The sequence below is a fragment of the Microbacterium sp. 01T413_2 genome, assembly GCF_056398985.1.
The window spans coordinates 1-41,259 of record NZ_JBFTQL010000039.1 but is presented as its reverse complement, the minus strand read 5'-3'; the positions used below and the strand labels follow the sequence as shown (position 1 = coordinate 41,259).

Sequence of the window (41,259 nt, the reverse complement as noted above, 5' to 3'; positions counted from 1 at the left end):
GCCCCGGGAGGGTTCCCCCGTTACCGGGGGTTCCCGGGTTGCCGGTTCCCGGGAGACCCGGGATCGTGGGCAGTCCGGGGACGGTGGGCAGCCCCGGAAGGCTGCCCGTGATTCCGCTGAGGATTCCGCCGAGGTTGGGCAGGCCCGGGAGGGTTCCGCCGTTACCGGGGGTTCCCGGGTTGCCGGTTCCCGGGAGACCCGGGATCGTGGGCAGTCCGGGGACGGTGGGCAGCCCCGGAAGGCTGCCCGTGATTCCGCCGAGGACGCCGCCGAGGTTGGGCAGGCCCGGGAGAGTTCCCCCGTTACCGGGGGTTCCGGTTCCCGGGAGTCCCGGGACGGTGGGCAGGCCGCCGGTCAGGTTGCCGAGGTTCGGCAGGGTGACGGAGGCGTGCGGTGCGGTGGTGCCGGTGGTGGGCAGGGCTGCGTCGACGTAGACGTTGGTGCTGTCGGTGCCGATGCGGTCGGTGGTGCTCACTCCGTTGGGGCCTGCGGTGGGGTCCCAGACGTCCTTGATTCCGAGGACGTTGAGGTTCTTACCGACGTTCAGGCCGTTCGGGGTCGTGCCGGCGTGAACCGAACCGATCCCCGGGAGGGGAACCGTGACCACGCCAGGCGTGCCGCCGTTGCCCGGGAGACCCGGAACAGAGGGCAGACCCGGGAGGGATCCGGTCAGACCGCCCAGCGCACCGGTGATGGCACCGATAGGCAGGGATGGAAGGCCCGGAAGGCTGCCACCGGGGGTGCCCCCGGTGCCGGGGAGACCCGGAACGGAGGGCAGACCCGGGAGGCCGCCAGTGATCCCGCCGAGGYTCGGCAGGGTGACGCCAGCGTGTCCCGGCGTGGTGCCGGTGGTGGGGAGGGCTGCGTCGACGTAGACGTTGGTGGCGTCCGTGCCGATGCGGTCCGTGGTGGACACGCCGCTAGGGCCTGCGGTRAGGTCCCAGACGTCCTTGACTCCGAGGACGTTCAGGTTCTTACCGACGTTCAGCCCGCCGGGGGTGGTGCCGGCGTGGACGCTGCCGACGCCGGGGATGGGAACCGTGATCACGCCAGGCGTGCTGCCGGTGCCGGGGAGACCCGGAACCGAAGGCAGGCCCGGAACAGTGGGCAGGCCCGGGAGGGATCCGGTCAGACCGCCCAGCACACCGGTGAGGTCACCGATGGGCAGGGTGGGCAGGCCCGGGAGGGTTCCCCCGTTGCCGGGGGTACCGGTTCCCGGGAGGCCCGGGACGGTGGGCAGGCCGCCGGTGATCCCGCCGAGGTTCGGAAGGGTCACGCCGGCGTGCGGGGCCGTGGTCCCGTTCGTCGGGACGGCTGCGTCGACGTAGACGTTGGTGGCGTCTGTGCCGATGCGGTCCGTGGTGGATACTCCGTTGGGGCCGGCGGTGAGGTCCCAGACGTCCTTGACTCCGAGGACGTTCAGGTTCTTACCGACATTCAGGCCGTTCGGGGTGGTGCCAGCGTGAACCGAACCGACGCCGGGAACCGGAATCGTGACCACGCCAGGAGTGCCGCCGGTGCCGGGCAGGCCCGGAACCGAAGGGAGGCCGGGGACGGCCGGCAGCCCGGGGAGCGTGCCGGTGATTCCGCTGAGGACTCCGCCGAGGTTCGGCAGAGCCGGGATCGAGGGCAGCCCCGGAATGGTTCCTCCTCCATTACCTCCGGGGGTGCCGCCGGTGCCCGGAAGCCCGGGCAGGGAGCCGCCACCGGGAAGACCCGGGACGGTGGGGAGGCCGCCGGTGATCCCGCCGAGGTTCGGCAGACTCACGCCGGCGTGCGGGGCCGTGGTCCCGTTCGTCGGGACGGCTGCGTCGACGTAGACGTTGGTGCTGTCGGTGCCGATGCGGTCGGTGGTGGACACGCCGTTGGGGCCAGCGGTGAGGTCCCAGACGTCCTTGATTCCAAGGACGTTGAGGTTCTTACCGACGTTGAGCCCGTTCGGGGTGGTGCCGGCGTGGACGCTGCCAACGCCGGGGATGGGAACCGTGATCACGCCAGGCGTACCACCGGTGCCGGGCAGGCCCGGAACCGAAGGGAGGCCGGGGACAGCCGGCAGCCCGGGGAGGGCGCCGGTGATTCCGCCGAGGACTCCACCGAGGTTCGGCAGAGCGGGGATCGAGGGCAGCCCCGGAATGGTTCCTCCTCCATTACCTCCGGGGGTGCCGCCGGTGCCCGGAAGCCCAGGCAGGGATCCGCCACCGGGAAGACCCGGGACGGTGGGGAGCCCGCCGGTGATGCCGCCAAGGTTCGGCAGCGTGACCGATGCGTGCGGTGCGGTGGTTCCGGTGGTGGGGACGGCTGCGTCGACGTAGACGTTGGTGCTGTCGGTGCCGATGCGGTCGGTGGTGCTCACTCCGTTGGGGCCTGCGGTGAGGTCCCAGACGTCCTTGATTCCGAGGACGTTGAGGTTCTTACCGACGTTGAGCCCGTTCGGGGTGGTGCCGGCGTGAACCGTGCCGACGCCGGGGATGGGAACCGTGACAACGCCAGGCGTGCCACCGTTGCCGGGCAAGCCCGGAACCGAGGGCAGACCCGGGACGGACGGCAGAGCCGGCAGGCTGCCGGTCAGACCGCCCAGGACGCCACCGAGGTTCGGCAGGCCGGGGAGACCCGGGGTTCCGCCGTTGCCCGGGGTTCCCGGGTTGCCGGGCAGACCCGGAAGCCCACCGGTGATCCCGCCGAGGCTCGGCAGGGTCACGCCGGCGTGCGGGGCCGTGGTCCCGTTCGTCGGGACGGCTGCGTCGACGTAGACGTTGGTGGCGTCCGTGCCGATGCGGTCCGTGGTGGATACTCCGTTGGGGCCTGCGGTGAGGTGCCAAACGTCCTTGACTCCGAGGACGTTCAGGTTCTTACCGACATTCAGGCCGTTCGGGGTCGTGCCGGCGTGAACCGAACCGATCCCCGGGAGGGGAACCGTGATCACGCCAGGAGCTCCGCCGCTCCCGGGCAGTCCCGGAACGCCGGGCAACGAACCACCCGGAAGCCCCGGAAGGCCCGGGAGCCCCGGAAGGCCAGGAAGCCCCGGAAGCCCGGGGGCGCCGCCGTTGCCCGGGAGGCCCGGAACGGAGGGCAGACCCGGAACCGAGGGCAGGCCCGGGAGGTGTCCGGTGACTCCGCCGATGGTGCCGGTGACCCCGCCGAGGGTGTCGCCGACGTTCGGCAGACCCGGCAGAGACGGGACGCCCGGAAGCCCGGGGGTGCCGCCGTTGCCCGGGAGGCCCGGAACGGAAGGCAGGCCCGGGAGGTGTCCCGTGACCCCGCCGATGGTGCCGTTGACGCCGGATGCGACGGAGTCGGTGACCCCGTCGACGGTGTCGCCGACTCCGTCGCCCGCCGCCGTGACGACAGAGCTGACGGTGTCTGCGGCGCCGCTGGCAGCAGCGTGCGTGACGTCGTCGACCGTGTTCGTCACGCCGGTCGTGGCTGCATCGGTGACGCCGCTGACCGTGTCCGCGGCGCCGTCCGTGGCCGCCTCAGCGGTCTGGACGATGGCGTCCGTGACGGCGGGGACGGACGGCACCGAAGGCAGACCCGGATCCGTGCCGCCTCCCGACGGGACCGTGCCCGTGACCGTGCCGAGCGTGTCGCCGACGAGGTTCGAGACGTCCTGCGTGACCGCGGGAAGGCCGCCGGTTCCACCGGCTCCGCCGCCCTGCGACGGATCGCAGGCGCCGGCCACGAGGTTCGTGACTGCCGTGAGTGTGCTGTTGACGACGTTGCAGCCGCAGTCGGCGCCATTGGGTGGCGCCTCTGCGGCATTTGCCGCCGTCGCGCCGGCGAGAGTGATCCCGCCCGCGATGAGCGTGCCCCAGAGAGCACGCTTGACGATGCGATTCATGTTCTCTTTCCTTCTGATCTGGGGAAGCGCGAATGCGCGATGACACGTGCCGCCTCAAGGGCGGCCGTGCCCCGATCAGTCGGGAGAGGAGTCGTGGTCCGCGACCGGCGAGATCGGCAGGCGGTCGTCGCCTGCCGATCCGGTGCGGACGGCCAGCAGACGGTCGCCTGCCGACAACGAAGAGATGGTGCCGAAGAGGCGCACGTCGCTCGTGCTGCCACCGGATGCGGATCCGGTGCCCGGCACCCCGAACTCAGAGGTCGGGGAACCCGACGGGTGCTGCGCGGGCGTTGCGGGCGCGGTCGCTGCCGGAGACGCGGAGAGCGCCGCCGATACGAGCTCGTCGAGGCTGGGAAGCGCACTCTGCGCCCCGTCCCGCGCCGAAGCGAGGGTGACGGGGCGCGGTGAAGCGGGGGAGACCGGGTCTAGGGCGCCGTGAAGACCGGGAATGGCGGGAGATCCGGCCGGATCCGCGACCGGGGAGACCGGCGGCACGGTCGCGGTCGCGCCGCGCACCGTCTCGGTCACGGTTCCGACGGTGCCGTCGATCGAGACGGCGATCCGCGGGAGCGCATCGGTCACGGCGCTGAGCGTCGTGGGCACGCGGTGCAGAACGGCGTTGACCGGCGCGAGCACGGGGCTCAGCGCCGGGACGACCGAGTCCGTGGTCGTCGTGACGACGTCGATCGCGGCGCCGGCGGTCTGGTCGACGCCCTCCACGACCGGGAGGACGGCTTCGACGATCGGCGCGACCAGCGGTGCAACCGGCACTGCGGCCTCTGCGGGCGCGGGTGCCGCGTCCGTCACCGCGTCGACGACGGGTACCGGAAGTACCTCGGAAACGGTGGTCTGCACGGCCGAGAGCGTGCTCTGAACGGTGGCCGGCGCCTCGACGATCGTGTCCTGAACTGCGCCGACGGTGCTCTGCAGCGTGCCGAGGAGGCTCGGAGGTGGCGGCGGTGCGGTCTCTGCAGCCTGCGCGGATCCGGATCCGAAAGCGATCGACAGAGCCACCCAGCCGAGGGCGAAGAATCCGCCCGCGACCGCAGCGGGGACGAATCCCCGTAGCGACCGCGTACGACCCCGCATGAATACCCCCCGATATACCGCCGTTACGGCACAAGGTATTCCCTGCGCAGAGCATCTGTCTAGAGCCACTTGCGGTTGTTTCCCGCGGCGTCACCGGATCGAGACCAAGCACTGTCGGACGGATCCCAGGGGGTCGGCGCTGACGTAGCGTTGATACGTGAGTTCTCCTGCCCTCGATGTGGCCGCCGTCCGCGCCGACTTCCCCCTGCTCGCCGAGTCCGTGAACGGGGTGCCGCTGGCGTACCTCGACTCCGCTGCGACGAGCCAGAAGCCCCGCATCGTGCTGGATGCCGAGCGCGACTTCCTGGAGCGGTCCAACGCGGCCGTGCATCGCGGTGCGCACACGCTCGCCGCCGAGGCGACCGAGCTCTATGAGGACGCCCGCGCGGCCGTTGCCGGCTTCGTCGGCGCGCACCAGGACGACCTGGTCTGGACGCACGGCGCCACCGAGGGGTTGAACCTCGTGGCGTACGCGATCGGCAACGCGACCCTCGGCCGTGGCCTCCCCGAGAGCGCCCGCTTCGCGCTGCAGCCCGGCGACGAGCTCGTCGTGACCGAGGCGGAGCACCACGCGAACATCGTGCCGTGGCAGGAGCTGGCGGCCCGCACAGGCGCCGTCCTGCGCGTGATCCGGATCCGCGACGACGGATCCCTCGACCTCGATCACGCCGCCGAGGTCATCGGACCCCGCACCCGCGTCGTCGCCTTCACCCACGTCTCGAACGTGCTCGGCATCGTGAACCCCGTGGCGGAGATCGTCGCCCTCGCGCAGGCCGTCGGCGCGCTCACCGTGCTCGACGCGTGCCAGTCGGCACCGCATCTGCCGCTCGACCTGCCCGCGCTGGGCGTCGATCTGGCCGTGTTCTCCGGCCACAAGATGCAGGGTCCGTACGGGATCGGTGGTCTGTACGGACGTCGTGAGGTGCTCGCCGCGCTGCCCCCGTTCCTCACCGGCGGCTCGATGATCACGCGCGTCGCATTCGAGCGCACCGAGTTCCTGCCGCCCCCGCAGCGGTTCGAAGCCGGCACGCAGCCGGTGTCGCAGGCGATCGCCCTCGCCGCCGCCGTGCGGTACCTCGATGACCTCGGCATGGATGCGGTGCACGCGCACGAGAAGGACCTCGAGCAGCGCCTGCGCACCGGTCTCGGCGCGATCGACGGCGTGCGGCTTCTCGGTGCGGCCGACGGGGCCGAGCGCGTGGCGCTGCAGGCCTTCGTCGTCGACGGCGTGCACGCGCACGATGTCGGCCAGTTCCTCGACTCCCGCGGTGTCGCCGTGCGCGTCGGCCACCATTGCGCGGAGCCCGTGCACGCCCGCCTCGGCGTGACGGCGTCGGTGCGCGCCTCTGCGGCGCTCTACAACACGGCCGACGAGGTCGACCGGATGCTCGACGCCGTGTCCGGTGTGCGCGCGTTCTTCGGCGTCTCCGGATCCTCCGACCAGCAGGAGGTGCACGCATGAGCGGCCTCGAGGACCTCTACCAGGAGCTGATCCTGGACCACTCCAAGCGCCCGCACGGCAAGGGCCTGCTCGGCGCGGAGGACGATCCGCACACCGCCGAGTCGCACCAGCGCAACCCGATCTGCGGCGACGAGATCACGTTGCGCGCCCGCGTCTCCGACGACGGCGAGCGCATCACCGAGGTGAGCTGGGAGGGATCCGGCTGTTCGATCTCGCAGGCCTCCGCGTCGATGCTCACCGAACTCGTGGTCGGTCACTCGCGGGAAGAGGCGGCGGGACTCATCGACGGCTTCCGCGAGGCGCTGCGCTCTCGGGGCGCGATGGAGCTCGACGAGGACGTCTACGGCGACGCGGCCGCCCTGACCGGCGTCTCCCGCTACGTCGCGCGCGTCAAGTGCGCGATGCTCGGCTGGGTCGCCCTGGAGGATGCGCTGCGCCGGGCCTGAGGCGGGGTTCTGCCGTTTCGAAGCGCGCAAATGACCCCTTTCCGGGCCTGGATGGAGCCATTTGCGCTCTTTGAATCCAGGAGGGGAGTCGGCGAACTGTTACTCGGGCTGTTGCGGCCGAGTCTTCGGATCCGGATCCGGTGCTGTACCTTGACACTGTGGCCCTGACCTGTCGTTGTTGTCTCTGAGCGCGATCCGCGCTTCTCCGACGACCACAGACAGCCCTGYGCTCTTCCGGCGCGACCACCGTTCAGGACAACTTCCGTGCGCTACGCCAGCCATGTCGCCGACCTCGTCGGCGCGACGCCCCTCGTCCGTCTCTCGTCCGTCACCGGTGCGACCGCCGACCGCGGCGCGATCCGCGCGACCGTGCTCGCCAAGGTCGAGTACTTCAACCCCGGCGGATCCGCGAAGGATCGCATCGCACGGTCGATCGTCGATGCCGCAGAGCGCGAGGGCCTGCTCCAACCGGGCGGCACGATCGTCGAGGCCACGAGCGGCAACACCGGGGTGGGCCTCGCGCTGGTCGCGCTGCAGCGCGGCTATCGGATGGTGTTCGTGGTGCCGGACAAGTTCGACGGGCCCAAGGTCGCCACGCTCCGCGCCTATGGCGCCGAGGTCGTCGTCACACCCACGTCGGTGCCGCCTGAGCATCCAGAGTCGTACCACTCGGTCGCCGCGCGGCTGGCCCGCGAGATCCCCGGTGCGTTCAACCCGAACCAGTTCGCGAACCAGAACGGCCCTCGCGGGCACTACGAATCCACCGGCCCGGAGATCTGGTCTGACACGGACGGCCGGGTCACGCACTTCGTCGCGGGCATCGGCACCGGCGGCACGATCAGCGGCACCGGCCGCTACCTCAAGGAGGTGAGCGCCGGACGCGTGCAGGTGATCGGCGCGGATCCCGAGGGCTCCATCTACTCCGGCGATGAGATCCACTCCTATCTCGTCGAGGGCGTCGGGGAGGACTTCCTGCCCGCCACGTTCGATCCCGCCGTGGTCGACGGCTACGAGCGGATCTCCGATGCGGAGTCGTTCGCGATGACCCGTCGGCTCGCGCGCGAGGAGGGCCTGCTCGTCGGCGGCTCCAGCGGCATGGCCGTGGTCGCCGCGCTGCGCGTCGCCGAGGGCCTCGGGGAGGACGACGTGGTCGTCGTGCTGCTGCCCGACCACGGCCGCGGCTATCTCGACAAGCTCTACGACGACGACTGGATGACCGGGCACGGGTTCGCCGTGCCGTCCGCCCCGGCGAGTGCACACGCACTCGCCGAGCCCACATCCTCTTCGCGCCAACAGGATGTGCACTCGCCGGGAGCACATTCTGTCGACGCGCACGCGCCGCACGCCGACCGCCTCCCCGCGCCGACCGAGACCGCACGGCCGTAGCGCACGACTGAACCCGAGAGGATCCCACCATGACCATCGAGACCGACAAGACCGCCACCGCCGCCATCCACGCGGGCCAGGCCGCCGACCCCTACACCGGCGCGGTGATCCCGCCGCTGCACCTCTCGACGACGTTCGTGCAGGACGGGATCGGCGGCCTCCGCCAGGGCTACGAGTACGGCCGCAGCGGCAACCCGACGCGGGACGCGCTGCAGGCGCAGCTCGCCGCGCTCGAGGGCGGCACGCACGCCTACTCGTTCGCCTCGGGCCTCGCCGCGGAGGACACCCTGCTGCGTGCGATCCTGCAGCCGGGCGACCATGTGCTGCTCGGCAACGACGTCTACGGCGGCACGTTCCGGCTCATCTCCCGGGTGCTCGGCGGCTGGGGGATCACGGTGCAGGTCGTCGACATGAGCGACACCGAGGCGGTGCGCGCGGCCGTCGCCGCGAAGGCCCCGCGCGTGCTGTGGGTCGAGACCCCGTCGAACCCGCTGCTGCGCATCTCGGACATCGCCGCGCTCGCGGAGATCGGACACGAGGCCGGATCGGTCGTCGTGGTCGACAACACCTTCGCCACCCCCGCGCTGCAGCGCCCGCTCGCACTCGGAGCCGACGTGGTCGTGCACTCGACGACGAAGTACCTCGGCGGGCACTCCGACGTGGTCGGCGGCGCGGTCGTGCTGCGCGACGCCGAGCTCGCCGAGAAGGTCGGCTTCCTGCAGTTCGCGGTGGGAGCGGTGTCCGGGCCGTTCGACGCCTGGCTCACCACGCGCGGCATCAAGACCCTGCCGGTGCGGATGCGCCAGCACAACGAGAACGCGCAGGCCGTGGCCGAGTTCCTCGCCGCGCATCCCCGCGTCACCGGCGTCTACTACCCCGGCCTGCCCGAGCACCCCGGCCACGAGCTCGCCGCGCGGCAGATGTCGGGCTTCGGCGGCATCGTCTCGGTCGCGCTGGAGTCGGGCGAGGCCGCCCGTCGCTTCGCCGAGTCGACGCGCGTGTTCCAGCTGGCGGAGTCGCTCGGCGGCGTGGAGTCGCTCGTCAACTACCCCGACGCGATGACGCACGCCTCGGTGCGCGGGACCGAGGCGGCCGTGCCCGTGGAGGTCGTGCGCCTCTCGGTCGGCCTGGAGGACGTCGCCGACCTGCTCGCCGACCTGGAGCAGGCCCTGGCCGGCTGAGCGGCCCGCGCCACGGACCAGGGGTCCGGATCACCCCAGGACGGCGGCCGCCAGCGCCGCCAGCCGGGTGGCCGGATCGCCTGCGAGCTCCAGGATCCGCGCCGCGCCGGTGAGCTCCTCGTCGTCGGTCGGCGCGCGCAGCGCCTCATCCATGGCCTCGCGCAGCTCAGGGTCTTCCTCCTCGGGCACGGTGATGCCGTCGTCGAGCCCGAGGAGCACGAGCAGGTCGACCTCCGCCATCGCTTCCGCAGCGAGCGGGGCCTCGCGCCGGAACAGCTCCGCGGCTCGCGAGGACCGGCCCAGGTCGTCGAGCGCGGCGAGATAGGCGAGGAAGTCGAGCGGCCCGCGCTCGGCGATCACGGATCCGGCGAGCTCCGGGTCGAAGAGCCGCTCCGCACTGATCCGCAGCTGCGCGACGAGAGATCCGGATCCGCTTCCCTCGTCCACGAACTCGAACGGATCCGGGAGGACGACGAACTCGGGATGTGCGAGGGAGAAGTCGGAGATCAAGGTGCTCTTGCCGGTGGCGTGCGTGCCGGAGACGACGATGCGCATGTCCGGAGTCTACGGATCCGCAGGTGCTGCAAGGGCCGCTGCGGGCTGCCGCAGGGGCCGCTGCAGTCACCGCGGGGGTTGCAGCGGCCGCGGGGCGCGGGGCTGCAGGTGGGATGCCGCCGGGGCCGTAGCCTGAGGAGATGACGGACATCGCCTGGTCGGACGGACGCTGGACCCACGAGCCCGCAGCGCTCGCCGAGGATCAGGGCGACCTCGTCGTCACCGCCGTCGAAGGCAGCGATGCGTGGCGGATCACGTCGTACGGGTTCGTGCACGACAGCGAGCACGCGCTCGTGGTGCCGTTCGCCGTGGACACGGCCGTGGAGGTGGAGTTCACGGCGGCGTTCTCCGCCCAGTTCGACCAGGCGGGAGCGTTCGTGCGCGTCTCGGACGAGCGCTGGGTCAAGGCGGGCGTCGAATTCGCCGACGGGCGGCCGCAAGTGGGCGCCGTGGTCACCGACGGGATGTCGGATTGGTCACTCGCCCCGGTACCGGAGTGGGCCGATCGTCGCATCCTCGTGCGGGTGAGCCGTGGTACGGACGCGCTCACGGTGCGCGCCGGAATCGTCGGCGAGCCGCTCCAGCTCGTGCGCGTGCTGCCGTTCGCGTCGTCGCTCGTCGCGGAGGCGGGCCCGTTCGTGTGCGCGCCGACGCGGGCCGGTCTTGCCGTGCGACTGCACGCCTGGCGTGTGGTCGAGGCCGACGGCTCGCTGCACTGATCCGTTGCCGGCGCGAGACGCGTCGGTGCGGCCTTCCGATCGGCGGGAACGTGATTCCTCGTGGGGCGCGGAATACCCCTGGGGGGTATATGGTTGTGACCGTCGGATACCCGAACGGGGTATCGAACGGAGGAGATGACATGACCACCACCGAGTACCAGGTGACCGGGATGACCTGCGGGCATTGCGAGATGTCCGTGCGCCGGGAGGTCGGCAAGATCGCCGGCGTCGAAGGCATCGAGGTGAGCGCGTCGACCGGCCGCCTCGTGGTGACGTCCACGACGGGTCTCGATGACGCGAGTGTCTTCGCCGCGGTCGACGAGGCCGGCTACCGGGCGGTTCACGCCTGATGAACGCCGTGGGACGACTGGGCCTCTACGGCGCCGGGCTCGCGGCGGCGTTCGCCGTGGCGTTCGGCGCCGCGGCACTCGTCGCCCCGCGCGACGCCGCACCGCAGAACACCATGCACGAGGAGGAGACCGAGATGGGCCAGCACGACGCGCACGGATCCGGCGCACAGGGATCCATGGACCACAGCGCGCACGCGGCGGCGGGGGAGAGCCTCGCGGGCGTGTCCCTCTCCGCCGGCGGGTACACGCTCCCTCCGGTCTCCGCGCCTGGCGCTGTGGGGGAGCTGGGGGCGCTGAGCTTCCGGATCCTCGACGCCGCAGGCGCCCCGGTCACGGCCTACACGCCGCAGCACGAGAAGGATCTGCACCTGATAGTCGTGCGCAGCGACGGCACCGGGTTCCGGCACGTGCACCCCGTGCTCGACACCGCCACCGGCACCTGGAGCATTCCCTGGGCGTGGGACGCCGCCGGGACGTACCGGGTCTTCGCGGACTTCGCGGCCGCGGGTGCGGATCCGGTCACCCTCACCCGCACGATCGATGTCGCCGGCCTGTTCGCACCCGTCGTCCCCGCGACGAGCACCCGAGCGAACGCCGACGGCTTCGACGTCAGCATCGACGGCTCTCTCGAGCCCGGATCCGCCTCCGTGCTGACCGTGACGGTCCGTCGCGACGGCGCTCCCGTCACCACGTTGCAGCCCTACCTCGGCGCCTACGGGCACCTCGTCGCGCTGCGCGAGGGCGACCTCGCCTACCTGCACGTGCATCCGGAAGGCGCGGCTCCGACGCCCGGCGCGACGTCGGGACCCGACGTCCGTTTCTCCGCCCACGTGGGCACTGAGGGCCGCTACCTGCTCTACTTCGACTTCCAGGTGGAGGGAGCCGTGCACACGGCCGCCTTCGTCCTCGACACGACGACGCGCGCCCACTGACCCGGCGCGACCGACCTGCAACGAAAGGAGACGCACCCATGAACGCGAACAGCGTGGAGCTCGAGATCGGCGGGATGACCTGCGCCTCCTGCGCGAACCGCATCGAGAAGACCCTGAACAAGCTCGACGGGGTCACCGCTGTGGTGAACTACGCGACCGAGAAGGCGAAGGTGTCGCTGCCGGACGGGTTCGACCCGTCCACGCTCATCGCCCAGGTCGAGGACATCGGCTATTCCGCCGTGCTCCCGAAGCCCGCGCTCCCCGAGACGGCCGAGGGGCCGGATCCGGAGACCGATGACCCGGAGCTGCGCTCTCTGCGCACCCGGCTGCTGGTCAGCACGATCCTCACGGTGCCCGTCATCGCGATGGCGATGATCCCCGCGCTGCAGTTCACGTACTGGCAGTGGGCGTCGCTGGCGCTCGCCGCACCCGTGATCGTGTGGGGCGCGTGGCCGTTCCACCGTGCCGCGTGGCTGAATCTGCGTCACGGGGCCGCGACCATGGACACGCTCATCTCGATGGGCACGCTCGCCGCGTTCGGGTGGTCGCTGTACGCCCTGTTCCTCGGCGCCGCGGGCATGCCGGGCATGCGGCACGAGTTCTCATTCACCCTGCAAGCCGGTGACGGCAGCAGCAACATCTACCTCGAGGTGGGTGCGGGGGTGACCGTCTTCATCCTGGCCGGACGGTACTTCGAGAAGCGCTCCAAGCGGCGGGCGGGCGCCGCGCTGCGCGCACTGCTCGAGCTCGGCGCGAAGGATGTGGCGGTGCTGCGGCCTTCGGCGGGCTCCGGGACCGGGGCGGGCTCCGGGACAGAAGAGGTCCGGATCCCGATCGCGCAGCTCGCAGCCGGTGACGAGTTCGTCGTGCGCCCGGGGGAGAAGATCGCCACGGACGGCGTCGTCGTCTCCGGATCGTCCGCGGTGGACGCCTCGATGCTCACCGGCGAATCCGTGCCGGTCGAGGTCGGTGCGGGCGACGCGGTCGCCGGAGCGACCGTCAACGCCGGCGGACGCGTGGTCGTCCGCGCGACGCGGATCGGATCCGACACGCAGCTCGCCCAGATGGCGCGTCTCGTCGAAGACGCCCAGACCGGCAAGGCGGAGGTGCAGCGTCTCGCGGATCGGATCAGCGGCGTGTTCGTGCCGATCGTGATCGTCATCGCCGTGGCGACGCTCGGAGCCTGGCTCGGCGCCGGCTTCCCCGCCACGGCGGCGTTCACCGCTGCGGTCGCCGTGCTCGTGATCGCCTGCCCGTGCGCCCTGGGCCTCGCCACGCCGACCGCGCTGCTGGTGGGCACAGGGCGGGGTGCCCAGATGGGGATCCTGATCAAGGGACCGGAAGTGCTGGAATCCACCCGCCGCGTGGACACGATCGTGCTCGACAAGACCGGCACCGTGACGAGCGGGCGCATGGAGGTCACGGGCGTCATCGCGGAGGAGGGAACGGATCCGGCCGAGCTGCTGCGTCTCGCTGGTGCGCTGGAGAACGCGTCGGAGCACCCCATCGCGCAGGCCGTCGCCCGTGCTGCGACGGCGGCTTCGGCCACTCGGGCACTCGACGGGACGACCGCGGATCCGCTTCCCGAGGTCGACTCCTTCCAGAATCTCGAGGGCCGCGGTGTGCAGGGCATCGTCGACGGGCACGCCGTGCTCGTCGGCCGGGAGGCGCTGCTCGCGGACTGGGCGCAGCACCTGAGCCCCCGGGTCGCGGCCGCGAAGGCCGAGGCCGAAGCGGGAGGCAAGACCGTCATCGCGGTCGGGTGGGACGGATTCGCCCGCGGCATCGTCGTGATCGCCGACACCGTGAAGCCCACGAGCGCCGACGCGGTCGCCCAGCTCAAGCGCCTCGGCCTCACGCCGATCCTGCTCACCGGCGACAACGAGGCGGTCGCTCGGCGGATCGCCGCGGAGGTCGGCATCGACGAGGTGATCGCCGAGGTGCTGCCCGAGGGCAAGGTCGACGTGGTGACCCGGCTGCGGGCCGAGGGGCGCGTGGTGGCGATGGTCGGGGACGGGGTGAACGATGCTCCTGCGCTCGCCACGGCCGACCTCGGCATGGCGATGGGCACGGGAACCGACGTCGCGATCGAGGCGAGCGACATCACGCTGGTGCGGGGCGACCTGCGGGCCGCGGCCGACGCGATCCGGCTCTCCCGGCGCACGCTCCTATAGACCGTGCTCAGGGGGACGACTCGTAAATGGGGGGCGCCGGGCGACCGGTCAGGCGCCGTGCCAGAAGATCGCGATCCCGGCGTTCAGCACGGCGAGGGCGCCGATCGTCCAGAAGGCCGTGGCGGTCGGCCGGCCGGCGCGCTCCCGCGTGATGACGACGCCGAAGGCGCCGCCGATGGCGAGGGCGACCACCAGCTTCACCCCGAGCTTGAGGTAGTCGAGGTGCACGCCGGCGGGGAAGGGGATCGCGAGCAGCAGTCCGGACGCGATCATCACCCCCAGCCCCGTGCGGAACAGCGTCGTGGTGACGTAGCGTCGTCGCACCGCCTGTGCGGCCCAGCCGCCGAGCAGCAGAGCGAAGCCGACGAGGTGCACGAGCACGAGGAACTCGCGCAGCAGGGTCAACAGGTCCAAGAGGTCTCCGTTCGGATCGGTCAGAGCGCGGCGGTCTTGCCGCCGTCGACGGGCAGGACCACGCCGGTCACGAAGGATGCGGCGGGTGAGGCCAGCCAGGCGATCGCCTCGGCGACCTCCTCGGGGCGCCCCATCCGCTGCATCGGGATGAACCGGCCGATGCGTTCGCGCACCTCCGCGGGCTGGTCGAGCACCGAGCCCGACGCGATCGGCCCCGGCGCGACGGCGTTCACGCGCACGCCCCGGGCGGCCTCGTCGAGCGCCGTGGTGCGGGTGAGGCCGACGACGCCGTGCTTGGCGGCGGCATAGGCCGACATGCCGGGGGCACCGCCGATGCCTGCGGTGGAAGCGACGTTCACGACGGCCCCACCGTCGCGGATCGCAGCGAGCTCCGCGCGCAGGCACCGGGACAGGCCCAGCAGGTCGACCGCGAGCACCTGGGCGAACTCCACGTCGTCGATCTCGGTGAGCGGACGAGGCAGGTGCGCGATGCCGAGGTTGTTCACTGCGACGTCGATCCCCTCCGGGGCGTGCACGGCCAGGAACTCCGCTAGCGCGCCCGCCTCGGCGGCGTCGAACGCGACCGCTTCCGCGTCGTGACCGTCGCCGCGCAGCGCGTCCGCGAGTGCGGCCAGTGGATGCGGTCGGCGCGATACCAGGAGGATCCGATGCCCTTCCGCAGCGAGCCGGCGTGCGACGGCCTCGCCGATGGCGCCGTTCGCGCCGACGATGAGTGCGGTGCTCATGATGCGTGCTCCGCACCCACGGCACGCGGACTCCGCCGCGGCCGGTCCCGGGGCAGCAGGAACGTTGCTGCGATCAGCCAGGCTCCGCCCCCGAAGCGCACGATCGGCAGCAGCGCCTGCAGCGGGTCGATCACGAGCGAGAGGAACGACAGCTCGCCCACGGCCGCGAGCACGAGCCCGGCCAGCGCGAGCCAGCGCGGGATCAGCCGCAGGATGAACGCCGGCACGGCGATGCCGGCGATCAGCAGTCCCATGCCCACGGCGTAGCCGACACCGCCGAGCCCGAAGGCGAGTCGCCCGAGGGTCGCGGCGCTGCCGGGATCGGCGGCATCGGGACCGGAGGCGAGYGCCCAGGTCACGAGGGCCGAGACGAGCAGCAGCAGTGAGGCGCCGATCCCGCCGTACAGGCCGATGACCGGGCCGGGCACGCGCACGCCGAGGCGCAGCTGGCGGGCATAGATCGAGGCGGCGAGGATCCCCAGCGGCACGGCGGCGCCGAGTTGCAGAGTCGCCGCGATGCGGATCGGCAGGGCGTGGGCGGTGTACCAGCTCGCGACGTCGGCGGCGGAGGCGAACGGCGCAGGAACCGACCCGGTGCCCACGAGCAGCACCACGACGCCGGCGATGGTCAGGGCGAAGGTGACGATCGCGAGCGGGCCCAGCGGGGGCCCGCCGGGGCGACGGGAAGCAGGCGAAGAATCGGTCATGACTGAAATGATGCATGGCATGAATCATTCTGTCAAGAGGACTATGCTGGACCCATGGATGCCGCTCGCCGACCCGCACGCACGGGGTTCCTGCTGTCCCAGCTCGGCGCATTCGCCTCCGCGCGATTCGCCGAACTCGTGAAGCCGGCCGGCCTCACGCCGGCGACGGCCGGGGTGCTACGGATCCTGATGCAGAACCCCGGGCTCAGTCAGCGGGCGCTGGCGGACCGGCTCGGCGCCGTGCCCAGTCGGGTGGTCGTGCTCGTCGACACTCTCGAGGCGGCCGGCCTGGTGTCGCGGACACGCGATCCCGACGATCGCCGCCACCACCGCCTCGATCTCACCGAGGATGGCCGTGCCACTCTGCGGACCCTCCGCGCGGCGGCGGAGCAGCAGAACGCCGACGTCCTGAGCCCTCTGGATCCGGCCGAGCGCGAGGCGTTCGCCGCCCTCGTGACCCGCCTCGCCGCCGCGCACGGACTCGATCCCGAGGTGCATCGCGGATACGGCGGCGGAGGTCGCACCGACTGACCCGACCCGGCAGAAAGTTCCCGCACCCCCTACCGATTCACCGAATCGATTCGATACCATGGGAAACGGCCTGCCGTGACCGATCACGGCGGGCCTTGCTTCGTCCCCCGCCGATCCCCGCCCGAAGAGTTCCGCATGTCCACGTCCCTCACCACCGGCCGCCCCTGGCGCGTCATCCTGGCCTTCGCCGTCCCCCTGCTGATCGGTAATGTCGTGCAGCAGCTCTACCAGTTCGCCGACGCGATCGTCGTCGGCCGCCATCTCGGCGTCGACTCGCTCGCCGCCGTGGGCGCGACCGGCAGCCTGATCTTCCTGCTGATCGGCTTCGCATGGGGACTCAGCAGCGGCTTCGCGATCCCGACCGCGCAGGCATACGGCGCGGGCGATCACGCCGCGGTGCGACGGTCGGTCGCCACGGGCACGCTGCTGACCGCCGCGACGAGCATCATCATCTCGGTCGGCGCCCCGCTCGTGACCGCGCCGCTGCTCGCCCTGCTGCAGACGCCCGAGGTGCTGATGCCCGAGGCGACCGTGTTCACKCAGGTCACCTTCATCGGCGGCAGCACGATSATGTTCTTCAACTACCTCTCCGCGGTGATCCGMGCGATCGGCGACTCSCGCACCCCRCTCGTGTTCCTCACCGTCTCSTGCGCGCTGAACATCGTGCTCGTGATCCTCATGGTCGGCACGTTCGAATGGGGCGTCGCGGGCGCCGCCTGGGCCACCGTCGTCGCGCAGGGCGTCTCGGTCGTGCTGTGCCTCGTGTACGTGTGGCGCAAGCTCCCGGTGCTGCATGCGCACCGCGCCGACTGGCGGGTCACCCGCGACGACATCGTCCAGCACCTGCGCCTCGGCCTCCCGATGGGCTTCCAGGCCTCGATCATCGCGATCGGCACGATCACCGTGCAGGTCGCGCTGAACATGCTCGGCCCCGTCGCCGTCGCCGCATACACGACCGCCTCCCGCGTGGACAGCATCGCAGTCGCGTTCCTCGCCTCGATCGGACTCGCCGCCTCGATGTACGCGGCGCAGAACCTCGGCGGACGTCGGCCCGACCGCATTCGCCGCGGCGTGACGCAGGCGATCTGGATGGCCGTCATCACGGCCGTCGTGCTCGGAGCGCTGCTGGTGCTGTTCGGATCCTCGATGGTGCGCGTGTTCATCGGCGACGGATCCGACGAGGTCGTGCGCCTCGCCGCCCTCATGCTGCTGATCAACGGTGTCAGCTACACCGCGCTCGGAGTGCTGTTCGTGCTGCGCGGCGTCCTGCAGGGCCTCGGGCACACGCTCATCCCGACCGTCACCGGCGTGATCGAGCTCGTGATGCGCGTCGGGGCCGCCGTCGTGCTCGGTGCCCTCATCGGCTACCCCGGCGTCGCGCTGAGCAACCCGCTCGCCTGGCTGGGCGCGGCGGCGCTGCTCATCCCCGCGTACGTGAAGGCGCATCGCGAACTGGCGCGGATGCCCGTGGATCCGATCGAGGTCACCCCGACCACGGCGATCCCGGTCATCGGCCCGACCGACGGTTCCATGGTCGTCGACGCCGTCATCACGGCCTCCGTTCCGGTGGTGAGGGCGAAGCCTCGGCTCAAAGTCGGACGGCGCTGAGGGCGGACCGGGGCTGACCGCGAACCCCGCACCATGCTCCGATCTCCGCCGGGCGCTTGCGGTGAGAGCGTGCGGTCGAGCACTCTGGAGTTCTTGGGGGGACCGTCGGCGTGCGAGGAGCTCCCCCATATGACCCAGCGGATCACCCCCAACATCTGGTGCGACCATGCTGCCGAGGAGGCCGGGGCCTTCTACGCGTCGGTGTTCGACCGCACCACTTCGCGGGTCGTCGCGCGCTACCCCGTCGACGGACTGCCGGAGTTCCAGCGCTCGTTCGCCGGGAAGCCGCTCACCGTGGACGTGGAGATCGACGGCTACCGGATCACCTTGATCAACGCCGGATCCGAATTCGCGCCGAACCCGGCGATCTCGTTTCTGTTGAGTGTGGATCCGCGCCGCTTCGACGATGAGAATGCCGCGCGGGCCTGGATCAACCGCACCTGGACCAGACTCGGCGAAGACGGCCTCGTGCTGATGGACATCGGGGAGTACTTCTTCAGCGGTCTGTACGGCTGGGTCGAGGATCGTTACGGGGTCAGCTGGCAGCTGAAGCTGATGGACCGCGATGCCGAGCCCGCGCCGCTGATCACCCCGATGCTCGTGTTCGGCGGGCCCGTGCGGAACARGTCGCAGGAGGCGATCGGGCTGTACGGCGAGCTGCTGCCGCCGTCGGGGATCACCCGTCAGGTCGAGTATCCGGTGACCGAGCCTCCGCACGTCGACGAGCCGATCATCTACTCCGAGTTCCTGCTCGCCGGGCAGCGCTTCGCGGCTTTCGATTCTCCCGTCGACAGGGACTTCACGTTCACTCCCGGGTTCTCATTGCAGATCGACTGCGACGGACAGGAGGAGATCGACCGGATCTGGGAGGCGCTCAGCGCCGTGCCGCAGGCCGAGCAGTGCGGCTGGCTCGTGGACCGGTTCGGCGTGAGCTGGCAGGTCGTGCCCGCGAATCTCGGCGAGCTGATGCAACGGCCGAACGCGTACGAGCACTTGATGCGTATGGGACGGATCGTCATCGCCGACCTCTGAGCCGCCCGGACCCCGGCCGCTCTGCCGGCGCCGGATCCCCTCGTTCGGGTCGCGATGACTTCGTTCAGGTCGCAATATCTGCTGTTTCCGGCGGCTGGGAACAGCAGATATTGCGATCTGAACTCGAGGATCGCGACCTGAGCCGGATCCGGGAGCGCGGCGAGCGGGTTCAGCGGATGGCGAGGAAGCCCAGCACCGCGCTCGCCACGGCCAGCACGGCGAGGACGATCGCCGGGGTCGCCGTCTCCTTGCGGCGCAGGTGCACGACGACGGCGCCGAGCATGATGACTGCGAGACCGGTGCCGGCGAGCGGGGTGAGGATCGGGGCGATCCCGGTCGCGAGCGGCAGGATGAGCCCGATCGCGCCCACGACCTCGAGGGCGGCGATCGCCTTGATCGAGCCTGCGGAGAAGTCCTCGGTCCAGGCCATCCCGCGCTCGGCGAGCACCGGCTTCGGGGTGATCAGCTTCATGCCGCCGCCGCCCAGCATGGCGAGGGTGAGCAGCGCGTTGACGATCCACAGGGCGATCAGCATGAGGTTCCTTCTTGTTATCGATCGTCACCTTGTTACGATCAGTAAGTAAAGAATGGGGCATCGTGGGGACGCGTACAAAAGGCACATCGGTGTCACCGGCGCACAGGGGCAGAACCGTGAGCGAGCCGGCGCCCGCCGCGCCTGCGGATCTCTCCGAGTACGAGCGCTCGTGCGAGGGGCAGCCAGGCGGTCCCGAGGTGGGGCGCATGATCCGCGACGTTCTCGACCGGGTAGGGGACAAGTGGTCGCTGCTGGTCGTCGCCACCCTCGGCGACGACGTGATGCGGTTCAGCGACCTGCTGCGGCACATCCCCGGGATCTCCCAGCGCATGCTCACCCTGACGCTGCGCCAGCTCGAGCGCGACGGGCTCGTGATCCGCACCGCCTACGCAGAAGTCCCGCCACGGGTGGAGTATCGGCTCACGGCTCTCGGCAGCACCTTCGTCGAGATCGCGCACACGATCGCACAGTGGGCGATCGCCAACCACGCCACGATCGAGCAGTCCCGCGCCGACTACGACGCGCGCTGACGTCCGCTCGCAGCCCCTCAGGGTTTCGAAGCGCGCAAATGGCTGGATCCGGGCCGGATCCACAGCAAAGTGCGCGCTCTGAAACGACAGGGGAGCGGCCCGGTCAGCGGTGGTCGCGGTCGTGGTGCTGACCGGACTCGTCGCCGCTCGCGATGCGCTCGGCCTCGCGAGCGCGCAGATCCACACGGCGGATCTTGCCGGAGATCGTCTTCGGCAGCTCCGGCACGAACTCGATGATCCGCACCCAGAGGTGCGGGGAGAGCTGGCCTCGGGCGTAGGCGAAGATCGAGCCGGCGGTCGCGGTGAGGTCGTCGTGCGCCGACGCGGTCAGCAGCACATACGCCTTCGGCACCGCGAGGCGGGTCGGATCCGGGCTCGGCACGACCGCCGCCTCCATGACGTCCGGGTGCTCGAGCAGCACCGACTCGAGCTCGAAGGGCGAGATCTTGTAGTCGGACGCCTTGAACACGTCGTCCGCGCGCCCGACGTACGTCAGGTACCCCTCGGCGTCGCGGGTCGCGATGTCGCCCGTGTGGTGGAAGCCGCCCTCGCGTGAGCGCGCGGTGGCATCGGGATCCGCGTAGTACCCGGCCATGAGCCCGAGCGGGCGCTCCGCGAGGTCGAGGCAGATCTCGCCCTCGGCCACGCCATCCGCGTCGCCGTCCACGCGCGCCCCGGTGACCGGATCCACCAGCACCACCGGGTATCCGGGCAGCGGGCGACCCATGGATCCGTCCTTCACGACCTGACCCGGCGAGTTGCCCACGCAGGCCGTCATCTCGGTCTGCCCGAAGCCGTCGCGGATCGTGCCGCCCCAGGCCTGACGCACGCGACCGATGACCTCGGGGTTCAGCGGTTCGCCGGCGCCGACGAGTTCACGCGGCGGGTGCGGGAGTCGTCCGAGATCGGCCTGGATCAGCATGCGCCACACCGTCGGCGGGGCGCAGAACGTCGTGACGCGGTGCTGCTCCATGACCTCCATGAGCGTGTTCGCGTCGAAGCGGTCGTAGTTGTAGACGAACACGGTGGCCTCGGCGAGGAACGGCGAGTAGAAGCTCGACCAGGCGTGCTTGGCCCAGCCGGGCGAGGAGATGTTCAGGTGCACATCGTCCTCGCGCACGCCCAGCCACCACATGGTCGACAGGTGCCCGACCGGATACGACACGTGCGTGTGCTGCACGAGCTTCGGCCGGCTGGTCGTGCCCGAGGTGAAGTACAGCAGGCTCGTGTCACCGGCCGGGGTGGGACCGTCGGGTTCGTAGTCGTTCTCGGCGTCGTTCGAGCCGGCGAAGTCGTGCCAGCCGGCGGGCGCCGCCGCGCCAGACGTGTCGGGCACGGCGATGCGCTCGATGTCTTCGGGCAGCTCGGAGACGCGGTCGGCGAGGGATCCGAGCGTCACGATCGCGCGTGCCTCGCCCTTCTCCGCGCGGTAGGCCAGATCCGCGGGGGAGAGCAGCGTCGAAGTGGGGATCGCGACCGCCCCGACCTTGGTGAGGCCGAGCATCGTCTCCCACAGATCGATCGTGTTGCCGAGCATCACGATCACGTGGTCACCGCGGCGGATCCCGAGGCCCTGCAGCCAGTTAGCGACCTGGTTCGAGCGGCGCGCGAGCTCGCCGTAGGTCCAGCTTCTGCTCGTCAGATCGGCCGAGACGATCTGCACCGCAGGCCGGTTCGGCGCCTCGCCGGCCACCACGTCGAACCACTCCAGGGCGAAGTTGAACTCGGGCAGCGCGGGCCAGTGGAAGACCGCGCGGGCGCCCGCGTAATCGGAGGCGTGCGCGAGCAGCAGGTCGCGGGCGGAGCGGATCGCGGCGGTCGCGGCGGTGGCGGGGCGGGGCTGGCTCATGGAGCCATCTTCGTCCGGATCCCGCGGATCCGCGCGCCTTGATCGCCGTTTCGAAGCGCGCGAATGACCCTTCCCGGCCTCGGGTCACGGCAATTCGCGCGCTTCGAAACGGGGCGGCCCGCCGCGGCGACGCTCGATACGCTGGCAGGGACCCTCTGCATCCGCTGAACGGAGACCCATGAGTGCCCCCTCGAGCCCGCTGTTCGTCCCCATCGGCAATGAGCCGCGCGACTACGCCTGGGGCCGGGTGGACGGCGTCGCGGACGTGCTCGGGACCGCGGGCACCGGCGGCCCGGAGGCGGAGCTGTGGCTCGGCGCGCACCCCGGATCCCCGGCGCGCACCGTCGCCGGCGAACCCTGGGCGACGCTGCTGGACTGGGAGAACGAGAGCGGCTCCCGCCTGCCGTTCCTGCTCAAGATCCTCGTGTCGGGCGCGCCCCTGTCGCTCCAGGCGCATCCCACCCCGGCCCAGGCCGAGGCCGGATTCGCCGATGAGAACGCCCGTGGCATCCCTCTCACCGCCGCGCACCGCAACTACAAGGATCCCTATGCCAAGCCCGAGCTGATCGTCGCCCTCGAGGACGGCTTCGAGGCGCTGTGCGGCTTCCGTCCCGTTGCCGAGATCCTCGCCGATGTGGACGCCCTCGCGGCGCGTTCCGGATCCGACTCGCTGGCGCCCTGGCGCGAGGAGCTGGCCGGCCCCGACGGGCTGCGCGCCGGGTTCTCCTGGCTGCTGGCCGGCGGTGCGGCCGTGGACCTCGCCGTCGCCGCGCTCGTGGCCGCGGCGTCGGGTGACCGCCGCTTCGAGCTGATCACGCGCCTCGCCGAGGCCTACCCCGGCGACCCCGGCATCGCGGTCGCCCTGATGCTGCACCACATCACGCTCGCCGCGGGGAAGTCGCTCTGGCTGCCCGCCGGCAACATCCATGCCTATCTGCGCGGAGCCGGCGTCGAGCTCATGGGCCCGAGTGACAACGTGCTGCGCGGCGGGCTCACCCCCAAGCACGTCGACACCGCCGAGCTCGAGCGCGTGCTGACCTTCACCGCGTCGGACGACGACCACCTCGTCCCCGTCGAGATCGCCGAGAACGTGCGCAGTTACCGGCCACGCATCCATGCCTCCGGCGCTGGCGTGCCGTTCGAGCTGATCGCGGTCACCGGCGCCGCCGCGATCGCGCTGGCCGGCCCCTCGATCGCGATCGCCACGGACGGATCGTTCACCCTGTCCGCCGGCGACGAGACAGCGGACGTGCCCCGCGCCGCCTCCGTGTTCGTGAGCCGGGCGGCGCACGTGCAGGTGACCGGATCCGGCCGGCTCTGGATCGCCACCGCGGAGTTCACCGCCGGCTGAGCGCACGCGCTCGCGCATGCGGCACCGCCCGACCCCGTAACGTATTACCGTGAACCACCCCGTCTCCCGTCGCCTCCTGGGACTGTCCGTGCAGGAGTGGGCCCTCGTCGGGATCACGATCATCTGGGGCGGCACGTTCCTCGTCGTCCACACGGCGATGCAGCATTCCGGGCCGTGGTTCTTCGTGGGGTTCCGGTTCCTCGCGGCGGGGGTTTTCGCCGCGGCCGTCTTCTGGCGCTCGCTGCGCGGGATGACGTGGCGCGAGCTCGGGGCCGGCGCGGCCATCGGCGCCGCCATCTACGGCGGCTACGGTCTGCAGACCGCGGGCTTGCAGACGATCGACTCCAGCACCAGCGCGTTCATGACCGCGTTCTACGTGCCGCTCGTTCCGCTGCTGCAGTGGCTGGTGCTGCGCAAGCCGCCGAGGGCGCTGACCCTGGTGGGGGCGGGTCTGGCGTTCGTCGGCCTGCTGCTGGTGGCCGGCATCGGATCCCGCGGCATCCAGCTGGGCGAGGGCGAGATCCTCACCCTCATCAGCACGCTGCCGATCGCGGGGGAGATCATCCTGATCAGCCTCTTCGGCGGGCTCTTCGACGTGGGSCGGCTGACSGTSGTGCAGCTGCTCACCGCGKCGCTSCTSGGCTTCGCSACSATGCCCGCCGTCGGCGAGRSSATCCCCGCCTTCGACCCGGTCTGGCTGTTCGCCGGTCTCGGCATGGGCGTCGCGAGCGGCCTGATCCAGCTCACGATGAACTGGGCGCAGCGCTCGGTCTCCGCGACCCGCGCCACCATCATCTACACCGGCGAACCGGTGTGGGCGGGCGTGGTCGGACGCATCGCGGGGGAGCGGATCCCGCCGCTCGCCATCCTCGGAGCGGCCCTCATCATCGCGGGCACCCTGCTCAGCGAGCTGCAACCGCGCCGCAAGGACGGACGCACCGCCGAGGATCCGGATCCGGATGCGGAAGCGGGCGATCGGGATCCGGATGCGCCGGAGCCCGCCTCCCGAGCGGGCGCCTAGGATCCCGCGCGTAGACTGGCAGGGTCCGCCCGTCCATCGGGGCGGCCGTAGAACCCGTCGAAGCGGTTGCTGAGGCYTGGTCCCYGAGRCCGCKCGAMGGGCTCGAAGCACAGGGACCCGAGGATCCGTCATGCCCGCCACCCGCACGTTCCAGCTGCGCACGATGTCCATGGGCACCGTGCAGCTCGCGCGCGCCGTTTTCGCCGCCGTCGCGGCGCTCATGATCACGTTCACCGCGGACCACTCGGCGGTCGTCGGGCTCTCGGTGTTCAGCGGTTTCGCTCTCGTCACGGCGCTGATCCACATGCTCGCCGCATGGCTGGTGGCGCCCGCGGGCTGGCGCTGGCCGCACGTGCTGCTCGCCGTGATCTCCGTCATCACCGGCATGGCCGGGGGAGTGCCCGCGTGGCGCTCCACGCCCCTGTTCTTCGTCGTCGTGATCGCGTGGGGTGCGCTGAGCGGGCTCGTCGAGCTCCTCGCCGGACTCCGTGCCCGCCGTCAGGCCCGCGCCGGGACCGCGCCGGCGGTCGTCGCCGACGGCGCCCGCGACGCGATCCTGATCGGGTCCCTGAGCCTGGCGCTCGCGGTCGGTCTGCTGTGCGTGCCGACGACCTATGCGCTCAACTACTCCATCGCCGAGGCCGGCTCGTTCACGCTGACCGGGATCACCCTGGCCGTGGGCATCTTCGGCGCGTACGCGGCCGTCGTCGCGGTGTTCCTCGGCATCGCAGGGCTCAGCCCCCGCTCCCGCTCCACTGGTTCGGGCATCGACACCGCCGGCACGGCGCCGGCCGAGAACGAAGGATCCGCATGACCGAGAAGACCAGGCGCAGGGATCTGTTCCGGCCGGTGCAGCTGATCGGGCTGTCGCTGCTGTGCGGCGTCTTCGCCGGCGTCGTCACGCTGATCGCCACGGGCGCCTTCACCGACAAGGTGATGCGCGCCGTCGACAAGGGCACCTACGCGGCCATCCCGCCGTGGAACCTCGCCTTCATCGTGACCGGCGGGATCTTCATCGCGGCCCTGCTGATCCTCTCGATCCTGATCCTTGCGGTGGATCCGGCGGACTTCACCAAGACCCACGACCGCCCGGTGCTCTATGACAAGGTCGACGACACCGCAGCCGCACCGGGAACGACGGGCACGGTCGATGCCGACTCGGACGACGCATCCGGGTCCGCGGAGGGCGACGCGCCGAAGGCGTAGTCGACCGGGAATAGCCCGGATCCGGAACGCCTTGACCCCAGGGTGAGCATGACGATCGATCGCGCCTCTGTCGGACTCCGATCCGATCGCGGCCCGGTGCTGCTCTCGCTCATGCTCGCGATGGGTCTCATCGCGATGGATGCGACGATCCTGGCCACGGCCGTGCCGAGCGTGGTGCGCGATCTCGGCAGCTACCAGCAGTTCCCCTGGCTGTTCTCGATCTACCTGCTCGCGCAGGCCGTGAGCGTGCCGATCTACTCCAAGCTCGCCGACACGGTCGGCCGCAAGCCGATCGTGCTCTTCGGGATCGCCCTGTTCCTGGTCGGATCCATCCTGTGCGGACTCGCGTGGAGCATGACCTCGCTCATCCTGTTCCGATTGGTGCAGGGACTCGGCGCAGGGGCCGTCGGGCCGATGGTCGCGACCATCGTCGGCGACATCTACACGCTGTCCGAGCGCGCCGTCGTGCAGGGATACATCGCCAGCGTCTGGGCGCTGTCCTCGGTGATCGGCCCGGCGCTGGGCGGGTTGTTCGCCCAGTTCGACGCCTGGAGGCTGATTTTCTTCATCAACATCCCGCTCTGCCTGATCGCGGSATGGATGCTGSTGMGGCAYTTCCAYGAGCAGATCGASAAGCRYCGGCATCGGATCGACTACCTCGGCGCGGGGCTGCTGACGATCGGTCTGACCGGCATCATCCTCGGCATCCTCGAGGGCGGCAACGCCTGGGCCTGGCTGTCGGTCYCGAGCCTGGTCTGCTTCGTCGGCGGTGCGCTGGCGCTCGTCGCCTTCGCGCTCGTGGAGCGCCGCGCGGCCGAGCCGATCATCGACCTGCGGCTCATCTCGCGCCGCCTCATCCTCACCACGACGCTCGCCTCGCTCGCGATCGGCGCCCTGCTCACGGGCATCACGAGCTTCGCGCCGGCGTATCTGCAGGGTGCGATCGCGGTGCCGCCGCTGCTGGCAGGGCTCGCGGTGGCCGCGCTCACCCTGGGCTGGCCGCTCTCGGCCGCCAACGCCGGGCGGCTGTATCTGCGGCACGGGTTCCGCTTCACCGCGCTGATCGGGGCGTCGATCGCCGTGCTCGCCGCGATCGGGCTGGCGCTGATCGGGCCGTATCCGAACGCCTACACGCTCGCCGCGGTCGCCTTCGTGATCGGCTTCGGCCTGGGCTGGACGGCCGCGCCCACGCTCATCGTCGCGCAGGCATCCGTCGGCTGGGGCGAGCGCGGCGCGGTCACCGGGATGAACACGTTCGCCCGTTCGGCCGGCAGCGCCGTGGGCGTGGCGGTGTTCGGTGCGATCTCGAACGCGATCATCGCCTCCGGTGGCGGATCCGAGGACCCGGCGACCGTCGTGCACGCCTCGACCTGGGTGTTCATCGCGGCGGCCGTGACCGCAGCGCTCATGCTGGTGGCGATCCTCGCGATGCCGAAGGACCGCGCCGGCGAGCACTCCGGCGCGCCCGCAGCCGCACCCGCCGAGGCCTGAGCCCGGTTACTTCGCGAGCGTCTCCGCGAGCCCCACGTACGTCGCCGGGGTCAGCGCGAGCAGGCGCTGCTTCGCGGCGTCGCCGATCTCCAGGCCCTGCACGAACTCGGCGAGGTCGGCCGCACCCACACGGTGACCGCGGGTGAGCTCCTTGAGCAGCGCGTACGGATCCTGGATCGTGGAGCGCCCGGCGACGACCTCCGCGCGGATCACGGTCTGGATGGCCTCGGCGAGCACCTCCCAGTTGTGGTCGAGGTCTTCGAGCAGCACGTCGCGGGAGAGGGAGATCTCGTTGAGGCCGCGGCGCAGATTGTCCAGGGCGAGCAGCGAGTGCCCGAAGGCGACGCCGATGTTGCGCTGCGTGGTCGAGTCGGTGAGATCGCGCTGCATCCGGCTCGTGACGAGGGTCTGCGACAGGGAGTTCAGCAGCGCACCGGACAGCTCCAGGTTCGCCTCGGCGTTCTCGAAGCGGATCGGGTTGATCTTGTGCGGCATGGTCGAGGATCCGGTCGCGCCGGCGACCGGGATCTGCGCGAAGTAGCCGAGCGAGATGTAGGTCCAGATGTCGGTCGCGAGGTTGTGCAGGATCCCGCCCGCGTGGCGCACGTGGTCGTACAGCTCGACCTGCCAGTCGTGCGACTCGATCTGGGTGGTGAGGATGTTGAAGTCGATCCCGAGGCCCTCGATGTACTCGCGGGCGATCATCGGCCAGTCGGCGTCGGGCTCGGCGGCGAGGTGCGCCGACCAGGTGCCGGTCGCGCCGGAGAACTTGGCGAGGTACTCGGAGGATCCGATCCGCGCGGCGACGCGCTCCAGGCGCCACGCGAACACCGCGAGCTCCTTGCCCATGGTCGACGGGGTCGCGGGCTGGCCGTGCGTGCGGGACAGCATGGCGGCGTCGGCCTGCTCGACCGCGAGCTCGCGCAGCTTCGCGATGACGTCCTGCAGGGCGGGCAGCCACACCCGCTCGACGGCGCGCTTGACGGTGAGTGCGTAGGAGGCGGAGTTGATGTCCTCGCTCGTGCAGGCGAAGTGCGTGAGCTCGGCGATGGCGTCCAGGCCCAGCGCAGACAGGCGGTCGCGGACGAGGTACTCCACGGCCTTGACGTCGTGGCGGGTGACCGCCTCCTTCTCGGCGAGCCAGTCGATCTCGGCCTGGCCGAAGTCGCGGTACAGGCCGCGCAGGCGGTCCTTGTCGGCCTCGGCGAGCGGCGCGGTGCCGAAGAGGGAGCGGTCCGTGAGCGCGATCAGCCACTCGACCTCGACCTCGACGCGGGCGCGGTTCAGGCCGGCCTCGGAGAGGTAGTCGGCGAGCGGGGCGACCGCGGCGCGGTAGCGGCCGTCGAGCGGGCTGAGAGGCTGGACGGGAAGCGAGGCGGTCACGGGGTGTCCTCCGGAAGAGTCGTGGATCATGCCGTCGGTCCGATACTCCGCGGTGCCGTCACGGGCGAGGAGACGTCACGGACGCGGCGGTCGGATGGCGGGTTCGAGCTGGCCGAACAGGCCGTGGCTCGCTCTCTCGATCATACCGAGCACCTCGTCGAACACCCGGGCGTCGGCGTAGTAGGGGTCCGGCACATCCAGCACGGTCGGATTGTGCTCGAACGAGAGCAGCAGGGTCACTTTGCCCTCCTCCGACTCGTCGCGCGCCCACTGCTTCAGGATCCGCTCGTGAGTGCGGTCCAGGGCGACGACGAGGTCGTTCTCGGCGAAGGAGTCGTAGGTGAACTGGCGCGCGCGATGCTTGGTTCCGTCGTAGCCGCGGCGGGCCAGGGAGTCGATCGTGCGACTGTCGGCCTGCTCGCCCACGTGCCAGTCGCCCGTCCCGGCGCTGGTCGACACGATCCGGTCGCCGAGGCCCTGCTTGGCGGCGATGTCGCGGAAGACGACCTCCGCCATGGGGGACCGGCAGATATTGCCCGTGCACACGAAGATCACGCGGAACGGGTCCGACTCGGTCATGGCTCCATTGTGCCGTAACGAGTCCGTGCCGTAACGAGTCGGGCGGCCGAGCGCGGCGCGGCGGAGCGGGGCGGCGGAACGCAGGCGGCGAAGCGCGGGTGGCGAAGTGCGCGCCGTTCGTCCTCCACATGGCCGGGGATCCGCGGGCTCTGCACGGGTCACGGGAACCTCGTCCTGCGCGGACTCGGCCTCCGGCAGAGTCGCTGTCATGTTCGCCATCGCTCCCGTCACTGCCGAAGGATCCTGGATGCTCGCGGAGGCCATGCTGCGCTGCGACCGCGCGCGAGAGCGGCTGGATCGCGCGCTCGCCGATCTGCGCGCGCTCGCGGCCGACTGCGCGTGGAAAGCCCGCGCGATCGAGCTGATGCTCGAGCGATGCGCCGCGCAGCAGCGTGAGCTCGTCGGCGTGCTCGACCAGCTGGAGTCGATCCAGTCCGGGTTGCGGGCGGGGTGACGTCATGGGAAGCGACGTGGAGATCACGCATGGCGGCATCGTCGCCGTGGATCCCGACGACCTGCGCGCGATGGCGGGCCGCATACGCGCCGACTCCGCCGCCGTTCAGGTCGCCCGGGAGGAGCTGCTGGAGATCCCGACGATCCTGCAGTCGTCGGCCCTGCCGCCAGGGTCACGGTATGGCGCGACCATGCCGATGTGGCCGGCGGCGAACCGCCTGGACGCAGTCGGCGCCGAGCTGGACGAGCTCGCGAGTGACACCGTGACCATGGCCGACATCTTCGAGATCGCCGAGCTCCGCGCTCAGCGCGAGATGTCGGGCGTGACGGATCCGGAACTCGTGAAGCGCTCGCAGCATCGGATCGAGGAGATCCTCGCGCAGAACCCGCGCCTGGTTCAGGCCCGGCGCGAGCTGTTGAAGACCTGGGCCCAGGGGGCATTCGAAGGCTTCACGGCGACGCCGGGAAGCCCGCTCAGCGAGACCAGCGGGACGGCCTGGGACATCCTCTCGACCTTGAGCCCGGCCCTGCGCCTCGCGCTGCTGAACGCAGGGGCGGCCGAGGCTGAACTCTCCCAGTGGGCGCTGCTTCTGCTGATGTCGGTGGCGCCGAGGATGGGACAGACACCGCGCGTGCCGCTGATGCCGACACCGGGGGTGGTGCTGGTCGACGGCGCCGCCGGTCCCGGTGCCCCCGGGAGGGGCGCAGCGGGACCGCGCCCCGGAGACCTGCTGCTCAGTCGCACGCGCACACCCGGATTCGTCGCGAGCAGTTCAGGGGGTGCGGGCGCGAGCCCCGGTGCGCTCCCCGTTCCGAAGGCGCCGACGACCCTGGGCGACGCCGTCGCCCGCATTCCGTATGGCCAGGCGCCTCAGGTGCGCGTCGAGAAGTACGCGCTGGCCGACGGATCCTCGCGGTTCGTCGCCTACGTCGACGGCACCCGCCCAGGACAGCCCCAGTCGGAGCCCTGGGACATGAACTCGAACGTCCAGGCGTACGTCGAGCGGAAGGAGTCCGATTCGTACAAGGCGACGGTCGCGGCACTGCATGCGGCGGGTGCTGACGAGACGACGCCGGTCGACCTCGTCGGATATTCGCAGGGCGGCATGAACGTCGATCTCGTCGCGCAGTCCGGCCAGTTCGATGTGCAGGGCGTGTACACGGTCGGGTCGCCGACGGAGCCCGCGCTGCCCGAGAACGTGGACCACGTCGCGGTCCGGCACACGGACGATCCGGTCGCCGGGCTCGCCGGAGGGGGACGGCCCGACGGGTTGGGATCGTCGCAGGGGCTGGTCATCACGCGCACGACCCTGCCGGGTCATGGGATCGACCTGACCATGCCGGCGCATCAGCTCTCGGCGTACCAGGAGACGGTGCGCCTGGCCGAGCAGTCCGGGGATCCGCGGATGGACGCGATCCGTGAGCACTTCTCCGTCTACGAGGGCGCCGCGCTGACCGACTCGACCGATTTCACGGCGACGCGTGTGCCCGGAGCGAAGTGACCGACGGGCGACTGCCGACGCGAGGGCGGGGCGGCCCCGGGACCGCCTCAGCGGTCGCGGTCGCGCTGGCGCTGAGGGCGCAGGATCGCGTTGAAGACCGCGTTGATGATGGCGATGAGCAGGGCGGCGACGATGGTCCAGCCGAACCCGCCGACGTGCAGCCCCCAGCCCCAGAAGCCGGTGATCCACGCAGCCAGCCAGAGCAGGAATCCGTTGATCACGAGCGAGATCAGCCCGAGGGTCAGGATGTAGAGCGGGATCGCCACGATCTTCACCACGGTGCCGACGATGGTGTTCACGATCGCGAAGACCGCTCCGATCGCGAGCAGCGTGACCAGCAGGGGCACCATCCCGCCGGGCGGGTAAGGGGTGACCGTGACCTCCAGGATGGTGATCAGGCTGACGACCCAGATGGCGAAGGCGTTCACGATGACGCGGATGAGAAACCTCATGATGCCGATTCTCGCATCCGAACCCGGGATCCGCCGGGGAGATTCGGACCGGCCGCCCGCCGACGGATCCGCCGGCGGAATCGGCTCGACGCCGGCGTCTGCGGCAGCGGGGACCCCGGTGTCCCGCCCGTCAGGAGATCTAGACTCGACSCGTGAGCGAAGAGATCCTGCCCCGCATCCGCGAAGAGATCGCGGCCCTCCCGCCGTACCGCCAGGGCAAGCAGGCCGGTGCCGACGCCTTCAAGCTCTCCAGCAACGAGAACCCGTTCGAGCCGCTGCCCTCGGTGCTCGCCGCGCTCGCCGACGCGACGCCGATGAACCGCTATCCCGACGCGACCGCCGGTGCCCTGCGCGCCCGGCTGGGCGAGCGCTACGGCGTCGCGCCCGATGCGGTGCACGTGGCCTCGGGCAGCGTCGCGATCCTGTACCAGCTCGTGCTGGCCGCGGCGACGGTCGGCGACGAGGTCGTCTATGCGTGGCGCTCGTTCGAGGCCTACCCCGGGCTGCCGCTGGTGGCCGGGGCGACCGGGGTGCAGGTGCCGCTCACCCCCGGCGCCCGCCACGATCTCGACGCCATGGCCGCCGCCATCACCGAGCGCACCCGCGTGGTGATCGTGTGCACGCCGAACAACCCGACCGGTCCCATCGTGACCAGCGCCGAGTTCGCGGCGTTCGTGGCGAAGGTGCCGCGGGACGTGCTGATCGTGCTCGACGAGGCCTACGCCGAGTTCGTCACCGCGCCCGATGCCGTCGACGGCCTGGCCGAGCGCATCTTCGAGGCACACCCCAACGTGGTCGTGCTGCGCACCTTCTCCAAGGCGTACGGGCTCGCGGGCCTGCGCGTCGGCTACGCGATCGGGCACCCGCGCGTGCTGGACGCGGCCCGCACCACGGCCATCCCGTTGTCGGTCACCGCCGCCGCCGAGCGCGCCGCGATCGCCAGCCTCGACGCCGAGGACGAGCTGCGCGCCCGCGTCGCAGTGATCGTCGAACGTCGCACCGAGCTCGTCGAGGGCCTGCGTGCACAGGGCTGGGACGTGCCGGACGCCCAGGGCAACTTCGTCTGGCTGCCCACCGGCGAGGCGACCGCCGACGTCGCTGCGGCCTTCGAGGAGGCCGGCCTCATCGTGCGGGCGTTCCCCGGAGACGGGATCCGCATCTCGGTCGGCGAGGCGGAGTCGCTGCCCCGTGTGCTCGCCGTGGCCGCTGCCCAGCGCTGATCGTGAGGGCGGCGCATCCGCGGACCGGATGCGCGGGATCCGAGGATCCGAACGATGCAAGGCCGTCCATGTAAAAAGCTAGGGGGACCTGGCATTAATACGTGGGACACCTGGATATCCGCGCGCCCGCATGCGTCCGTGGGGATCGTCACACACGCCTCGGGATCGTTTGTGCGCACCCTCCACCGCAGACGGGGAAAGCTCGGTTACCGTAGACAAGGTGACTGACGCCGATATCCCCACCGTCCGCGTCCTCGATGCCGACGGCCGCTTCGCTCCGAACCCCGCCGCGGAGGAGTACCTCCCCCTCATCGAGGCCCTGCCCGATGGCGAGCTCGAGCAGCTCTACCGGGACATGGTCGCGATCCGCGCGATCGACACCCAGGCCACGAACCTGCAGCGCCAGGGCCAGCTCGCACTGTGGCCGCCGAGCCGGGGGCAGGAGGCCGCCCAGGTCGGATCCGCCCGCGCCGCCCGCCCGCAGGACACGATCTTCCCCTCCTACCGCGAGCACGCCGTCACCCGCATCCGCGGCGTGGATCCGGTCGACATCATCAAGCTCATGCGCGGCACCTCGAACGGGGGATGGGACCCGACGGATCCGCGCAACGGCAACACCCGCATCTACACGCTCGTGCTCGGCTCGCAGACCCTGCACGCGACGGGCCTCGCGATGGGGCTCGTCTTCGACGGCAAGTGCGGATCCGGTGACGTCGATCGCGACCAGGCCGTGATGGTCTACTACGGCGACGGCGCGTCCAGCCAGGGCGACGTGCACGAGGCGATGGTCTTCGCGGCGAGCTACCAGACCCCCGAGGTGTTCTTCCTGCAGAACAACCACTGGGCGATCTCCGTGCCGGTGTCGACCCAGTCCCGGGTGCCGCTCGTCCAGCGCGGCGCCGGATACGGCATCGAGTCGATCCGCGTCGAYGGCAACGACGTGCTCGCGAGCTACGCGGTCACCCGCCGCGCGCTGGACGAGGCGCGCACCGGCCAGGGCCCGCGCGCGATCGAGGCCGTCACSTACCGSATGGGCGCGCACACCACGAGCGACGACCCCACGAAGTACCGCGGCAGCGACGAGGAGCAGGAGTGGGCGCTGCGCGACCCGATCGCCCGCATGCGCGCCTACCTGGAGCACCGGGGAGCCGCCGGATCCTTCTTCGCCGACGTCGAGTCCGAGGCCGCGGACGCCGCCGAAGACCTGCGCGTGCGCACCCTCGCTCTCGGCTCTCCGACGGCCGAGGCGATCTTCGACAACGTGTACAGCGACCCGCATCCGCTGATGGCCGAGCAGAAGGCATGGCAGGCGCAGTACGAGGCTTCCTTCCAGGAGGGTGACCGATGACCACGGTGGACACGACCCGGACCGGCATCGAGACGATGCCGTTCAGCAAGGCTCTGAACGCGGGTCTTCGCAAGGCCATGGAGGACGACCCCCGGGTGCTCCTCATGGGCGAGGACATCGGCGCACTCGGCGGTGTCTTCCGCGTCACCGAGCACCTGCAGCGCGACTTCGGCCCGCAGCGCGTGCTGGACACCCCGCTCGCCGAGTCCGGCATCGTCGGCACCGCGATCGGCCTGGCGATGGGCGGGTTCCGCCCCGTCATCGAGATCCAGTTCGACGGCTTCGTCTTCCCCGCCTTCGACCAGATCACCACGCAGCTCGCGAAGATCACGGCCCGGCACGAGGGCAGGGTCTCGATGCCGATCGTGATCCGAATCCCCTACGGCGGGCACATCGGCGCCGTCGAGCACCACCAGGAGAGCCCCGAGACCTACTTCGCGCACACCCCGGGCCTGCGCGTGGTCTCGCCGTCCACCCCGAACGACGCGTACTGGATGATCCAGGAGGCGATCGCGTCGAACGATCCCGTGATCTTCCTCGAGCCGAAGAGCCGGTACTGGCCCAAGGGCGAGGTCGACCTGTCCGCCCCGGCGCTGCCGCTGCACGCCTCGCGCGTCGTGCGCCGCGGATCCGACGTGACCCTGGTCGGGCACGGCGCCATGGTGTCGACCCTGCTGCAGGCCGCGGCGCTCGCCGAGGCCGAGGGCACGAGCTGCGAGGTCGTCGACCTGCGTTCCCTGTCGCCGGTGGACTACTGCCCCATCCTCGATTCGGTGCGCTCCACAGGCCGCATGGTCTACGCGCAGGAGGCGCCGGGATTCGTGAGCCTCGGCAGCGAGATCGCGGCGACCGTCATGGAGCGGGCGTTCTACGCCCTCGAAGCGCCGGTGCTGCGGGTCTCGGCCTACGACACCCCGTTCCCGCCGGCGAAGCTCGAGAGCACCTACCTGCCGGATCCGGACCGGATCCTCGAGGCCGTCGACCGGTCTCTGGCGTATTGATGACCTCCTCCGGGGGTTCCGAACTCAGTCGATCTGGTCGGCTTCCGCCCGTTGCGGTCGAATCCGCACGATACTGACTGAGTTCGGCACACTCCGACCGAGAGATTCCCTCCGAAAGGAACTCTGATGAGCACCCAGACCTTCACCCTGCCGGACGTCGGCGAGGGCCTCACCGAGGCCGAGATCGTCACCTGGAAGGTCGCGCCCGGCGACGCGGTGGCCGTGAACGACGTGATCTGCGAGATCGAGACGGCCAAGTCGCTCGTGGAGCTGCCTTCGCCGCACGCCGGCACAGTCGGCGAGCTGCTCGTGCCAGAGGGGAAGACGATCGACGTCGGCACCCCGATCATCACGTTCCTGACCTCGGCTGCCGAGCCGGCCGCCCCCGCCGCGGCTCCCGCTGCTGCCCCGGCGGAGGAAGGTTCCGGATCCGTGCTGGTCGGTTACGGCTCCGGCGCGGAGGCGACCTCGCGCCGCCGCCGTCCCGCCGAGCGCCCGGTGCGCTCCTCGGTCGGGGTGATCGCGAAGCCGCCGATCCGCAAGCTCGCGCGCGATCTCGGCGTCGACCTCACCCAGGTCGCCCCCTCGGGGGCGGACGGCGAGGTCACCCGCGACGACGTGATGAAGCACGCCGAGCAGGCCAGCGTGTTCCGCAACATCCAGACCCCGGAGTGGGGCGACGTGCGCGAGGAGACCGTGCCCGCGCCGCAGCCCGCGCCGGTGGGCCTCGCCCGCGGGATCGCGCCCTCGACTGCTCGCGCCGGCGCCGACGAGAGCCGCACCGAGTCCATCCCGGTCAAGGGCGTGCGCAAGGCGACCTCCTCGGCCATGGTGCAGAGCGCCTACTCCGCCCCGCACGTGACCGTGTGGAAGGAGGTCGACGCGACCCGCACCATGGAGCTCGTCAAGCGGCTCAAGGCCTCACCCGACTTCGCCGACATCAAGGTCTCGCCGCTGCTGATCGTCGCCCGCGCCGTGATCTGGGCCGTGCGCCGCACCCCGATGGTCAATGCCGCCTGGATCGACACCGCCGACGGCGCCGAGATCGCGGTGCGCCACTACGTGAACCTCGGGATCGCCGCGGCCACCCCGCGGGGCCTCCTCGTGCCGAACATCAAGGATGCACAGGACTTGGGCTTGAAGGACCTCGCGCGCGCTCTGAACCGGCTCACCCTGACCGCACGCGAGGGAAAGAGCACCCCGGCGGACCAGCAGGGCGGCACCATCACGATCACCAACATCGGCGTGTTCGGGATGGACGCGGGCACCCCGATCATCAACCCGGGCGAGGCGGGCATCGTGGCCATGGGCACGATCAGCCAGAAGCCGTGGGTCGTCGACGGCGAGGTGCGCCCGCGCTGGGTGACCACGGTCGCCGGATCCTTCGACCACCGCGTCGTGGACGGCGACGGCATGAGCCGCTTCATCGCCGACGTCGCCGCCGTGCTCGAGGAGCCCGCGCTGCTGGTGGACTGACGCGGGCGGAGCCGGATCCGGTCTCATCGGGGTCGTTGAGCGAGCACCGAGCGCAGCGAGGAGAGAGACGAAACGCGGCACTGTTGCGGACCGACTCTGTGAGATCGCCGCGTTTCGTCTCGGTCGCCTTCGGCGTCCTCGCTCAACGACCTTTGAAGCGCTGCGCCACGAGCCGGGGCAGGCCGACGGCGCGTGCCGACGAGAGGGCCGTGGAGACCGCGCCGGCGAGTACGATGTCGGCGCCGAGGCGTGAGCGCAGGATCGCCGGCGCCGGCAGGTCCAGCAGCGGGCGCAGCACGTCGCGCGCGGCGTCGAGCACGGGTTCGATGTCCTCGGCGATCGCCCCGCAGATGATCACGCGCTCGGGGTCGTAGGTGCTGCCGAGCACGGCGACCACCCGGGCCAGATAGGCGCCGGTCTCGCGCACCACCCTCGCCGCATCCGGATCCCCGGTCGCAGCGAGGGCGAGGATGCGATCCGCCCGGAGCCCTTCCGTGGCGAGCGCGGCGAGAGCGCCGTCGGCCTCGGCGTCGCCGGAGTCCAGCAGCTCGTCCGCGATACGCGTGATCGTGGGGCCGAGGCCGTGCGCGGAGTCCACCCCGCGCACGTGGTCGAAGAGCACCATCTCGCCCACGCCGCCGTGTGCGCCGTGCAGGATGTGCCCGTCCACCACGGCGCCCGCGCCGAAGCGCTCGCCGGCGATGAGCGCGATGTAGTCGCGGCACCCGACGGCCTCGCCCAGATCGCCCTCCGCGGCGGCCGCGAGCACGGCGTCGTTCTTGATCTCGACCACGGGCGCCCATCCGGCGAGAAGCTCGGCGAGGCCGGGGTTGGTGCGCTCCCAGAAGCCGTCGGGGTGGGGCGGGGAAGAACCGTTGCGTGCCACGGGAGCCGCGACGCCGGCACACAGGGCGAGGATGCCGTCGCGGGGGACGCCGCTCGCGGACAGCGCCGCGTCGAGGTGCTTCAGGATGGCGGTCCGGCGCTGACCCACCGTGTGCTGGCGATCCAGGTCGGTGCGCACGTGCGCGAGCGGGGTGCGCGCGAGGTCGGTCACGGTCACGCCGAGGTGCGTGTCGCCGGCGTCCAGGGCGATCACGGCGCCGAGGTCGGCGGGCAGCTCGAATCTGCGGGCGGGGCGTCCGCCCGAGTACTCGCCGGCGTCGCGGGCGTTCGGGAGCTCGCGCACCACGTCCGCCGCGACGAGGGTGTCGATCGCGTCGATCGTGGTCGAACGGGTGAGCGAAGCACCGGCCATCGCCTCCGTGGCGGTGAACGGCCCGCGACCCCACGCGAAGTCGAGCACCTGGCCGAGGCTCGGCCTGCTGACGGCGGACGCGGTGGGGGCGTCGCGGCCCGAAACGAGCGCGCCTTCGGGACCGGCGTCGGCGGCGACGTCGGGTGCCGTGTCGGGCGCGGCGGATCTCGGCATTCGTGCTTGACCTCTCGGGTGGACCTCTGTCAAAGTATCCCTTGCCCAAGTTGATTCGGGAACAAAATCTAATCTCCGGAACAAGGATCTCGCCGCCGGCCCTCAGGCTGAGGAGCGGTGGATCCGCCGGAAGGGACGAGGACGATGGTGTCTGGGAAGAGAACGCGGACGGCGAGAGTGCTCGCCGTCATCACGGCATTGACGATCGCGGGCACCGCCCTTGCCGGCTGCGCCCCCGCCGATAGTCGCGAGACGGTCCGCTTCACCTTCAGCAAGCGCGAGGCGATCGATTTCATGACCAAGGTCGTGAACGACTACAACGCCTCGCAGAGCAAGGTGCGGGTGGAGATCGACACCTCGGGCGTGGACGTGGTCTCGGCCAGCTTCGTCCGCGGCAACCCGCCGGACCTGATGCTGGCGAACTACAACTTCGAGGTCGCCCGATTCGTGCAGCGCTGCGCGCTGACCGACTTGTCCGACACAGCCGAGGCGGGACGGATCCGCAAGGATCTGCAGCCGCTGCTGGATCAGTACGGCATCTGCCCCGGCAAGACGACGGTGCTGCCGTATTCGGTGATGGCCGCCTCGGTGATCTACAACAAGGAGATCTTCGCGAAGTACGGCATCGAGGTGCCGAAGACCTGGGACGAGCTGATCGCCGCGAGCGACACCCTGAAGGCGGCTGGGGTCACCCCGTTCTACGGCACGTTCAAGGACAACTGGACGATCGGTCAGGGCTGGTACGACTATGCCGTCGGCGGCGAGGTGCCGGTCGTGGACTTCTTCAAGAAGATGAACGAGGAGGGCACGAACGTCGGCCCGAACTCGCGGACATCCTTCTCCAAGGACTTCGCGAAGCCGGTCGACCAGATGACGCAGCTCATCAAGAACTACACCCAGCCCAACGCAGGGAGCCAGGCTTACGTCGACGGCAACCTCGCGTTCGCGAAGGGGCAGGGCGCCATGTATCTGCAGGGGCCGTGGGCGTTCGGCGAGATCGCCAAGACGTCCCCCGACCTGCAGCTGGGCACCTTCCCGCTGCCGATGACGAACGATCCGAAGGATCTCAAGGTCCGCGTGAACATGGACCTCGCCGCGATGATCCCGACCGGATCCAAGCACCAGAAGGCCGCACGCGACTTCCTCGCCTACCTCTACCAGCCGTCCGTGATCGACGCGTACAACGCCGCGCAGCTCGGCTTCGCACCGACCACCGACGCCACCATGCCGAACGATCCGCGGATCGCCGGGATGATCCCGTACTACGACGAGGGCGCGGTCTATCAGGGAGCTTCGGTGCTGGTGCCGAAGACGATCCCGGTCTTCAACTACGTCCAGGCGATCGCCCTCGGGGGCAGCGTCAAAGACACCCTGAGCACGATGGACGCGGACTGGGCGCGCGCCGCCTTCCTCGCCCCGAAGCTTCCGAGCGACACGAAGGGCACCGCGAAATGAGCACGACAACGACCATCGTGACGGGCGGTGACCGGAAGATCCGGCGCAGCAGCCGTCGGATCGAGCCGATCTACTACCTGTTCCTGCTGCCGACGCTGGTGCTGTTCACGCTGGCGATCACCGTGCCGGCGGTCATGGGCATCTTCTTCAGCTTCACCGACTCGATCGGGATCGGCACCTGGAGCTTCAACGGGTTCACCAACTACATCGCCGCGTTCAGCGATCCGGCCATTCTGCAGAGCTACCTGTTCACGTTCGGGTTCTCGATCGCCACCGTGATCGTCGTGAACGTGCTCGCCTTCCTGCTGGCCGTCGGGCTCGTCTCGMGGATCCGTTTCAAGACCGGCCTGCGGGCGATCTTCGTGATCCCGATGGTGATCTCRGGCATCATCATCGCGTACGTGTTCAACTTCCTGTTCTCCAACTCGATCCCGGCTCTCGGGACCGCGACGGGCATCCCCTGGCTGTCGACGAGCATCCTGGCGAATCCGGATCTGGCCTGGGTCGGCATCGTGATCGTGACCGCCTGGCAGGCGATCCCSGGCACGCTGCTSATCTACATCGCSGGCCTGCTCTCGATCCCGGGRGACGTCTACGAGGCGGCGGACATCGACGGGGCGRGSAAGTTCCAGCAGCTCACCCGGATCACGGTGCCGCTCGTGGCCGGGTACTTCGTCATCAACATCGTGCTCGGATTCAAGGGCTTCCTGAACGCGTACGACATCATCAAGGGCCTCACCGACGGTGGTCCCGGCACCGCGACCCGCAGTGTGGCGATGACGATCATCGCCGGCTTCAACGGCGGCGACTACGCCTATCAGATGGCCAACGCGACGATCTTCTTCATCGTCGCGATCCTGATCTCCCTGCTGCAGCTGTCCGTGACCCGCGGAAGGAACGCACTCTGATGTCCACGCAGACTCTTCTCACCACCGAGGCCCTCACCACCGTCGGTCGCAAGCCGCGCGTGAAGATGGAGCGGGTCAACTGGTCGGGAACCATCATCCTGATCCTGTGCACGGTCACGGTGCTGATCCCGCTGTACGTCACGATCTCGATGGCGTTCAAGACGTCGAAGCAGGCGGTCGACGGCAACGCCTTCTCGCTCCCGGCGCCGTTCAGCGTCGACGGGTTCACGCAGGCCTGGGACCTCACCAAGTTCCCGGTCGGCGCCGGGGTCTCGCTGCTCGTCACCGCGGGCACCGTGTTCCTGACCGTGGTGCTGGCCGCGTTCGCGTCGTACGCGATCGTGCGCAACTGGGATCACCGGCTGTTCCGGTACTCGTTCTTCTACCTGCTGGCCGCGATGTTCATCCCGTTCCCGGTGGTGGCGCTGCCGCAGATCCAGCTCACCGGGCTCACCCATCTGGACAATCCGTTCGGCGTGATCCTGCTCGCCACGATGTTCCAGCTCAGCTTCAGCGTGCTTCTGTTCACCGCATTCCTGCGCTCGATCCCGCTCGAGCTCGAGGAGAGCGCGCGGATCGACGGTGCGAGCACCTGGCAGACGTTCTGGCGGATCATCTTCCCGCTGCTCGGCCCGATGAGCGCCACGGTCGGCATCTTCGCCTTCCTGTATGCCTGGAACGACTTCATGATGCCGTCGCTGATCATCTCGGATCCGGCCCTGCAGACCCTCCCGGTGCGGCAGAACCTGTTCCAGAATCAGTTCAGCAGCAACTACAACGTGGCCTTCGCCTCCTACCTGATGGCGATGGCTCCCGCGATCGTCGCCTACCTGTTCACCCAGCGCTGGGTGATGGAGGGCGTGACCCAGGGCGCCGTCAAGGGCTGACAGACCCGCC

The 41,259-nt window shown here is 70.6% G+C and carries 38 protein-coding genes; 26 read left to right on the top strand and 12 right to left on the bottom strand.

The features are described from left to right. Together AC1DMN_RS16760 and AC1DMN_RS16755 are read right to left on the bottom strand one after the other, a co-directional pair. Positions 1-3,838, bottom strand: a 3,838-nt coding sequence (locus AC1DMN_RS16760; protein ID WP_477384632.1) for a beta strand repeat-containing protein, incomplete at its 3' end; no start/stop codon positions are given. A 75-nt stretch (positions 3,839-3,913) separates the two neighbouring features. Continuing rightward, positions 3,914-4,927: a hypothetical protein gene (locus tag AC1DMN_RS16755; RefSeq protein ID WP_477230067.1), complete on the bottom strand. Its 1,014-nt coding sequence runs from the start codon at positions 4,925-4,927 to the stop codon at positions 3,914-3,916. A gap of 157 nt (positions 4,928-5,084) precedes the next feature. Here AC1DMN_RS16755 and AC1DMN_RS16750 point away from each other — a divergent pair, with 157 nt between their 5' ends. From AC1DMN_RS16750 to AC1DMN_RS16735, 4 genes are all read left to right on the top strand, one after another. After that, the gene (locus AC1DMN_RS16750) at positions 5,085-6,389 is read left to right on the top strand and encodes an aminotransferase class V-fold PLP-dependent enzyme (RefSeq protein WP_477230068.1); all 1,305 of its coding nucleotides are present in this window, start codon (positions 5,085-5,087) and stop codon (positions 6,387-6,389) included. Then, positions 6,386-6,835, top strand: coding sequence for a Fe-S cluster assembly sulfur transfer protein SufU (sufU, locus tag AC1DMN_RS16745; protein WP_440732614.1), 450 nt, complete (start codon positions 6,386-6,388; stop codon positions 6,833-6,835). The genes AC1DMN_RS16750 and sufU overlap by 4 nt, the downstream gene beginning before the upstream one ends. A 264-nt stretch (positions 6,836-7,099) precedes the next feature. Then, the gene (locus tag AC1DMN_RS16740) at positions 7,100-8,221 is read left to right on the top strand and encodes a PLP-dependent cysteine synthase family protein (RefSeq protein WP_477230069.1); all 1,122 of its coding nucleotides are present in this window, start codon (positions 7,100-7,102) and stop codon (positions 8,219-8,221) included. Positions 8,222-8,250: 29 nt separating this feature from the next. Further along, entirely contained in the window at positions 8,251-9,402 is a 1,152-nt protein-coding gene (locus AC1DMN_RS16735) for a cystathionine gamma-synthase (RefSeq protein WP_441978169.1), read from the top strand. Positions 9,403-9,432: 30 nt separating this feature from the next. On the opposite strand, the gene AC1DMN_RS16730 is transcribed toward AC1DMN_RS16735, so the two are convergent. Continuing rightward, positions 9,433-9,957: a DEAD/DEAH box helicase family protein gene (locus AC1DMN_RS16730; RefSeq protein ID WP_477230070.1), complete on the bottom strand. Its 525-nt coding sequence runs from the start codon at positions 9,955-9,957 to the stop codon at positions 9,433-9,435. 140 nt (positions 9,958-10,097) lie between these two features. On the opposite strand from AC1DMN_RS16730, the gene AC1DMN_RS16725 reads away from it, so the two are divergent. From AC1DMN_RS16725 to AC1DMN_RS16710, 4 genes are all read left to right on the top strand, one after another. Next, complete coding sequence (locus AC1DMN_RS16725; RefSeq protein WP_441978171.1) at positions 10,098-10,676, top strand: DUF1349 domain-containing protein; 579 nt, start codon at positions 10,098-10,100, stop codon at positions 10,674-10,676. 140 nt (positions 10,677-10,816) lie between these two features. After that, positions 10,817-11,026 (top strand): heavy-metal-associated domain-containing protein, encoded by a 210-nt coding sequence (locus tag AC1DMN_RS16720; protein ID WP_440732609.1) that lies wholly within the window; start codon positions 10,817-10,819, stop codon positions 11,024-11,026. Further along, positions 11,026-11,958 (top strand): heavy-metal-associated domain-containing protein, encoded by a 933-nt coding sequence (locus AC1DMN_RS16715; protein WP_477230071.1) that lies wholly within the window; start codon positions 11,026-11,028, stop codon positions 11,956-11,958. The genes AC1DMN_RS16720 and AC1DMN_RS16715 overlap by 1 nt, the downstream gene beginning before the upstream one ends. A 38-nt stretch (positions 11,959-11,996) precedes the next feature. Further along, positions 11,997-14,132, top strand: coding sequence for a heavy metal translocating P-type ATPase (locus AC1DMN_RS16710; RefSeq protein WP_477384630.1), 2,136 nt, complete (start codon positions 11,997-11,999; stop codon positions 14,130-14,132). A gap of 48 nt (positions 14,133-14,180) precedes the next feature. On the opposite strand, the gene AC1DMN_RS16705 is transcribed toward AC1DMN_RS16710, so the two are convergent. Genes AC1DMN_RS16705 through AC1DMN_RS16695 form a run of 3 tightly spaced genes read right to left on the bottom strand, consistent with a single transcriptional unit; the run spans position 14,181 to position 15,999 of the window. Beyond that, entirely contained in the window at positions 14,181-14,546 is a 366-nt protein-coding gene (locus AC1DMN_RS16705; protein WP_440732606.1) for a Fe-S protein, read from the bottom strand. 20 nt (positions 14,547-14,566) lie between these two features. After that, positions 14,567-15,292 (bottom strand): SDR family NAD(P)-dependent oxidoreductase, encoded by a 726-nt coding sequence (locus tag AC1DMN_RS16700; RefSeq protein WP_477230074.1) that lies wholly within the window; start codon positions 15,290-15,292, stop codon positions 14,567-14,569. Next, complete coding sequence (locus AC1DMN_RS16695; RefSeq protein WP_477230075.1) at positions 15,289-15,999, bottom strand: hypothetical protein; 711 nt, start codon at positions 15,997-15,999, stop codon at positions 15,289-15,291. The genes AC1DMN_RS16700 and AC1DMN_RS16695 overlap by 4 nt, the downstream gene beginning before the upstream one ends. A gap of 54 nt (positions 16,000-16,053) precedes the next feature. Between AC1DMN_RS16695 and AC1DMN_RS16690 the strand changes: the two genes are divergently transcribed. The 3 genes from AC1DMN_RS16690 to AC1DMN_RS16680 all read left to right on the top strand — a co-directional run bounded on the left by AC1DMN_RS16690 (position 16,054) and on the right by AC1DMN_RS16680 (position 19,170). Continuing rightward, positions 16,054-16,530: a MarR family winged helix-turn-helix transcriptional regulator gene (locus AC1DMN_RS16690; protein ID WP_477230076.1), complete on the top strand. Its 477-nt coding sequence runs from the start codon at positions 16,054-16,056 to the stop codon at positions 16,528-16,530. Positions 16,531-16,665: 135 nt separating this feature from the next. After that, positions 16,666-18,138 (top strand): MATE family efflux transporter, encoded by a 1,473-nt coding sequence (locus tag AC1DMN_RS16685; RefSeq protein WP_477384628.1) that lies wholly within the window; start codon positions 16,666-16,668, stop codon positions 18,136-18,138. Between the two features lie 129 nt (positions 18,139-18,267). After that, entirely contained in the window at positions 18,268-19,170 is a 903-nt protein-coding gene (locus AC1DMN_RS16680; RefSeq protein ID WP_477384626.1) for a VOC family protein, read from the top strand. 169 nt (positions 19,171-19,339) lie between these two features. On the opposite strand, the gene AC1DMN_RS16675 is transcribed toward AC1DMN_RS16680, so the two are convergent. Continuing rightward, positions 19,340-19,705, bottom strand: a complete 366-nt coding sequence (locus AC1DMN_RS16675) for a DoxX family protein (protein ID WP_441978179.1) — start codon at positions 19,703-19,705, stop codon at positions 19,340-19,342. 206 nt (positions 19,706-19,911) lie between these two features. Between AC1DMN_RS16675 and AC1DMN_RS16670 the strand changes: the two genes are divergently transcribed. Further along, entirely contained in the window at positions 19,912-20,235 is a 324-nt protein-coding gene (locus AC1DMN_RS16670) for a winged helix-turn-helix transcriptional regulator (RefSeq protein WP_477230077.1), read from the top strand. A gap of 103 nt (positions 20,236-20,338) precedes the next feature. On the opposite strand, the gene AC1DMN_RS16665 is transcribed toward AC1DMN_RS16670, so the two are convergent. Continuing rightward, positions 20,339-22,084 carry an AMP-binding protein gene (locus tag AC1DMN_RS16665; protein ID WP_441978180.1) on the bottom strand — a complete coding sequence of 582 codons (1,746 nt, stop codon included), beginning with the start codon at positions 22,082-22,084 and terminating at the stop codon, positions 20,339-20,341. A 178-nt stretch (positions 22,085-22,262) separates the two neighbouring features. Here AC1DMN_RS16665 and manA point away from each other — a divergent pair, with 178 nt between their 5' ends. From manA to AC1DMN_RS16640, 5 genes are all read left to right on the top strand, one after another. Further along, on the top strand, positions 22,263-23,435 hold the full coding sequence (manA, locus tag AC1DMN_RS16660; RefSeq protein WP_477230078.1) for a mannose-6-phosphate isomerase, class I: 1,173 nt from the start codon (positions 22,263-22,265) through the stop codon (positions 23,433-23,435). 49 nt (positions 23,436-23,484) lie between these two features. Further along, on the top strand, positions 23,485-24,456 hold the full coding sequence (locus AC1DMN_RS16655) for a DMT family transporter (RefSeq protein ID WP_477384624.1): 972 nt from the start codon (positions 23,485-23,487) through the stop codon (positions 24,454-24,456). A gap of 130 nt (positions 24,457-24,586) precedes the next feature. Next, complete coding sequence (locus AC1DMN_RS16650; protein WP_441978183.1) at positions 24,587-25,270, top strand: acyl-CoA synthetase; 684 nt, start codon at positions 24,587-24,589, stop codon at positions 25,268-25,270. Beyond that, the gene (locus tag AC1DMN_RS16645) at positions 25,267-25,662 is read left to right on the top strand and encodes a hypothetical protein (RefSeq protein WP_440732594.1); all 396 of its coding nucleotides are present in this window, start codon (positions 25,267-25,269) and stop codon (positions 25,660-25,662) included. Before AC1DMN_RS16650 ends, AC1DMN_RS16645 begins: the two co-directional genes overlap by 4 nt. A 48-nt stretch (positions 25,663-25,710) precedes the next feature. Beyond that, positions 25,711-27,153: an MFS transporter gene (locus AC1DMN_RS16640; RefSeq protein ID WP_477384622.1), complete on the top strand. Its 1,443-nt coding sequence runs from the start codon at positions 25,711-25,713 to the stop codon at positions 27,151-27,153. 6 nt (positions 27,154-27,159) lie between these two features. Here AC1DMN_RS16640 and purB read toward each other — a convergent pair whose 3' ends face one another. Both purB and AC1DMN_RS16630 read right to left on the bottom strand, forming a co-directional pair. Beyond that, positions 27,160-28,566: an adenylosuccinate lyase gene (gene purB / locus AC1DMN_RS16635; RefSeq protein WP_477230080.1), complete on the bottom strand. Its 1,407-nt coding sequence runs from the start codon at positions 28,564-28,566 to the stop codon at positions 27,160-27,162. Between the two features lie 45 nt (positions 28,567-28,611). Continuing rightward, positions 28,612-29,115 carry a low molecular weight protein-tyrosine-phosphatase gene (locus AC1DMN_RS16630; protein ID WP_440732592.1) on the bottom strand — a complete coding sequence of 168 codons (504 nt, stop codon included), beginning with the start codon at positions 29,113-29,115 and terminating at the stop codon, positions 28,612-28,614. 208 nt (positions 29,116-29,323) lie between these two features. Between AC1DMN_RS16630 and AC1DMN_RS16625 the strand changes: the two genes are divergently transcribed. Then, positions 29,324-29,569, top strand: coding sequence for a hypothetical protein (locus AC1DMN_RS16625; RefSeq protein ID WP_477230081.1), 246 nt, complete (start codon positions 29,324-29,326; stop codon positions 29,567-29,569). Between the two features lie 4 nt (positions 29,570-29,573). After that, positions 29,574-31,070 (top strand): hypothetical protein, encoded by a 1,497-nt coding sequence (locus tag AC1DMN_RS16620; RefSeq protein WP_477230082.1) that lies wholly within the window; start codon positions 29,574-29,576, stop codon positions 31,068-31,070. Positions 31,071-31,117: 47 nt separating this feature from the next. Here AC1DMN_RS16620 and AC1DMN_RS16615 read toward each other — a convergent pair whose 3' ends face one another. Next, entirely contained in the window at positions 31,118-31,522 is a 405-nt protein-coding gene (locus tag AC1DMN_RS16615; RefSeq protein ID WP_440732589.1) for a phage holin family protein, read from the bottom strand. Between the two features lie 152 nt (positions 31,523-31,674). Here AC1DMN_RS16615 and AC1DMN_RS16610 point away from each other — a divergent pair, with 152 nt between their 5' ends. The 4 genes from AC1DMN_RS16610 to AC1DMN_RS16595 all read left to right on the top strand — a co-directional run bounded on the left by AC1DMN_RS16610 (position 31,675) and on the right by AC1DMN_RS16595 (position 36,567). Then, a complete protein-coding gene (locus AC1DMN_RS16610; RefSeq protein WP_477230083.1) occupies positions 31,675-32,742 on the top strand; it encodes a histidinol-phosphate transaminase in 1,068 nt (355 codons plus the stop codon). 220 nt (positions 32,743-32,962) lie between these two features. Beyond that, positions 32,963-34,090, top strand: coding sequence for a thiamine pyrophosphate-dependent dehydrogenase E1 component subunit alpha (locus AC1DMN_RS16605; RefSeq protein ID WP_477230084.1), 1,128 nt, complete (start codon positions 32,963-32,965; stop codon positions 34,088-34,090). Continuing rightward, positions 34,087-35,091, top strand: a complete 1,005-nt coding sequence (locus tag AC1DMN_RS16600; RefSeq protein WP_477230085.1) for an alpha-ketoacid dehydrogenase subunit beta — start codon at positions 34,087-34,089, stop codon at positions 35,089-35,091. The genes AC1DMN_RS16605 and AC1DMN_RS16600 overlap by 4 nt, the downstream gene beginning before the upstream one ends. Positions 35,092-35,217: 126 nt before the next feature. Next, entirely contained in the window at positions 35,218-36,567 is a 1,350-nt protein-coding gene (locus tag AC1DMN_RS16595; protein WP_441978192.1) for a dihydrolipoamide acetyltransferase family protein, read from the top strand. A 142-nt stretch (positions 36,568-36,709) separates the two neighbouring features. On the opposite strand, the gene AC1DMN_RS16590 is transcribed toward AC1DMN_RS16595, so the two are convergent. Further along, positions 36,710-37,999: an ROK family protein gene (locus tag AC1DMN_RS16590; protein WP_477230086.1), complete on the bottom strand. Its 1,290-nt coding sequence runs from the start codon at positions 37,997-37,999 to the stop codon at positions 36,710-36,712. Positions 38,000-38,143: 144 nt separating this feature from the next. Between AC1DMN_RS16590 and AC1DMN_RS16585 the strand changes: the two genes are divergently transcribed. Genes AC1DMN_RS16585 through AC1DMN_RS16575 form a run of 3 tightly spaced genes read left to right on the top strand, consistent with a single transcriptional unit; the run spans position 38,144 to position 41,249 of the window. Then, positions 38,144-39,454: an ABC transporter substrate-binding protein gene (locus AC1DMN_RS16585; RefSeq protein ID WP_477230087.1), complete on the top strand. Its 1,311-nt coding sequence runs from the start codon at positions 38,144-38,146 to the stop codon at positions 39,452-39,454. Beyond that, positions 39,451-40,362 (top strand): carbohydrate ABC transporter permease, encoded by a 912-nt coding sequence (locus tag AC1DMN_RS16580; protein ID WP_477384620.1) that lies wholly within the window; start codon positions 39,451-39,453, stop codon positions 40,360-40,362. Before AC1DMN_RS16585 ends, AC1DMN_RS16580 begins: the two co-directional genes overlap by 4 nt. Further along, a complete protein-coding gene (locus AC1DMN_RS16575) occupies positions 40,362-41,249 on the top strand; it encodes a carbohydrate ABC transporter permease (RefSeq protein ID WP_441978195.1) in 888 nt (295 codons plus the stop codon). Before AC1DMN_RS16580 ends, AC1DMN_RS16575 begins: the two co-directional genes overlap by 1 nt. Positions 41,250-41,259: the final 10 nt, after the last annotated feature.

Excerpts from the sequence above, each read along its gene's own strand:
- AC1DMN_RS16700 (WP_477230074.1), bottom strand. The coding sequence starts at position 15,292 with ATGAGCACCGCACTCATCGTCGGCGCGAACGGCGCCATCGGCGAGGCC.
- AC1DMN_RS16670 (WP_477230077.1), top strand. The coding sequence starts at position 19,912 with ATGATCCGCGACGTTCTCGACCGGGTAGGGGACAAGTGGTCGCTGCTG.
- AC1DMN_RS16690 (WP_477230076.1), top strand. The coding sequence starts at position 16,054 with ATGGATGCCGCTCGCCGACCCGCACGCACGGGGTTCCTGCTGTCCCAG.
- AC1DMN_RS16725 (WP_441978171.1), top strand. The coding sequence starts at position 10,098 with ATGACGGACATCGCCTGGTCGGACGGACGCTGGACCCACGAGCCCGCA.
- sufU (WP_440732614.1), top strand. The coding sequence starts at position 6,386 with ATGAGCGGCCTCGAGGACCTCTACCAGGAGCTGATCCTGGACCACTCC.
- AC1DMN_RS16595 (WP_441978192.1), top strand. The coding sequence starts at position 35,218 with ATGAGCACCCAGACCTTCACCCTGCCGGACGTCGGCGAGGGCCTCACC.
- AC1DMN_RS16665 (WP_441978180.1), bottom strand. The coding sequence starts at position 22,084 with ATGAGCCAGCCCCGCCCCGCCACCGCCGCGACCGCCGCGATCCGCTCC.
- AC1DMN_RS16615 (WP_440732589.1), bottom strand. The coding sequence starts at position 31,522 with ATGAGGTTTCTCATCCGCGTCATCGTGAACGCCTTCGCCATCTGGGTC.
- AC1DMN_RS16590 (WP_477230086.1), bottom strand. The coding sequence starts at position 37,999 with ATGCCGAGATCCGCCGCGCCCGACACGGCACCCGACGTCGCCGCCGAC.
- AC1DMN_RS16645 (WP_440732594.1), top strand. The coding sequence starts at position 25,267 with ATGACCGAGAAGACCAGGCGCAGGGATCTGTTCCGGCCGGTGCAGCTG.
- AC1DMN_RS16675 (WP_441978179.1), bottom strand. The coding sequence starts at position 19,705 with ATGCTGATCGCCCTGTGGATCGTCAACGCGCTGCTCACCCTCGCCATG.
- AC1DMN_RS16720 (WP_440732609.1), top strand. The coding sequence starts at position 10,817 with ATGACCACCACCGAGTACCAGGTGACCGGGATGACCTGCGGGCATTGC.
- AC1DMN_RS16755 (WP_477230067.1), bottom strand. The coding sequence starts at position 4,927 with ATGCGGGGTCGTACGCGGTCGCTACGGGGATTCGTCCCCGCTGCGGTC.
- purB (WP_477230080.1), bottom strand. The coding sequence starts at position 28,566 with ATGATCCACGACTCTTCCGGAGGACACCCCGTGACCGCCTCGCTTCCC.
- AC1DMN_RS16730 (WP_477230070.1), bottom strand. The coding sequence starts at position 9,957 with ATGCGCATCGTCGTCTCCGGCACGCACGCCACCGGCAAGAGCACCTTG.
- AC1DMN_RS16735 (WP_441978169.1), top strand. The coding sequence starts at position 8,251 with ATGACCATCGAGACCGACAAGACCGCCACCGCCGCCATCCACGCGGGC.
- manA (WP_477230078.1), top strand. The coding sequence starts at position 22,263 with ATGAGTGCCCCCTCGAGCCCGCTGTTCGTCCCCATCGGCAATGAGCCG.
- AC1DMN_RS16625 (WP_477230081.1), top strand. The coding sequence starts at position 29,324 with ATGTTCGCCATCGCTCCCGTCACTGCCGAAGGATCCTGGATGCTCGCG.
- AC1DMN_RS16710 (WP_477384630.1), top strand. The coding sequence starts at position 11,997 with ATGAACGCGAACAGCGTGGAGCTCGAGATCGGCGGGATGACCTGCGCC.
- AC1DMN_RS16650 (WP_441978183.1), top strand. The coding sequence starts at position 24,587 with ATGCCCGCCACCCGCACGTTCCAGCTGCGCACGATGTCCATGGGCACC.
- AC1DMN_RS16620 (WP_477230082.1), top strand. The coding sequence starts at position 29,574 with ATGGGAAGCGACGTGGAGATCACGCATGGCGGCATCGTCGCCGTGGAT.
- AC1DMN_RS16585 (WP_477230087.1), top strand. The coding sequence starts at position 38,144 with ATGGTGTCTGGGAAGAGAACGCGGACGGCGAGAGTGCTCGCCGTCATC.
- AC1DMN_RS16630 (WP_440732592.1), bottom strand. The coding sequence starts at position 29,115 with ATGACCGAGTCGGACCCGTTCCGCGTGATCTTCGTGTGCACGGGCAAT.
- AC1DMN_RS16715 (WP_477230071.1), top strand. The coding sequence starts at position 11,026 with ATGAACGCCGTGGGACGACTGGGCCTCTACGGCGCCGGGCTCGCGGCG.
- AC1DMN_RS16575 (WP_441978195.1), top strand. The coding sequence starts at position 40,362 with ATGTCCACGCAGACTCTTCTCACCACCGAGGCCCTCACCACCGTCGGT.
- AC1DMN_RS16600 (WP_477230085.1), top strand. The coding sequence starts at position 34,087 with ATGACCACGGTGGACACGACCCGGACCGGCATCGAGACGATGCCGTTC.